We start from the raw sequence: 57,671 nt of genomic DNA, 5'->3' as shown, positions 1-57,671 counted from the left end.
CAGTTTTACCTGAAAGCTTGCTAGCAGAAATTCAAAAGTATGTTCAAGGTGAAACGATTTATATACCGAAGCCGGCTGCATCCTACCGAAAATGGGGAACGCAATCTGGTGGAAGAAAATTCATTGATGAAAGAAATAGTGAGATTAAAACCGCCTTTAAAAACGGCAGATCCATCCATCAATTAGCAGATGACTATTTTCTTTCCGTTGAAACGATCAAAAAAATTGTTTATTCAAGAAAAGCGGAAGCGCCTTGCTCATCGACGTAAAAACTGGAGGGACTTTGACTGAGATAAAGGAAACACGGTGAGCCTGCAAGGCGAATCGATGTTGACTTATCGTAGGGAAAAGTCCTGAAGTTTTCTAGTCGATAGGCGCTGAAGCTAGACAAATAGAAAAGCGCACTGATTTAAGTCAGTGCTTTTTTATGTAGAGTTTGTTTATTAAACATTTAATACCTATCAAAAGCAAGTTTTTTCCTTTAAAGTGAATTGTGTGGTTTTTAATTTCACCTATAGGAGGGAAAAAAAGTGGAACCCTTTATTCGAAATGATCAATTTAACTTTATTAAAGATCAAGCCCTAGTTCTAGCGAATAGTCACGCGTCTGTTAATGATAAAGCTGTCCTAAGTGCAATAAAATCTTTATCCGAGGAAAAAGTAATGAATTTGTTTACGAATATAAATGAAGAACAAAAACAGTTACTCGCTCCCATTTCTGCTATTAAGGACAAAACAAATGTAGAAGACTTTTTATCTCAATTAAAACCCTTCGTTATTCCCTTTAAAAAAGTTACAGAACAATCATTAAAAAAATTGTTTCCTAAAGTAAAAAAATTAAAGGCGCCTTTTTTAGAAAGCGTGGATTTTCGAGAAATTTCGTATTTGGGATGGATTGATAAAGGATCGAATAAAAAGTTTATCGTAGCCGAAAAAAATGATAAGTTAATTGGTTTACAAGGATCGTATACAATTTTAAACAAAAAAAATGTCTGCGCGCTATGCGGCCGGCACGAAGAAGTTGGGTTGTTCTTATCAGAAACAAAAGGAGCAGTGAGAGATACCTTTTTTAAACGAGGGAACTATATTTGTCAAGACAGCACAAAATGTAATCAAAACTTACTTTCGCTAGATAAATTGAATGAATTTATTGAGCGTATCGGAAAATAAACAAGACATCGTTCACAATCTCTTGAACGATGTCTTGTTTTTGTTTATGAATCCTTTTGATTCGGGAAGATCACATTGCATTTGCTTGGTTCAAGTGCTCGTATCCTCTGCTTGCGGGTAGTTCATTTCGTATTTGCTTTGCTCAAGTGCTCGCATCCTCCGTTCACATCACATTTGCTTGGCTCATTTGCTCGCTTTGGCGACCAAGTTGGGCTGGTTGCTTCGATCTTGGGCTTCATTCCGGCGCTTTGGCGACCAAGTTGGGCCGGTTGCTCCCGTCTTGGGCTTCATTCCGGCGCTTTGACGACCAAGTTAGACTTTTTGCTTCGGTCTTGGGCTTCATTCCGGCGCTTTGACGACCAAGTTGGACTTTTTGCTCCGGTCTTGGGCTTCATTCCCTTGATTTCGGGAAGCTTTGGCCGTATTCTCATTCCCCAAGTGCATGATTTCTACTCAGCTGATATACAGTTATTAAAGCTCATTATAAATCCACCTTATAATCGTTTCATAATATAAGTTTTCATGCGGGACAAAATCTTCTTTACAAGCCAATCGGTTAATCTCAACCTTTTTTCCATCTTTATCAATCAAAAATCCTTTTATACTGACATGCTCATTTCGCCCTAACCAAAATTCATAAAAGGCATCCATTTCAATTTTTACCATGCCAGTAACTTCTTCTTTCTGTAATACAAAATCATCCAGTGTATGGTTGCTTTTATACAAAAATACATGGGCAATTTCTTTATCAATCAGCTCTTCACGCGTTACACAATAATCAAATATTCCTAATGAAATAAGATCTTTAAATCTAACATCGATTCCGATTTCTTCTTTAATTTCCCTAATGCCATCCTGTACAGTTTCGGAGGCTAATAAATGGCCGGCTGAAGTAATATCAAGAAGATTTGGATAATCCTTTTTTTGCCCGCTTCTTATTTGAAGGAGAATATACTCCTTTTCCTCTTCTTTGCTAACAAACCAGCATTGAAAGGTTTCATGCCAGAATCCCTTTTTATGGACTTCTTCACGGGAAGCCACACCGATTGGATTTCTCTTATCATCAAATATTTTTAGCAATTCTGATTCCATTTTCCCCCGCCTCTTTCAATATAATAGGGATTTCCGATAGATCATTGATGATATAATCCGCCTCTACCTTTCCCCAATACTCATCCTTTTTCCAAATCCCTTTCATCCCAGCATTTTCTGCCGCTTTCACATCATTATCCGGGTGGTCACCAACAAATAGACTCTCACTTGCCGACACATTTAACTTTCTTAGTGCCTTTTCAAAAATTTGAGGTTCCGGCTTTTTACAGCCTTCCCATTCGGAGATTAAAATGGCATCAAAATAGTTTTCAATTCCCAAAGCGGCAACATTATCCATTTGGAATTGACCTTTCCCATTGGTGATCATACCTAACTTCATGTTATTATCTTTTAACATTTCAAGCATTACAATTAGATTAGGATATAGTACACAACTATTTTTAAATTGGGTTATATAATCTTCCAACAGTTGTTCCGGCGTTATTGTATGTATGTTATATTCATTTACAAGTTGTTCATATACTTTATCTTTCCATACATAACCTCTGCAATCTAATTCTATCTATGGGAAATGTTTTGACAGCCAGACCATTCATCAAAGATCAGGAGACCATTTCATTGGAACAATATCTACAAAAAAGCGAGCTGTATTTTGAAATTAAAGGTACACCCGAATCCTCAAAATAATCTTATTTTCGAGGAATACGAGCATTCTTATCCTTTATACTTAAACACGAAAACATAAAGCCATTTTGACATTGATTTACGGAAGTGGTTTACGCGTAGATGAGGTAGCCCGATTAAAAATTAGCGACATTTCCAACACAACTAAGGCACAACTAGCGAAAAACCACTAGTTGTGCCTCTTTATGTGCAAAACTTCCGATTGCCCCCTGAAAGAACCGTACCCGCGTATTCGTTTCACCCACATTTCACACCTTTATGTTAACTTTAAATATTTTCAGGTTGACATATATTATGTTTTTATTGCAAACTATTATTCAAGTAAGCCAGAGGTTATTTTTTAAAATTTAGTAGAAGGGGAATGGGATATGAATAAATGGAAGATTTTAGCAAAGAAAGCTCTACTCGGGGAAGAGATTTCCAATGATGAGGCGCTTTCGATTTTAGAGTGTAGGGATGATGAAATATTACAGTTGCTGGATGCGGCCTTTCAGATTAGGCAGCATTATTTTGGGAAGAAAGTAAAGCTTAATATGATTATGAATGCGAAGTCTGGATTATGTCCTGAAAACTGCGGTTACTGTTCTCAGTCTTCCATTTCAACTGCACCTATTGAATCGTATCGTATGGTAAATAAAGAAACGATTTTACAAGGAGCCAAGCGCGCTTCTGAACTGAATATCGGTACATATTGTATTGTCGCAAGCGGGCGGGGTCCTTCGAATAGAGATGTAAATGTGGTGGTTGAAGCTGTTGAAGAAATAAAGGAACAATACGGCCTAAAAGTTTGTGCGTGTTTGGGATTATTAAAGCCTGAGCAGGCGAAACGATTAAAAGCTGCAGGTGTGGACCGATATAATCACAATATTAATACATCACAAAATCATCATTCAGCTATTACAACATCTCACACATATGAGGACCGTGTTTCAACTGTGGAACTAGTAAAGGAAGCAGGCTTGTCCCCTTGTTCCGGTGTAATTGTTGGAATGAAGGAAACGAAGCAAGATGTTGTTAATATGGCGAATAGCCTCAAGGCATTAGATGCTGATTCAATACCCGTCAACTTTCTACACGCAATTGATGGAACCCCTTTAGAAGGGACAAATGAATTGACGCCAATGTATTGCTTAAAAGTTCTTGCCCTATTCCGTTTTATCAATCCTGCTAAGGAAATTCGCATTTCTGGAGGACGAGAAGTTAATCTTCGTTCCCTTCAGCCGTTGGGATTATATGCTGCAAATTCAATTTTTGTAGGAGATTATTTAACTACTGCAGGCCAGGAGAAGAATGAGGATATTAAAATGCTCGAAGATCTAGGCTTCGTAATCGAAACGGTGGAAGAGATGAAAGCAAGCTTGGCAATGGATAAAAATCAGTAAAATTTTCTATTCATTAATTAATTTGCTTTGTTAAAGGATATTATTAATTTTTTATGACTCGATTGATTGGAACGGAAGGCACGAAGACTCCCGCGGGAAGTAAAGGGCCGAGGAGATCAAAAAGTGGAGGCCGCCGCCTATCGACGTACAAAACTAGGGCAGCGGCATCGGACTCGCGGTACTATTTGAGAGGGGAAGTTAGGGATAAACTGGGAAGCTTAGGGACGGTCCTTTCCCCTTGTCCTATAAAAAGTTAGTCGACTATTTTCCTCGCAGGTGAATCTTTTTTTAATCTAAAATTATATTTGTTCGCATTTACATATTTCGGATCTAAGTAACTGGATTTCACATCACTTTTTGAGACCTTTTTGAATTTAGGAAACGACGTGTATTCTTCGTCTTTCCATACCCAAATACCGGACTTGCCCTTTTCTTTGTGAAATACATTTTTAATCAGTTTATTTTTTTGATTGGTTGTAAAATAGTTGGCGATAAATAAGCGAGATGGTCCGGCTGTCAAAATGTTTTTTTCTATCACATTGTTTTTTATATCATGCTGTAATAAAAGCTGACCTCCATCCAGCCCCTTCGTATCATTCCGATAAATGATATTTTGAGAGATCGTCGAATTTATCGTACCTCCCCTTTTTTCATCATATCCGCCAATCGAAATCCCGGTGTAAAAGTTGTTATAAATAATATTGTTTTTAATGTTTATATGTTCTGCATATTTTTTAGCGTGTTCGGAGGTTGCTTCGATACCGATATCGTTTTTATAAATAGTATTTCTTTCAATGTTTATATTTTTTCCACCATCGACGTAAATTCCGCCAGCAGAATAATCTTTTCCATAAGCGGGATTGCCGTAAGAGGATATTTCATATACTTTATTATTTTTTACTATCCCATTACGTACATAGTCAGCTTTTTTATTAGCAGAGGTTCCTTCATAGCCAATTAGATCTATTCCGATATTATCATTTCGGCGGATGAGGTTATTTTCTACTTTAAAGCCATTAATATTTCCATTAAGCACAAGAGATTCACTCGAACCGAGTTTTAATTCTTCCACAGTATTTTTCGAAATCGTTATGTCCTTCATTGGGCCGGTACCATATATTGCAATTCCATGAGCATTTCCATCTTTTGCACGTGTCTCAATCCGCCGTACATGATTATTTTCTAATTTAATATGGCTGCTTGATCCTGTTACATAAATCCCCATTACTGTTTCATCTGTTAATTTAGTTGTCAAATCCTGTATCGTGATTCCACTAATAGTTAGATAGTTTTTATTCTTAATATCGACAAGTGATGTATCGCCTTCAACATTCTTTATTTTTTTCCCACTAAGAACAACCTTTTCATTATTATAGGATTTAAAAATTATTGGTTTTGACTTTGTGCCGCTATGCTTAACAATAAGCTTTTCATAATAGGTTCCTTTACGGATATAAACGGTCGTTCCAGCCATCGCTTCAGAAGCTGCCTTTTTTAATGTACGAAACGGCTTTGATTTTGTACCATTATTTTGATCATTTCCATTTAAAGCCACATATATGTTCTTATCCTGTTTTGCATTCGTATTATTGAAAGCACAACCAATCAAGATAGCAACTGCAAACAGAAGGAGAAAAGCTAATTTTTTCATTTCATCGTTCCTTGTTAAAAATTTTGTGAATTTCATATTTAATAGTATCGGTATCTTGCTAGATTATAAAGAAATTTGCAATGAATAAGATAAGTAAATATTTGATTGCTTTCTTTAGAATTATTAGTTCTGCAAAAGATAGATTAAGAATCCAACATATTTAGGCTGTTATCGTTGAGGAATTTTCATAGGAAATATTCATTATTATCTTGTAGCTATATTGAATACGGAATTAAGGATCAGGTTGAGACCGCTGAAAAAACGCACCCCAAAAAATAGGTATCAATGTTAAAAGAAAAAAAAAATCACCTCAATTTGGGATAATAGAATTACTAAAACTATTTACCAAATGAGGTTCTTACTTAATTGCACTTTTTCGGTTTTTGAAGTGGTCAAACTAGGGATGGAATAATTCATAGCTAGATATAGTTTAACTTAAGCACAGATACTTTTTTAATTTACTTAACATTAATGTTAGTTAGAATATATCGGGTTCTCCATACTCTTTTTAGCATTAATTACTCGCTCTTCAATTTCTTTTAAAGCACCCTTATAATTTTCTTCCCCTGCTATTTTTTTTATTGTTTTTTTATTTTCCTTTGAAATTACGAAATTATCAACTACAATTATTTTTCCATCATTAAGAATATTGCCATTGTCATCTATCGAAATACTCACATTATAATCAGCATCTTCCTTAAAGCTAGGGTTGAGTTTCTTTGGAACAAAGGATGAAGCTTTACCATCATCTTGCTTAATGTAAACAATGTAGTACTTATTTTTATGGACAGTATCCGAATTTAAAATTGTGTTTTTTTCTCGTTGTGAACTCTCTTCTTTTAATGATGTATTTGTTATTTCATTTGTACCTTCTTTATTGCTTAAAAAGAAAGAAGAAATGTAAATTCCAAAAGAAAAAAAGAGTATTACAATTGTCAGGCTAATCATTACCTTTTTGGTTTGAGTCAATTTTTATTACCCCCTTTTTTAACATCACTTTTCAATTAGAATCTGTTTGGTAATATTATATTCTTTAATACTAATAAAACTGCTAATTAATAATACATCAAAACATGCAAGCCCTAGGGTTACTTTAGTAAGTAATAAAGTCCCACTAGTAATAAAAAAGCAAACCATAAAGGAGATATTCCAAAATACTAATATTACAAGGTAAACTAGGTTATGTTTTTCAAAAAAGTTATAACCAAAAATCCATTGTAAAGCCAGTGATTGTTTGTTTATTTCTAGATAATACACCGAAGAAAAGAATAGTAAAACAGTTGCTAAGATTAAGTATAGGATACAGTATATTGTTGTTAATTCGAGTACCTCTCTATCATTTGCTATCTTTAATTCTACCATTGAATAAGCAACTGAAATAGGTTGCCATATTTCATTTAAAGAGTATTTTTCCAAGGCATCCTGTGTTAACTTGAAAGGATTTTTATCCCCACTATTTTTAGTATAGTATCCATATCCCATAGAAAGGGTGTTTGCTAATATATTGGGATCAAACTCTTCATTAACAATAACAGCAATTGGATCATTGATCTCATAATTATTATTTTGTCCCATATTGGTAGAAAAAGTAAAGTAAGATTGTTTATTCATAACATACAAAATATTCGCTTTAGGCGGCTGAATATCTTTCCTATTATATATATCCATATAATCTTTTTCTATAGTGCTTTTGATATTATTTTCATGTTTTTTAAACTTTATTGGCACAATAACCGTTATTTCGTTTTTTCTAGTCTCCGGAACCTTTACTCTTTTGTTGTTAATATCAATAATTGGATTAACGGATAAATAATTTTTATTAATTTCTATTTTTCTCCCTTCCATACCCCAAGGGTTTGGGTCTAAGGGTAAGTCAATGGAACTATTCATATAGTAAGGGGATGGAGAAATAAAGATAGCTCCCTGAGACTCAAGATCCTTATATAATTGTTTAAATTGAGTTTGCTTTTTTTCATTATGTAGAAAGTTAAACAAACTTGGATTAGGAGTCGCTACTACTCCTAAATAGGAATAATCTTTCAATAATGACCATTTTTCTTGTTTAGTCATAGTACTCTTTAAACCAAGAAAAGCACTGATCCCCTCTTGTAAACCTAGAATAAGAAAAATAGCTATAATAAAGCGAACAACAATATTTAAATAAAACAACAATTTGATAGGCTTTCTATTTTTGATCATTTGAGAAATATTTATACTTTTAGTTGCCAACCATGTAACAATAAAAATAAATGTGACTATTAAAAGTACTGGAATAATATTTTTCATCCAAAAGTATAAAAAGGGAAAAAATTGTTGGAACTGATTATAAAAATATAAATATACTATTAATGCTATGAATCCAGTAGCAAAAGAATTAAGAAAAATATTAATATATTTTCTTAATAAATAACCTCCAATTTGCCAAAAGTTATACCCAAACAAATGTCTTACTGCTATTTCTTTATAGGCATTAATTACATCGTATAACAATGCAAGCATTATTAAAAAACATAATATTAACAATGCTTTATACATCATATCTTGGTAGGGGTATTTAGTAATCAAACTTTGAGACTGCTCTTTTGAAGTTTTAACAGTAAATCCATATTCTAATGCTATCTTTTTAAACCTTTCTGCATTTTCTATACCGTTCAAAGTATAAGTTCCTTTAATATCTCTTGTTTTTGAAGCAGAAATCATTGGACGAATTTCAATTGGGTCAAAACTATGAAAAATTTCAAGCTGGCCGACTTGGTTATTATCATAAGTTTCTATTGTTGAAAGAAAATCATTAGGATCACTATATCTATTCAAAAATTCCCCCGACTTTAGTTTAATATTTTTGAAGTAGTTGGTATTTTCACGAAAAGCTACATAATACACCCTTTTATCTTTATTGTTTTTATACGTTTCATAAGACGTTCGTTGTAAGTCCACATTTGCATTTACTGCCATATCTTCTAATAAACGAAAATTTTCAACCTTGCTTTTTTGAGGATTTCCTCCTTCAACAACGATGTTCAATTTATCACCTGAATTATCATTATTAAAAGATTGAAATTGTATATATTCAAATTGTTTTATTGATAAAAAACTTACAACTATAATAGTTGTTGTAAAGAGAAGGAAAATTAATTTTTTCATAACTATCCCCTTATAAATGTACTGTTCTTGAAAAGAATTTGGTTAAATCTTTATCGTGAGTGACCATAATAATAGTTTTTCCTTGTTTTTGTAATTTCTGAAACAATGCCACAATAATATCTCGATTTTCAATATCCAGTGATCCAGTAGGTTCGTCTGCTAAAATCAATGAGGGGTCTTTTAGTAGTAATCTAGCAATCGCAATACGTTGTTGTTCTCCACCACTCAAGGTATGTATTTTTTCCTTACCATAATCTTCTAGACCTACCTCTTTTAAAACTAAAGATATAGCTTCACTTTTTTGTGTTTTTTTCATCTTTTTATGTTTAAGTGCAATTTCTAAATTTTCATTTACTGATGCATTATCGATTAAAGCATAGTTTTGAAAAATAAAGCCTAATTGATCTCTTAATAAAAGTCTTTTATATTTTTTTTTATGAATATCTTTATCCATTATTTTTATAATACCTGAATCAGCTTCTTCTAAAGTACCAATTATATTTAAAAGGGTTGTTTTTCCTTGTCCGCTTTTCCCAACTACTCCAACGAATTCTCCTGATTTTACTTCTAGGTTAAAATTTTTAAAAATAGTTTTTCTATCAAATGTTTTATTCATATTAATTATTTCAATCATATATTATCTCCTTTGTTAAAGTAAAAAGGGATTTATATATTTCATAAATCCCCTTTTTTTACTTAGTTACAATATAATATACTTATTATAAGTGACAGCATACGGTCCGTTATAATCTAAATTCAATTGAGACCAATATCCTGGTTGTGCAATTGGACCAGTGTAAGTAACACCATTTTTTGTAATTGTACCATAATGTTTGAAACCGGAATGATAGTAATGGTTATACCACTGCTTGGTTGTTTTGCTATATCCATAATTCCATGTTTCCGCAGCCTTTGATGCTATTGGTACTATTGCTCCTAAAACTAACAATGCTAATAGTGAAAAAGTGATTACTTTTCTTTTCATATTCTCCCCTCCCCCTAAATTGAATTTTTATCGTAGAATATTTTTTATTTCTTCTACTTGTAATTCAGTATAACAATTGTTAAATCTAGTTTGTATTGGGAAATTAACATTAGTTTCCATCATTTTATTTAGCTTTTATTTTCCAATTTTCCTAAAGATGTTTTTTAAGACAACCCTTCGTCTCATTTAAACGCCTAACTCCTATTTTTAAAAAACCGATTTTTGGTTCATCATTCAAAATCCGATCAATATGCATCCTTTCATTGCCGATCATAAAGTTTTAATAAACAATTCATCATTTAAAAATCCGGTGTCAGTCTTTCGTCCTAGTACAATTACTGTTTCCTTCCTAAACAGATTGGATCGTCTGATCCGATCGCTAAATGATATAAGTATTTTCAAAAATAACGTATTGAAAATTAAAAGTTGACTTAAAATTGGAAAGACATAGGGTAAAGTTTCGACCCACCTAAAAAGCTTGCTCTTTTTTCTTCTGTTTCTTCTAATTTCAGAATCATATGATTCTATATTTAAGACCTTTTCTTTAACTCTTCCTAATCCCTATCTTCCAAACAATCAAATTAACAATAAACGTTATAACTATATTAAGATAGATTCCAATACTACTAGACAAACTGAAAAAATGAATCCCAGCGAAAACTGCTATCGGGATGAGAAGTAAGAAAGCTTTCCACCCTTCGCTCTGACCGACCGTTTCAAATGCTTCTGAAAATGGAATAGCTTTTTTCAAAACTAAGAAGCAAATCATTGTATATAAAAACGAATCGATTAACACAACTGCTAAATCAGGTACAATTCTCCCACCATAAATGACAACAAAGATGATACTTAATAATAAATAGACGGGAATGTAAAGTTTAACTAAAAAAGCTTTTAATGTCCCTTTAAATAATGTGGAGTAATCCTTGATTGGTAATGTTTTATATATCCATGAACCTTTGTATTTCCCTGAATAACGAAGCATCATGACAATGGTAGGGATGATAATCATGCTAAAATAAATCGTTAAATACGAATGACCCGATGCTACTTGTTCATAGCTTCCTTCCCTGATTACACTAAAGATAAAGATAAAGGGAATAACAAAGGAAAACCCCAGTGATGGATACACTTTTAATTTAAAATCGCGTTCTTGTTTCATCATTAAGCTAGCAAATCGAAAGAAAGCACGCTCTTCTTTACTTCTACAAATACAACTTAATAAAGCATCTTTCCATTTACTTTTCTTTTTCACCTTTATTTTGCTATGACTGGATAGCTTTTGCAGATTTTTTTCAAATGTTGGAACTAAACGAAGATAAATGTAAAACGCAACAATTGGAACAATTAATGCTAAGCTTGAAAAGATTAGATAAAAGGAAGCAGTCTGCCCATTAATTAGCCATTCAAATGGGGCTGCATACCACATTGGGACAATAAACACATGCCACCATTGTGGATGAAGAACAATATTGAAATCGAAAATTTCAAATGATCGAATGAGGACTTGATATCCGACCATTAACGCCAGTGATAAACCAATTTGAACATAATTAATCATATCCTTCAGTTTCTCGCCATCGAAAAACCGTAAAATAAGGATATATAGTAAAGCGGTGATAACAACAATTAATAAATTAATTAAGATTAATTCAATAATGCCAATTAGAAAAAATACAATCCCATGTTTAAATAAGCCAACGACCATCGGAATCGTTGCAATCGAAGACGTTAGAAAAAATAAATAAATACTTATGTGTACAAATTTAGCAACACTGATGGTTTTTCGGCTAATCGGTTTTGTTTGTAAAATATTTTTATCCCGAACATCGAGCAAAACGGAAGAAAAATCTGAGATCATTGAGGACATGACCATAAACATCGTAATCCCAAAGAAAATACTCATTTGAAACATATAATGATTTCCTAATGCAATAAATGGAATGGTAAAAAGGCCTACCAGCACATAAATCCAAAGTGATTTAATAAAGCCGTTTCCTTCCTTCGTATCTTTCGCTTTTTTTCTTTTCGTTGATTGACTGAAAATGGTAGGTACCCGTCTTTGATCCATCATGAGTTTTACTTGTAAAATCCGTCTCATGATCGAATAATCGACACCCATTTTCTCAAACATACCTTTAAAACGATCAAGAACTTTTAATGTACGAAAGTCTTCCATCTCTACACCTCTTGAACGATGGTTACGAATCTTTCACCAATTTCTTTATGTTCATTAAATCCTGTTAATTGATTGAAGATTTCCTCCAACGTTCCTTCTTTGTTTTGATTTTGTAGATCGGCAAATGTTCCATCTGCAACGATTTTCCCGCCATTTAATAAGATAATTCGACTACTGATTTTTTCAACGACATCCATGATATGTGAGGAATAGAAAATCGTTTTTCCTTGTTCCGCGAGATTAGCCAAGATTTCTTTAAAAATCATGACACTGTTTGCATCCAAGCCATTAATCGGCTCATCTAAAAACAAAATTTCCGGATTATGTAATAAGCTGGAGATAATTAATAATTTCTGTCGCATCCCTTTAGAGTAGGATGAAATTCTTGAATAATACACTTCCCCAACTCCAAACAATTCCATTAATCTTTTAGCCTTATAATCTACTAAATCAAAGTCCATGCCGTATAGTTCACCAATAAATGTTAAATATTCATGTGCAGTTAAATTATCATATACTTCAGCAATTTCAGGGACATAGCCGATTTTCCGCTTGTAGTCAATGTTTCCATCTGCAATATCTCTTCCGAATAGCTTTACTTCACCAGTGTAACCTTCTTCAATCCCAAGAATGATTTTCACAGTTGTGCTTTTCCCCGCACCATTGGGACCAATGTATCCGATAATTTCTCCTCGTGTAACATGAAGATCAATTCCCTGGAGAACATCATTTGTTCCATAGCTTTTTTGTAAGTTACTAATTGTTAAAATTTCTTCCCCAATCATCCCGTCACCTCCACAACATATATTTATAATATTAGCATAATTTTACATACAATTAAAACCCATCGTTTATGATGGGTTTTCTAAGATTCACTCTATTTTCTTAATTGTAACTTCGAAAATACTCCCGCATGGTCGGATGGCCAAAGCCCCGAATACGATCGACTATTAGGCGTATCTCCGACAGTCTCTGCCTGTATTGATTCCCAACCATTTTTAAATAAAATAAAATCAATGCGGCTCGTTAAATTCGAAACATTATTTAATAAGTCTGGATCTTGACAACACGTATTTCCCGCTCCATTACCACTTTCTTCCCATGCATCTTGAAATCCGACATCAATAAAGCGCTTATAAGTAGGTGTATCATAATTATGTGCATTCGAATTCAAATCTCCTGTTACGATTAAAGGAAGATTTGTATTAGCTGGACCCTCTAAAATTTCTTTTGCTTGGTACATTTGAATATCGGAATTCGTATCTAAATGCGTATTTATCATCCTGATGTTCTGTCCCTCCAGCTGTATGTCGATTGAGGACCATCCTCGTAAAATTTCAATTTGCTGACCTGCTATTTGAACGATAAGATTTGTTTTGAAATTTTTAGCCATTCTTTTATTTATCGTTAATCGATAGCCTTTACGAACTAAAATGACATCCCTATCTAATAAACGTACAAGATTTCCATTGTTATCTGGAAGCTCGACGGATGTATTTTTGTTTTGAATAGCTACTTCATAATCTAAACCTCTTTTTTTCAATTCAATCAATAATAATTGAACAAAATCATAAGTGACTTTTCGATAATTGGGGATAATTAATTGCCACCATACCGCTTCTTGCAGACCAATAAGATCTGGTTTCTTTCCGGCAATCTCACGGGCGATTGCTTTTACACGAATAGGGAGGTTCGTTGCAAGGAATTGCCGATACACCTTTGACACAAGATTGGGAATTTTCTCTCGTGTTGAAGTAAATAACGGTGGTAATTCTACACCCATATATAGATTCCATGTGAGAATCGAAAGATGAAAACCATCCCATATTTTCATCTTTTCACCTCCAATCATTAACACACTCCATATAGTAAATGAAAGGTGTCGTTGAATGGCTACGAATTTTTTCTAAAATGAACAATTCGAGAAGAAACTAAGTACAACTACAGCAAGTCGGATTGTAAAAGTGTAATATGGGGAACAGCCCTTTTGTTTATAATGATATGTTCTCTTCCTTATTTTCTATAATGTTTACCTTATCTGTTTTAACCGTCGATAAAATAATGATTGTACTAATAATACAAAATGAACCTAACCAATCGACAACACCAAAAGCAACATGCAGCCAAACAATTGATAGAACAGCTGCTGCCAATGGCTCAATACAAGCTAGAAGGCTCGTCTCGGATGCGCTGATATACTTTAAACTTTCTAAATAACTATAAAAAGCAATGAGTGTTCCAAACAAGACAATAAACGCTACTGCAAAAAATGCGTTAAATGACCAATGGCCTTCAAACTTCCAAGGTGGATGGATAAAACTAAAACTTACTCCTCCGATCAGCATTCCCCATCCCACAACGATTGTTGATCCCCAACTAGCAAGCAATTGATGAGGCTGTAATGTATAAAATGCCAAGGCAATAGCTGAAGCTAATCCCCAAAACAATGCCAATCCAGAAATTGATAAGCTTTGAATATTGCCATGTGTAACAAGAAGAATCGTACCTAACAAGGCTAAAATTACCGCTGCCATCTCCTTAAAAGTTGGCAGCCTTTTCGATTTCATTGCTAGGTAACAAGAAATTAAAACCGGTGCTAAATATTGCAAAACAGTAGCTGTTGCAGCATTCGATTCTTTAATCGCCGCAAAATATGTATACTGGACCGCTAGCATCCCAAGAATACTAAACAATAATATGCGAAAAATATCATACTTGTTCTTCCATATTCCACAAATACTTTTTGATTCCTTTTTTGCTGCTATTCCTAATAGAATTACACCGGATAATAATAAACGGATTACGACTAACCATTCCGGACTAAACCCTTGCTTTTGAAAAAGAAACTGTGCTACAGTCCCTGAAATCCCCCATAATGAAGCACCAGTTAGGACTAGTACGATTCCTTTCGTTCTAGTATAAGATTTACCTTCTATGTTCATGTTTTCTCCTCTAATCCCTTTTATTAGTGGTGATAAACGGTAAAACACTTTTTTACATTATCATAATTTTCTATCATTATATCAAAAATTCAAATATTTCTTAGTTATTTTTGTTCTTCACTATCTCCCCAGGAGAGAAGAATTAAACGCAATTACCCCCATTTATGTAAATGGAGTTATTCGCGTTTTTGTATTCGCAATTTTTTTGGAGCAATGGAAATATTCTTTTATCGATGCATTACATTAAAGTAACTACATTTCATTGACATTCTGTTAATTAACATTTGTATTATTAAATATTGCTCTGATCGAATCAACTTTATTAGTAAAACTTCCAGTCTGGTGGTTGAACAATGCAGATGTCCCTAAAACATATACATTAGCTCCTCTTTTTAGCAGATGTGGAATTGTTTCTTTGTTAATGTTTCCATCTACCTCAATTAGTGGCCGGTTCTTGATTTTGTTCAGAATTTTATTTAATTCATCCATCTTTTTTAACACATGATAATTAAACGGTTGTCCAGCGAATCCTGGGTTAACGGTCATCATCAAAATCATTGATACATCTTCTAAATAAGGTGTGATCATTTCAATCGGACTTTGTGGGCTTAGGGCTAATGATGGTTTAATTCCATACTCCTTCAGTTTAGCTAAATCCCTATGAATATCCTCACTTGCTTCGACATGAAAGGAGAGATATTCTGGTTGAATTGGAGCAAACATATCAATGTATTTACTAGGATTGATGGTCGCTAAATGAATATCAAGAGGGATTCTCGTTTTTTGTTTGATTTCTTCCAGAACATATGGACCCATGGCTAGATTATTCACAAACACTCCGTCCATCACATCACAATGTAACATATCGACATTTGCCTGTTCTAATTCTTCAAGTTGGCTTTTTAACTGTAGTTGATTGGCACACATAATAGAGGCTGCAACTAGTTTCATTTGATCACCCTCTTGTCCCTTCATTTAATAATTCCCCATCTTCATTAAACTTTTCCAGACTAGAAGCGGTTAAAGGTTTATTAAGCATATTTTTTAATTGCATGATTACTTTTAATCCTTCAAAGGTAGCGGGAATTTTTATTCCAATTTTTGTTTGATCATATGTACGAATTTCCTGGCAGTCATTATACATTTCCTCGTATGTTTCTCCGACCGTTTGAACAAACACAGTTCCATCAGTTTTATCAAGAATTTCTTTAATTATCCATTTCCTTGGCTTTCCTTCTGTTAAAAGAATCGAAGGGTTTGTTGTCACACCTTTCATTATTCCAAGAGAAAAAGCTTCCGTAATTTCATTAATATTTGCAGTATCAAGATACATATGGAGACCTCCTATATCAATGATGAATAAACCCGCAAGCCAAATATAACTTGCGGGTATACTACTTTTATATGAAACAATTAGTTTGTTACTTTATGACTGAATCATCACTTTAATTTCTTCTCCAGACATAGCTGCTTCAAAGCCTTGTCGCCACTCATCTAGTGAAACGGTTTTGGTAACCATTTTATCAGTTGCAATTTTATTTTCTTCTAAAAGCTTTAATGCAATTTTCCAAGAGCTTGGTTTTTGGGAACGGGAACCGATATACGTAATCTCTCGTTGAATAATAGATTCTTGATCTATCGGATTCGTTTTATTTGCAAATAGACCGATTTGGACAAACGTTCCTTTTTTCTTCACTAATGGAAGTCCTTGATTTAAAGCAGGTACTGCACCGGAGCATTCAAACACTTTATCTACACCATACCCGTTTGTATGCTGTAACACAACTTCCTCTAAATTTTCTTGAAGGGAATCAACAATAACATCAGCACCTAAGGATTTTGCTAATTCTAAGCGCTGTGCATCTTTTGTAATCCCAGACATAATCGCAAATGCCCCTTGGGCTTTAACCACTTGAAGAAGTAACAAACCGATTGGTCCAGGTCCAAAAATTAGTACTTTGTCGTCTTTCGTAACAGTGGTTTTTTCTAATGCAGCATGGACACAGCATGCTAATGGCTCCGTTAAAGCCGCAGATAACAAGCTGATTTTATCAGATAAAACATGTACACTTTCTTCACGAGAAACGACGTATTCAGACATACTTCCATTAACCTGTGTACCAATCCCTTTTCGGTTTGAGCAAAGATTATAATCTTTTGATAAACAATATTCGCATTCCCCACAAGTTGTAAAGGTTGTTTCACTTGTTACCCTGTCACCAACTTTTATATGTTTGACATCTTTACCAATTTCAACAACTACGCCGGAAAATTCGTGTCCGAGTGTAACCGGTGTTGTTGGATTTTTATATTCCCCTTTAAATGTATGAATATCTGAGCCACAAATCCCTGTATATGCTACTTTTATTTTCACTTTATCATCATATGCTTGTGGTTCATCTATATGTTCTAAGGACATTTGGTCATATCCTTGATCCAGTTTCATTACTGATTTCATTTTATTCTAACTCCTCATTAGGGATAATCATTACTTTGTTGTATTCTTCTTCACGATTAATCATCATGTTAAATGCTTTTTGGGTATCTTCTAATTTATAGCGATGAGAAACTAATTCTTTTAATTTGATTTTTCCTTGTTGAACAAACTCGATCGTATTCATCCATTCTTTTCCTGGGAATGGTGCAGAATAGGAATTCCAAAATCCTTTTAACGTTAATTCTCTTCTAAAAATATTTTCGAAAGCTTTTTCAGAAAGGGTGACATCAGAATAAGCAATTCCCAGGTAACCTACTTTCCCTTGTTTGCGAGTAATTAGTAAGCATTGTTCTTGGGTTATTTTTGACCCCGCACATTCAAAAGCGATATCTACTCCTAATCCATTTGTATATTCATAAATTTTTTTGATCAAATCTTCTTTTAATGGATTGATAGACTTTTCACAGCCCAAATCCATTGCATCCTGCAGTTTTTTATCGGATATATCGATTGCAATGATTTCTTTCACTCCTGCTACACGAAGCCATTGAATGGCAAGAATCCCGATTGTTCCCACACCAAATACGGCGACTACATCTCCAAGCTGAGGATGAATATTTAAAACCCCATGTAAAGAAACTGCTGAAGGTTCAATCATCGCTGCATCTTCAAAGCTCATTTCACCAATTGGTAATACATTTTTTGCTGGAATGTTCACAAATTCAGCAAAAGCACCAAATGACTTTGATCCAATCATCCCATGATTTTCACATAAAGAAAATTGACCTCGCAGACAATATTCACATTCATTACAAGGAATAAAAGGAATCGCTGCAACACGATCTCCAATCTCCACATTCGTGACATCTTTTCCTTTTTCAACAACATAACCTGCGAATTCATGACCCATAATGGCAGGAAGCGGATATTTCCATTTGCTGACCATTTTATGTGTATCTGATCCGCATATTCCGGCAGCCATGACTTTCACCTTCACCTCATTTGGCTGACATTCACTAATTTCAATATCTTGATAAATAATTTCATTTTCTGAGTGCAAAACTGCAGCTTTCATGATGTGCCTCCTTTTTAGAGATTACTAGTTTAATAGATCACTGATCTATCTTGTAAAAGAGAAGATATCGGCGTGAAGGTCGATTTCCTTATAGTCTTAAACTCATTAGAATATTGCGTGCCAAGCTTGTGAAAATTTCAAAATTAACCAGTTAAACAAGTTACCACCTAAATCTAAGCTTGTAATCTTCGTTGCACCTTCTGGCATTTTAAATTGAGCACCTTCCATCATTGCTGTGTGTACTCCGGCGAAATTAGTAGCCATGTAAAGTGCTAATGCTACCATGACGGTACCTGCAATCAGTGAATGAATGATATTTCCTCTGCGTGATCCAACAACGAAAGCGATATAGAAAGGAATTGTTGCTAGATCACCAAATGGCAAGGTTTTATTACCTGGTAAAATTACGGCTAAGAATAATGTAATAGGAACGAGAATTAATGCTGTTGACATAACTGCCGGATGTCCTACTGAAAGTGCTGCATCCAGACCGATATATAATTTACGATCACCGTAACGTTTTTGTAAAAATGTACGTGCTGCTTCTGAAATTGGAATTAGACCCTCCATTAGGATTTTTACCATGCGTGGCATTAGTAGCATAACTGCCGCCATCGAAATTCCAATTTTTAATATACCGCCAATGTCATAACCTGCTAGAAGACCAATAATAATCCCCAAAATCAATCCCATCATCATTGGTTCTCCAAAAATACCAAAACGTTTTTGAATACTTTCTGGATTTGCATTTAATTTTTTGATACCAGGGATTTTCGATACTAACCAACCAATTAAAATTCCGATTGGAGCAAAAGCTGCAGTAGAACCTGTTGGCATGGAAATACCTTCAAGCCCATAGAACTTTTGGACCATTGGAGCTGTTTTGTCAGCAACAAATAAGACAGCGATTTCATAAATAACTGCGCAAAGGATAGCAAACCACCAGCTTCCTGTGATGATATAGCCTGTTGCACCAGCTGCAATAAAGTGCCAATAGTTCCAAATATCAATATCAAGTGTTTTTGTCACTTTCAATAGAATTAAAATAATATTTACAATTAAACAAACTGGGATAAGGATCGCCGCAACTGGTGAAGCCCAAGAAAGTGCAGCCGCAGATGGCCAACCTGTATCGATAATCGTTAAATTCAAGCCGAATCTTTCAACCATTTTTTGTGCTGCTGGACCTAAGTTATCGGTTAATACACCAATAACTAAATTAATCCCAACAAACCCGATACCAATGGTAATTCCTGATTTAAACGCTTTACTAAACCCTACTCTAAAAATTAATCCTAAAATTAAAATGGCAATTGGTAAGATGACAGTAGGTCCTAAATTTAAAACGTACTGTACACCGGATAATAGTTTGTCCATGCTTAACCCCCATCTCGTAAACTACAAAATTCATTTTTGCTAACAGTGTTTCACTTTAAATGGTCGAGAATTTTTTGATCTAACGCTTCCATTCCGATTCCCGTGATATAGGCTGTTGCTGTAAGTGCTGGAATATTGTAAGTTGTTGGTAGAATCGTAGTAGATACGATTAAATCCGCGCTTTCTTGACGAGAAGCAACTTCTGCGATTTTACATTGTACAACCTCAGCATTCACCCCGTTATTTTTTAATAAGTTTTCTACTCTTTCACAGACCACTGTTGATGTTGCGATTCCTGCCCCACAAGCGACTAATACTGTATATTTTTTCATGACATTCACTCCAATTGTTATTATTTAATTTGTTCTTAAATGAAAGTAAATCAATTAAATTACTTGGTTTTTAAAGTAAATCATTTCGCTGAAGAATATTGATTATTATTTTAAATGATCAATAATTTTTTGATCTAATGCTTCCATACCTATTCCTGTTATATAAGCTTTTGCCGTTAATGCAGGAATATTATACGTAGTTGGTAAGATTGTTGTTGATACGATTAAATCAGCCCCATCTTGGCGTGAAGCTACCTCTGCAATTTTACATTGTACAACCTCGGCATTAATACCATTATCCTTTAATAAATTTTCTACTCTTTCACAAACCACTGTTGATGTTGCGATTCCTGCTCCACAAGCGACAAGTACTGTTTTTTTCATTATTATTTCCTCCTAATTGTTTTCTTCCATTTGGTTAAATACCGTATAAATATCTTCAATATTGTTTGCTAATAACATTTGCTCGATTTTGCTACCGTCTTGAATGATCTGCATGATTTGTTGTAAAACTGTTAATTGACTATGCGGTTCATTCAAGCCTAGCATTAATACTACGTTAACGTCTGATTCTTTGGTTTTGTCATCCATAAGCTGAAACGACACAGGTTTTTTTAATGTTGCCACAGCAATAAATTGTTCCTTAACGAATTCAGGATCTGTATGGGGAATGGCCACATTATAATTATTCATACATAATCCCGTCGGGAAGACGGATTCTCTTTCAATTACTTTTGTTAGAAATTGATCTGTAACATACCCCTGTTTCAATGCTTCTTTTGCCAGTATTTCAAATAATTGTTCCCTGTTCTCACACTCTAAATTGACTTTTATTAAATCATCTTTTAAGAATTGCCCTAAAGTCATCTTCGTTTCCCCTCCTTGATGTTGCATGCTTATTTTGAATAGGTTTGAATGAGTTCATATAGTTGATCTAGGGCATCCATTTGTATCATTTTTTTGATATCTGCAGATGTACTAGCTAGCTTCATCAATTGCATTAATGCTTGAAAATGCTGATTTTTATCAACTGCTGCAATAACAACTACAAGATGAATTTTTTGATTGCCTCCTACATCTAATCCATTATTTATTTTTAATAAACTCATCCCTATTGAACGAACACCATCTTCCGGACTTGCATGTGGGATCGCTATATTCATTCTAAGCAAAATATATGGAGACATCGTCGGATATTGCTCAAGCATGGTATCCACATATTGCTTTGTAATAACCCCTTTATTCAAAAGTGGCTCCGAAGCGATTTTTATCGCGTCATGCCAACTATCCACATGGTCTCGTATAACCATCGTTTCTGGTGTAATTAAATCAGACAAATAACATCCTGCCTTTTGTTTAGTTGGATCAGATTCTTGAATCGAAAAATAATCCTGTAATGCATTAATTAATCCCTGTTTTTCTTCAATTTTTGCATACTTTCCAATAATATCCACAATTTGATTCACATTAATAACGGATGAATTTAATCCAAAAATCGTTTTCATTACACGTTGGCGAAGCTGAACTTTTTCAAAATCAGTAATAAATCGTTCAACAATAAAAAGCTGTTTGTCTGTTTGCAAAGGTACTGGAGAAAAGACAATATCAATTTCTCTATTGAAATTTTCAAATTCACGAACAGATAGTGCATTATAGAAATAAATTTCAGGAAACAATCCTCTTAATGTATTTTCCATCAACTTTGATATAGATACTCCATTTGGACAAACAACGACAGCCTTTTTCTTTATTTGAATTGTTTCACCACTATTGATTAAATGTCCACCGAGGAAGATTGTAATAAACATAACTTCACTTTCAGGAATACTACATCCTATATATTCTTCCAGCGGTTTAATTGAATCTTTGACAATATAATGGATTGCATCAAATTCTTCACTAAATTTCTCAATCATCGAATAATTGGTCGTTAAATGATATTTAATTCGATAATATGCCGGTTTCATGTGCAAAACTAATCTTTCCAGTAATGCATCTTTATCTTTTAAAACGATAACTGCTTTTTTCTCAAAAAGATCTAAACTATCTCTCAATGCTTGGATGAATTGTGGCAATTCATTTTTTGTTAAAAATTGTGACGATAATACATTTGATGTTAGCAACTGCAACGTTAGAAATAAACGTTCAGCCTTTGGAATATCTTTCCCATCCTGAATGAGGATTTCAGCCGCTTCAAATTCCTTTGTATCAGATAACTCTTCATAATCAATATGGTAAGGATTAGATACGAGCTTACCTCTATTTATTCTTTTTGAAATAATAGCAATAACATAAGGGAGAAGTTTCATTCTTTCATCACTAAATTTCAAATGAAGTCTCGTTTCAACCTCTTCCATTTGTGCTTTCAGCCTTTGAATCTCTTTCCCTTGTATTTCAATTATTTGTTCAATATAGGATTCACCATTATAAATACTAAATACGGATTGTAAAACATCTACTAAAAGTTTTCTTTTGTTCCATTCAGTTCCCGAAAGATCATAGCCTTTTACTCTCGAATAAACAATTGTTAAATCATATTTAGCGACTATATTTTGAGCCGATTTCAGATCCCGCAGTATGGTGTTTTTGCTCACTTCCATTACGGAGGTAAAATGTATTAATGATAATTCCTCATTACTGCTTAAAATCATTAATAGAATTAGAACTGCTCTTTCTTTTTCCGAAGGAATATATTTTTGTTTAGATGGTTCAATCGTTTCAGTAAACAATTCGATTAATACCGGATTCACAATAAACTTCCCACTATTTGTTCGTTTAATGGCCGGAAAATTTTTTTCCAGTAACCAGTCATTGATTTTCTTAAAGCTATAACTAATTTGCCTTCGAGATAATTGATACTTTTCCTCAAGTCTTGCATTTGATATTTCGGGGTTACCAATAACCTCTTTTAATAAAGAATTACTCCTTTCATCTAAATACATAATTGATTCCCCCTAACATATTTTTAGTTTATCAGAAATTATCAAACTATTGGTTGCGCTTTCATAACCATTTGTTGCAGGGAAAATGTGCAACGTGATGATGTATTATTATTTTTTCATAAATTTAAATAACTTAAGAGGAGGCAATTGAGCATGCAATAACCTGTGCAGTACATATCGTTGCACAGGCCCTGTCGAAACATTTCATATTGTTTTATCTTGATAATTATTTCGGATGAAACCGATACTTTCCAAGATCAATCCGATCATTCAAGCCGAATTCAATTCCTTCATTTTCAAGAGAAAATTTTTGTATTTGAAAATATTCATCATCCGTAAAGCCAATTTGGCCTTTCGCATTTACCACACGATGCCATGGTAGTCGGTGCTTTTTACTCATTGAGTGAAGGATGCGGACGACTTGTCTCGCTGCCCTCGGACTTCCCGCTAATGTCGCAATTTGTCCGTAAGTCATGACTTTACCTTCGGGGATATGTTGAATAATTGAAATGACTTGTGAAGTAAATGGAGTCATATGCATCTTTTCCTTTTTCTACTAGTTTTGTAGGAATGATTGACGTTATTTTAATATATATTATACTATAATAGCTTGATTATTTTCGAAAGACGTGGTTCGAAACCATCCCACGATAAAAAACTAAGGAGAGAATTGAATATGAAAGTAAAAACACTTGTTGTAAATGCGATTATTGCCGCATTGTATTTAGCAATATCCTTTGTTATCCAACCGATTGGATTTAAAGCGATTCAATTCCGTATTCCGGAAATGTTTAACCATTTAATCGTTTTTAATAAAAAGTACTTTTTCGGTATTGTATTAGGGGTCATTCTTGCAAACTTCTTTTTGTCACCGATGCCGAATTATGATCTAATATTTGGCGTTGGGCAATCAATTATTTCTTTATTGATTACAATAGGAGTATCTTATTTTATTAAAAATATATGGGGACGTATGATTGTAAATACAATTGTGTTCACCTTTACAATGTTTATCATTGCATATGAGCTGCAACTTGCATTCGGAGTTCCTTTTCTTTACGGATGGCTTACGACAGCAATCGGTGAGTTTGTCATCATGGCTATCGGTGCACCCATCTTTTATATCTTAAATAAACGCGTCCATTTTGAAAATCAAGTATAAATAAGAGCGATCGCTGTAGTGGCGAATCGCTCTTTTTAATATGGTGTTACATACTTTGAGATGTGGATGTAGCTGTTACTGTTTCGGTTTCCGATTCTTTCTTTTTCATAAAAAGAAATGTGTAAATAATTAATAACAGAACTAAACACACAATTGAAAATCCATAAATGAAATGGAATCCCTTATTCGCAGCAAGGATACCAAGTCCTGTTGAACCAATGGCCATCCCGAGATCCATAGAGGAAAAATACATTGCATTCGCCGTTCCTTGTTTTTCTTTAGTAACAAGACTAACCGCTATCGCTTGTAAGGTTGGTGTCACCATTCCATAAGCCACTCCATAGAAAAATCCTGCAAATAGTAAAGTACTTGCACTATGGGTGATAGATAATAGAAACAATCCAATGATTCCACAAATTGCTGCCGGATAGATAATTACTTTATGTCCGAGCCTATCATACAATCTTCCAGAAACCGGTCTTGCCGCTAACATGACAATTGCTACGACTAAAAAGAAGAGAGAAACGGACCCACCGAGATGCTCCTCCTTACCTAGTTCTCTTAGAAAGCTAATGACACCTCCAAGCGTGATTGAGAAAAGTGCACATAAAATACTTGGAACAAACGCCTTTTTATCAAAAATTGATTCCCTTAAAGAAAGCTTATGCTTCGGTTCTACCTTCGTTAAAGCTAGTTCTTCTTTTGAAGGTTTAATAAAAAAGCTGAAGATAAAAGTAAGGACTGCCAATACGACTGAAATAATTAATAAAAAATTAAATGATAGCGTAGCTAACAAGGCAAGTGCTACCATAGGAGCCATACTCGTTCCAATACTTGTCGCTAATCCGTAATAACCGATTCCTTCACCTAATCTCTTTTTTGGAATGATATTTGTAGCTAAAGTCGCTAAAATCGTTGTCATTATTCCAAACCCAATTCCATGAAACACCCGTAATAAAAGTAATAATGGTACGGACTGTTGATTGTAAGCAATCGCGAGTGTAATGGCTACGAAAGCGAGTGAATAAATACTCATTTTTTTCACATTGACACGATGAATAAGAAATCCGATAAACGGACGAGTAATAATTGCCGCTATCATAAACACAGTCGTCATCAACCCACCTTGAGCGGGGTTATTTTTTATATCAGTAATAAAAGCTGGAAACCCGGCTGTAAGCAATTGCAAACATAAAAAAAATAAAAAAGCCATTAAGACAATGGCTACATACTGACCTGTCCACAATTTATTCGATTCCTTCATACATTAATTCCTTCTTTCTAGTTGTTTACGTCCTCTAATAGTGAATCTGCATTGTCTTCAATCTGTTGCAATACTTTCAAATAAATATGGAGCGACTCTTCATCAATTCCATTGATAATTTTTGTAAAAATCTCTTCTAAATACGGAGCAACTTCTTCAACTAACTTCTTTCCTTTTTCCGTGATTGCGATTAAAAAGGAACGTCGATCAGATGGATTCACTTTTCGTTTAATAACCTCACTTTTTTCAAGTAAATCGAGAATTTTCGTCAATGTTGCCTGATCTTTATCCGCTCTTATTGATAGTTCCTTTTGTGAAATATGATCATGTTCACTTAGCGTTCTAAGTACACTCCATTGTTCAGAAGTAATATTATAAGATTTTAAGTAAAAATTAATCGTACGACTCATTTTTTTACTAGTCCGCACAGAAGCAAACCCGATTGATCTATCTTTTGAAATGGCCACCTTAGACGTTCTCCTTTCAAATATATTTTTAATTATATACTAAAATATAATGTGTGTAAATATAATTTGTATACGAACTATGTTACGAAAAAAGATGACATTGTCATCCTTTCATAACCATTTTTACAATCACGAATTTCCGTTTTTGAATATAAATAAGTCTTGCTGCTAATCCAATCCCAGCTGCCAGTAATCCGGATGTTAAGCCAATCCAATATCCTGGTGCACCAAGGGAGGTGAAATGTGCTAATAAATAGCCAACCGGTAAGCAAATGAGCCAGTAAGCAATAAGGGTCGTAATAAATGCGACGTTAACATCTTTGTATCCCCGAAGTGCCGCTTGTGCAGTCGCTTGAATCGCATCGGAAATTTGGAAAAATAATGCGTAAATTAAAAAATGCGCAGTTAAGTTAATGACCGCTAGTTCATTTGAATAGAAGCCTGCTACTTTGTATCTAAATAAAACTACGAGTAAACCTGTAAAAAGAGCAATGATGACAGATAAACTAATTCCTAACCAACTATATGCCTTCGCGTCTTTATAACGTTTTGCCCCCACTTCAAAGCCGACCAAAACAGTTAAAGCTAAAGAAATACTTACAGGAACCATATAGAGAAACGAAACGATATTAAGAGCTGATTGGTAGGCAGCAATCGTTGTCACACTGAACTTACTAATTAATATCGTCACAACGGCAAACATACTCGTTTCAAAAAAGGTTGATAATCCCATCGGGACACCAATTTTTAAGATTTCCTTGCATTTTTCAACTGAAAACTTTTTAAAATTGGAAAATACTCGATATGCCGAAAATGGTTCTTGTCGTTTAATGATGTACGCTGTTATCCCTGCTATAATCCAATACGTAATGGAGGTTGCATAACCTGCACCTGCTCCCCCAAGTTCTGGGAGACCCCAATGTCCATAAATAAACAAATAATTTAATAAGAAATTAAACGGTAACGATGAAATCATAATCACCATAACGACACGTGTTTTTCCGAGTCCGTAGATAAATGATCTTAAAACATTAAAAATAAATAGTGGAAGAATGCCATAACTTAATCCAACTAAATAGTCATGTGCTGTATTTTGCACACGAACCGGCAGATTCATTCGATTTAATAATGGATCTAATAGAAAAAAGCCAAGTACAATTACTAATAATGCGATCATTAACGATAGATAGACGCCATTGACTACAATAGATGATACTTCTTTATTTTTCTTTTCTCCAAAGCGCTGGGCGACAATTGGCGATACGGCTAGTAGAATTCCGCTTAATCCTGTAAATACCGGATTCCATATAGAAGATCCAATTGCCACTCCCGCCAAATCGGAAGAATGATACTTACCCGACAAAATCGTGTTAAAAAACACCATCGAAAACATTCCTAATTGAGTGATTAAAATAGGAATGAGTAAAATAAATATTTGTTTTATTTTTTCCTTCATTGTATACGTTTGATTCATTTTTCCGGTACTCCTACACGTAAATAATATTAATCGACTGGTTCCAGAAGTCCCATTTCTATACATGTTGAAAGGGATAATTTCTTGTTGCTAGATGGAAATTGAATGTCGATGCTCTCCTGTCCGATATGCGTAATTTCACCATGACCAAACACACGATGTTTGATCATTTTTCCTTCCACCAGTTGTGAACGATCCTTTATTCCATTTGGATTAGAAGGAACTTTTGACTTATTAGCGACAGCATTTAATTGTGCCTTTTCCTTGACGGGAGCAATAATTTGGCGGATATTGCTTAAAAATGGGGATTCCTTTACAGGGCTGCCATTTTTCTTTTCGTATGAAAGGAGTTCTAGATGCTGCTTTGCCCGAGTCATTCCAACATAGAAAAGACGAACAGCTTCTTCCATTAGCTCATGATTCCCTTCATCATAGCTTTTTGTTTCTGCCTTTGAAGGGATCATTCCATCCACTAAGTCAATCATGTACACGCGTTTAAACTCCAGCCCCTTCGAACTGTGGAAAGTAGAAAGTGTCACGACGTTTTCATTTTTTTGTCGCTTTGAATTTTTCATCAATGTTTCTAAATATTTTAAACGATGTGCAAACTCTTCCATCGTCTCTAATGTATCCGCAATTTCTTCTAATGTATTGAGAATTCCCACGAGATATTCCAGATTAAAGCCAAGTCGTTCGCTCATTTTCTCGAGAGCCTTCTCGTATCCTAGCTCATAGCGAATATATCGGATAGCAGAAAGAGGAGCAATTCCCTTCATATCACGGAAAATTTCCTTGCATTTTTTCAGTTGTTTTACTTGATATTCCTTTAACTGGACGAACTGAAGAAGATTGTCAAAAACTGAATCGTTATTACGTACAGCTTTTAATTCGGCCATTTGCTGTTTCGTAATATACCCATTAAATTTCATATGGATTTTATCTAAAATATCTACACGTTTATCATTAAAAGTCATTCTCATGAAATTCAATATGTCTTCAACAACCCAATGGGAAAAAAATCGATTGTCCGAGTCTTTTATATAAAAAGGGATGCCAGCTCGATCAAATAGATTAATAAGCGGAATTGATGACGAGTTGTTTCGGTATAACACAGCAACATCTCGATAGTTTGCAACTGTAGAAATTTCTTTCACTAAATACGACGTTTGATTTTTATCATTAAAATGACGTTTCACGATAATCGGTTTAGCAGCCGGGTTTTCCGTAAACATATTTTTATCATAGCGATGCTTATTTCGCTTGATGAATTGGTTGGCAGCATTAACGATATCCTTTGATGAACGATAATTTTGCTCCATCTTAAGAATCGTTGCTTCCGGATATACTTTTTTGAAATCCATTAAATATTGTGGTTCCGCCGCACGCCATGTGTAGATCGATTGGTCATCATCGGCTACAACACATAGATTTTTATGCTTCTGTACGAGTTTTTCAATGATTGCATGTTGAACCATCGATGTATCTTGACTTTCGTCGGTAAGAAAATAGTCATATCTTTGTTGATACTTTAGAAGAAGTTCTCCCTCTTCTTCTAATACTCTGTTAGCTATCGTTAACATGTCATCATAATCTACTAATAATTGATTCGAACTTGTTCGTTTAACTTTTTCATATTCTCGTAAAATTTGTTCTGCCTGGGGAACAGTACATTCAACGGTTGACCATTTTTTCTGTGGAAGAAGTTTATTTTTTATATAGCTAATATAGGTTGTTAACTCCTCTAGTTGATCCTCTGTTATCACTTCGCCCACCATTTGTTTAAATAGTTCTCGAAGGATCATTTTTTTATTTAAAGGGCGATTGTTTTGATTTACTGTTGTTCCGCCCTCGATTAATTGATAAGCAATCTTTTGATGAGTGAAATGTTCGCGTACTATTTCAAAGGCTAAACTATGAATCGTTGAAAAATTAACTGGAGGAAGAGATGGAAAGAAACGTTTGAATCTCTCTTCCATATCGATGGCGGATGCTTTACTAAACGTTACCGCTTTAATCCTTGCCGGATTCACACCTTTTTCTTCTATTATATAGCCAATTCTCATGATGATGGTTGTCGTTTTTCCTGAGCCGGGGGTTGCTAAAAGTAGGAGTGGACCCTCAGTCTGAAGAACAGCTTTCTTTTGAACATCGTTCAGTGAAACACCTAATTGCTGCTGTTTAGACTCAAAAAATTTTTCTCCTAAAGACATTTGCTAAAACCTCACTAAAACTATCAAAATATATATTGTTCTAATATTACCATACAAGCTGAAGCACAAAAAGCTGCTAGCAATGCTAGCAGCCGATTTTTTAATAGAGCAAATATTTCTTTCTCGTTTTCTCAAACTTCTTTAAATCGTTTTTCCAGTTACTTTCAATCTCCTTGAGGGAAGTTCCGTCGTTTATCGCTTTTCGCACCCATCCATTGCCGATTAATTGGTCGAATGCAGAAATTCCGCTGCTATTTTCCGGACGGAAGGCAAAATCGTTTGGATAAAGATCATGAATGGTTTTGACGATCGCTACTCCCGTTTTTACAGATTGATAGCTTTTTCGGTCAGTTACATGAATTTGAATGCCACCGGAGAGTTGGCCATTAAATTTCGAGCTCGTTGGGGTGAAGTAAGCACTTCTAAACATGACACCCGGAAGCTTGAGATTATTTAATGTTTGGGCAAGTTCTTCTCCGTCTATAAATGGTGCACCGATCAGCTCAAATGGCTTTGTTGTTCCTCTTCCTTCCGAGACATTTGTTCCTTCAATAAGCGCTGCACCCGGATATACAAGTGCAGTATCTAAAGTCGGCATATTTGGTGATGGAAGCACCCACTGAAGCGGTGTTTCATCGTAGTACATATTCCGTTTCCAGCCTTTCATCTTAACAACTATTAGATCGGCACCTATCTTAAACTCCTTGTTGAAGTATTTTGCCAGTTCTCCTACCGTCATCCCGTGCTGCAAGGCAATTGGGTATAGACCGACAAATGAGGAGTATTTCGGATCTAGCACTGTCCCTTCTACTTTTGTACCGCCAAGCGGATTCGGGCGATCTAGAACGATAAATGGGATATTATTTTCTTTGGCAGCTTCCATTGCATAGGCCATTGTGTAAATATACGTATAAAATCTAGCACCTACATCTTGGATATCGAATACAAGAACATCTACACCTTTTAGCATTTCGGGAGTTGGTTTTTTCGTTTCTCCATAAAGACTATAAACAGGAAGACCTGTTTTTTCATCGATATAAAATGGAACGTAGGATCCTGCTTGTTCACTTCCTCTTACACCGTGTTCCGGTCCAAATAAGGCAACCAAATTAATTTGTTTATTATTGTAAAATTTATCGACGATACTCGTTAAGGACTGATCAACACCAGTCGGATTGGTTATGAGTCCGACTTTTTTCCCTTTTAATAAGTTAAGTTGATCTTTTAACAATACTTCTACTCCTAGTTGAAACGACTTGTCTTTATGCTTTTTCGCAGGCTCGATTGGTTTCGCTAAAGCTGCAGATAAACATGAAACAGATAGAATCACTGCTATAATCGCGACTAACCACTTTTTCATCTCGATTCTCCTCTCTTAAGTGAGAAGGAGCTGGTTTCCCCAACTCCATTTCCTACATACTCCTTAATCTAGCGATTTCGTAATTCCCAATCATTACTATTAAAATGAAGCTTTACCTTTTTACCTTTTGACTTAATTTGCGGGTCTGCGATATACCATCCTCTTCCATTTACTGAAGCATCTGTCTCATATTGAAAGCGAATAAATTTTGTACCCACAGGAATCGCATAGGTTGCTTTTTGCCATTTCATACTTGATCCTGTATATTCCGTTCCAAGGGAAGTCCAACTCTTACCGTCGTTAGAAATTTCCACCTTCCCATAATCGGCATCCTTCTCAATTCTATACCATGTTTCGAACGTAAGTGTTGCAGGTTTTTTAATGTCTACTTCTGCTTGTAATATTGATTTTTTGTTATCTCCATAACCGGCAAACCATGCTTGTTTTTTTCCTTTCATTTCAACAGGAATCGCATCCCCCGCTTGTCTTGCAACGAGTCTTCTCGTTTGGTTCGTTGAAACGGTATTGCGGGATGGATGAACTCGATTTGTTAAAAGAATAACAACTGTTTGGTTCTTTGGACTAATCACTAATGAAGTTCCTGTATATCCTGTATGGCCCATCGTATTTTCCTCTGCAAACCCATCCATATACCAACCTTGATTCAATTCATAGCCAAGACCATGATCATCCCCTGGAAATGCTTGATTCATATTTTTCTCCATTAACTTCACCGTTGAAGCTTTTAAAATTCGTGAATGACCGTATTTCCCTTCATTTAAAAATGTCTGTCCTAGGATAGCTAGATCATTGGCGGTTGAAAAGACGCCCGCATGTCCTGCTACACCATCGAGGGACCAGGAATTTTCATCATGAACTTGCCCCCATACGAGACCTCTATTCGTCCAAGGTTGATATTCCGTTGCAGCAATTCTTGATTTCAAAGATGCAGGTGGATTGTACATCGTATCCTTCATGCCAAGCGGTTTCGTAATATGTTCTTTTACATACTCATCTTGCCTTTGCCCTGACAGCCTTTCCACAAGAACACCTAAAGTAATCATATTCAAATCACTATACGTGTAAGTTGTTCCCGGAGCATTCGTGAGCTTATGCTTTAACACAATCTCTAACCTATCCGCTCTTGATGTGCCCATTTTATAAACGAGAATTCCTGGTTCAAATCCAGAAGTATGGGTCATTAGTTGACGTATCGTGACTGTTTCCTTGCCGTTTTCCGCAAATTCCGAAATGTACTTAGCTACAGGATCATCTAGTTTGAATTTTCCTTTTTCATATAACTGCATCGCTGCAATCGAAGTGAAAATTTTACTAATGGAAGCTATATCAAAAATCGTATCTTTTTTCATTTGGATGGGTTGATTGGTTTCAGTAAACTGATCATCCGTATAACGATAGGCATATCCATATGCTTGATGTTTTACCGTCACTCCTTTTCTTGCAACATAGGTGACAGCACCGGGCATGACTTTTTGATTGATTGCATCATTAATAATTGAATCCATTTCTTTTAATGGGGCTTCAGACATTCCGGCTTGCTTAGGCTTTCCCGATAGTAAGACGGGTAAAGATGGTCCAGGATGATCCCATGTATATTTTGTTTGCATCACATCATCTCGCTTGCTAGCTTCTATTGTTGATATCCCCTGCATTGAAAACAATAAAGTTGTACTCAACAAGGCCACTGAACATGTTTTAATGATTTTCTTGTTCAATTGGATCTCCCCCTATTAATAATGTAGTCCCGTACCAAATGAATATAGACCGGGAATTGTAACCGGAAGCTTTCCACTTGGTGAAATTTCTCCTACTAACGCCTTTGCCAGTGCTCTTGTTGAGATATCACGATTTCCATAGGTTAAAATATTCGCATCTACCTCGGGAAATGACATAATATCGTATGGATTTCTCATCGATGCAATTACAACAGGTTTACCTGTTTGCTTTAGTGCTTTAACCATTGTTTGCTGGGCAGTATTTGTATTCGCATTATACGTGGCAACGACGATGACATCGGTGTTTTTTGCTTTATCCACTGCCGTTTGAATTTCCGCTGCAGTTGGTGAAGTATTTGTGCCATAGGCGATAGCGTCCAAACCTTTATCGGTTAGTAGTGTGCCTAGTCTTTCAGAATTTGCCGTCGTTGGGCCGGTAATTAACACTTTTTGATTGCGCTTAAGAGGTAGAGTGTGATGATCATTTTTAATTAATGTAATGCTTTTTTCAGTGATTTCATCTGCCATCTTTAGATTTTCTGGTGTTCCTATTTTTTTAAGCATTTTTTCCTTTGTGAGTGGCTGTTTGATAATCCCACGCTTATATTTCGCTAGCAGAATTCGAGTTACTGATTGATCAAGGCGCTTTTTACTAATTTTCTTTGTTTTTACTGCTTTTAATATAGATTTATAGGCAAGTTCAACATCTGGTGGATTAAGTAAAATATCTGCCCCTGCTTCGAACGCTGCTACTGGCACTTGATCAGCAGGCAAGACATTTGCTCCTGACATATCTAAACTGTCGGTAATTATTAATCCATCATACTTAAGCTGATTTCGAAGAACCCCGGTCATAATCGGTTTGGACAATGTCGCCGGTAAGCCGGAAGAATCTAAAGCTGGAACGACGATATGCGCCGTCATGATCGCATCAACACCGGATTTAATCGCTGTCCTAAATGGGTTTAAATCAACTTCGTAAAGCGTCTTTAAATCATGATTCACAATTGGTAGCCCATAATGGGAATCGACATTGGTATCTCCATGACCTGGAAAATGCTTTCCTGTTGCAATGACATTTTGCTTTTGTAATCCTTCAATCTGTGCAGTTCCTAAGGTTCCTACTAAATTGGGGTTTTCAGAGTAAGAACGTACGCCAATGACTGGATTTTCCGGATTCACATTAACATCTAAGTCAGGAGCGAAATCCATATTTATTCCTAAACTTTTTAACTCTGTTCCGATAATTTCCGCCGATTTTTTTGCATAAGTCACAGATTTAGTTGCACCTAGCGCCATGTTTCCAGGCAATACAGTTGCTGGTTCGGTGACACGTGCGACGATTCCACCTTCTTGGTCGGTTGATATGAATAAAGGAATCTTTGATTTTTGTTTCAAAGCAATCTTTTGTAGTCCATTAGATAATGCTTGGACTTGTTTCGGATTAATAGGGGTGCCAATATTGTCGTTCCAATTAAAATAGATGACTCCACCGATATGGAATTTCTCGATAATTTCTTTATAATTTGCCCCTCCGCGTTTGGAGTTTAAATTCGTTTCCGTATAATCTGGGTCGGTAGGTGTTTTTCCATATGCATGAATGATAAAAAGCTGTCCGACTTTTTCTTCGACAGACATGCTTTTCAGCTTTTTCTTCACCCACTTTTTAGCTATCTTCTCCTGGTTCCCCTTCGGTTTTCCCTTTGCCTGAGCAGTTGGTGCATTTGGCAACATTAATGAAAGCAGAAACACGAATGTCAGCATGAACACCCAAATTTTTTTAGGCATTTGTTTTCCTCCCCTAAGTTCAAATTTTTGTAAGGGCTTACTTGTATTAAAGTCTATCAATACTGATGAATTTGTCTATATAACTTTTGCCCTTTTTTATTTAGAAGATTCCCTATATTCATATCTGGATGCCTAAGTCTTTTTACATATTTTCGAAAGCGGCATTCAATACACAATCATGCCCAAAATGCTTGCGAAAAAGACAATGTAAATAGACATAGACCAGTTTTATAATCGATTTCTTTAAAACTAATTAATATGTGTTTTACTTACTTTCACATGATTTTTTGCCTAAGGTTAAAATAGTCTGAAAGTTACTATTATTATATCTATTTTTTTCTATAAACTTGACATAATCTAGTAGAGGAGGAGATTGAATGAATAAGAAAAAATTCGTTATTCCTATGATTTTGTCTGCGGCAATTATAGGAGGATCGTTTTCCGGAGGTGCTGCTTATGCAATTCAGCCCGATGATTCAGGATATCCAAAGATTCAAAAGATGGATGCCAAGAAAAGTTTAAAAAGGGATACCAACCATTCTATCTTTGCTAAGAAGCTAGGAGTAAAGAAGAAAAAAGATGTTGCAGCAATTAATTATGTTGAAAAAAACAAGAATCTCTTAAAAATGAAGGAACCTGCGAAACACTTAAAGGTCAAAAAAATGGAGATTGATAAATTTGGTATGACCCATGTACGTTTGCAACAAACAAAAAATGGAATCCCGGTAGAGGGTGCTGAAGTCATTGTCCATTATGACAAAGAAGGGACCGTACAAACTGTCAACGGCCAATATAGTAATGATATCGCAGAGACAGATTTAAATACAAAAGCAAAAATTACTGCAGATCAGGCCATTGAAAAAGCGAAGGAGATCGTCTCTGCACCAAAAGACTTAGACTATGAACCTACTCAAGAGTTGGTCGTTTATCCTTTTAATGGCGAAAACTATGTCACTTATAAAGTAAATGTGAATTTTCTTGGGGAACATCCTGGAAATTGGGATGTATTTATCGATGCAAAAACAGGCGACGTTGTAGATATGTATAACGAATTAATGCACGTCGATGGCGACGATTATAAACCGATGAAGGGTGTAGGCACAGGGGTATTAGGAGAAAAACGCGAACTTCATATTTCCAAAAAGAAAGATCCGAAATTAGGAAATGGAATGATGTTTTTTCTAAATGATATTAATCATGACCATTTAGGAGGAATTACTACCTACGATTTTGAAAAGGAGTTCGATTCAAGAACTAATCCGCTGCCTGGTAAACTATTTGCAAAGAAAAACAATTCTTGGAATGATGATTATGATCGTGCAGCAGTCGATGCCCATTATAATTCCGAAAAAGTTTACCACTATTATTTAGACAAACATGGCCGTAATTCTTTGGATGATAAGGGCATGGAAATAAAGTCAACCGTTCACTACGGAGATGGCTATAATAATGCCTTCTGGAATGGACGACAAATGACTTATGGTGACGGGGACGGACAGTTCATGATTTCCCTTTCAGCCGGTCTTGATGTAGCAGCACATGAAATGACGCATGGAGTAACTACCCACACAGCTGGATTAAAATACCGAAATGAATCTGGTGCACTCAATGAAGCATTCTCTGATATTTTTGGTGCATTAGTGAATGAAGACAGCTGGGAAATTGGCGAAGATATTATGGCCCCTGAAGCAAAAGCCTCCGGAAGAACAGCCCTAAGAAGTATGAGCAATCCAAACAAGTTTCCGGTGAACGCAGCCTACACTCCTTACGGAAATGGAAGTGGTGTATATCCAAAACATATGGATGAATTCTACCATCTTCCAATTAATCTAGATAACGGCGGGGTCCATGTCAATTCCTCCATCATTAATCATGCTGCCTACTTAACAGGAGAACAAATTGGAAAAGACAAACTTGGACAAATCTATTACCGAGCACTTACCGTTTATCTAACTCCCGATTCAAACTTCAGCGATGCCAGGCAAGCACTTATCCAATCTGCCATTGACATATACGGCGAAAACAGCACCGAAGCCCAAGCAACCGAGTACGGCCTAAACCAAGTCGGCATCCTCCAATAAATACCATATCGGTGTCAGGCACCATTTATACATTTTTTTGAATATTTATTTCATTTTTTGTATAAATGGTGTCAGGCACTTTATTTTTTGGCACTTTATTTTTTTTGACGTTTTGTGTTTAGTGATTGGATGAGGAGGAGGAGGATGAAGAAGCTTAGTGTGATGATTTCGATGGGATCCATGACGCTGAAAGGGATGATGACGTTGTTTATTGCCTTTTGAAGTTTGTATCCCATGAGCATATCTATTCCTACGGCAAAAGATAGTAATACTACTAGTAGACCAAAACTGATGCTTAGTAATTTCATTTGTTCTTATCCTTTCATAACAATAACTTCTATTATCTTTTCCGATTTTTAGAAAATAATTGATACTTGCATAATTTACCTTTAGATTGGGGAAATTTTGAAGTATACATAACCTTACGAAAATGAGGAGACATCATGCCCAATTGGTTGAAAATTTTCAAAAAGAACAAAAAACAAAATGTAAAAAAAGGGAAGGATATTAGCGGGCAAGCTACCGTCTCCATATCTGAAGATGAGATTGGAACCGATTTAGATGAAAATATAAAAAAGATTATTAAAGCGACAGGTAATAGTTCCGATATTGTGATTCGCAAAATGCATTTAAGTGAATCAATCCGTTTTGCGGTTCTTTATACTGACGGACTTGTTGACGATAAAACGATTAATGATTTTATCCTAGAAGGTCTAATTCATGAAAAGGAAATTCCCTATCCTGTTTCCGCTGAACATGCCCTTCACTTTATAAAGAATGAAATAATTGCCATTGGAGGAATTACCTCCATTTATAGATGGGATGATTTATTCCAATCGTTATTCTCGGGTGCAACAATCATCCTGATGGATAAAGCGAATGAGGCATTAAGTGTGAGTACTATAGGTGGGGAAAAGAGACAAATTTCTGAGCCAAGTACGGAAACGACAATACGAGGTCCACGAGAAGGATTCACCGAAACCCTTCGAACTAATACCGCCTTAATTCGCAAAAGAATCAAAAATCCAAATCTATGGCTTGAAACGATAAAAATTGGAAAAGAAACACAAACAGATGTTGCGATTATGTATATTAACGGCATTGCTAATGATGACATCATTAAGGAAGTTAGAAAAAGATTAAAGCGGATTGATATCGATAGCATATTGGAATCAGGGTACATTGAACAGCTTATAGAAGACCAAACATTTACATCTTTTCCGACACTCTATCATACAGAAAGACCTGATGTTGTTGCTGCAAATATTTTAGAAGGCAGAATTGCCATTTTAGTTGATGGAACGCCATTTATCCTTACCGCCCCAGCTTTATTTGCAGAGTTTTTTCAAGCAGCCGATGATTATTATACTCGATTTGATATATCAACAGGTATCCGTTTATTAAGGGTGTTAGCTTTTTTCATCTCTCTTACCGCACCATCGATTTATATCGCGGCTACCACCTTTCATCAAGAAATGATCCCTACTCTCCTTCTCATTACAATCGCTGCCCAAAGGGAAACGGTCCCATTTCCCGCCTTTGTAGAGGCAGTCATTATGGAAGTGATCTTTGAAATCTTACGTGAAGCAGGGGTAAGACTTCCAAAGGCAGTTGGACAAACGGTTTCGATTGTAGGTGCCCTAGTCATCGGTGAAGCTGCGGTGCAAGCTGGAATTGTTTCACCCGCAATGGTGATTATCGTCTCCATTACCGCTATTGCTAGCTTTTCAACGCCATCCTTTTCTATGGCGATTGCCGCTCGCTTAATTCGATTTTTATTCATGATACTTGCTGCAACATTTGGCTTCTATGGATTAATTATAGGAGGGTTAGTCATGCTTATTCATTTATGCAGTTTACGTTCCTTTGGCGTTCCGTACATGTCTCCATTAGCACCGTTTATAAAAAACAATGTGGATGATACAATCACCCGAATGCCAATATGGGCGTTTAAAGAAAGACCTAGATTGATTAGCCAAAAGAATATTATTCGTTCCGGTAAAAATCAAAAACCACAGCCACCAAAGCAACATTCTGATAAAAACGGTGAAGGAAAATGAAAAGAAATTGTCTACTCCTCACCATACTTATTACTTCCATTACATTTCTTACTGGTTGTTGGGATAAAAGTGAGCTTACAGATTTAGCAATAGTGAACGCAGTTGGTGTAGACAAAACAGATAATGGAGAATATCTGCTTACCTTTCAAATTATTAATCCTGGTAACGTTGCCAGTGAACAAGGAGGTGGAAGCAGCGGTATACCTGTTACAGTATACAGTACCACCGGAAATAATTTAGAAGAGGCGGCAAGGATTGCATCAAAAGAAATATCACGTAAGGTCTATTATGCGCATGCTAATTTAGTCATCATCGGGGAAGAATTGGCTCGAGGAGACATTACAAAAATATTCGACATTGTCGAGAGAAATCCTCAATTTCGAACAACTGCTTCAATCGTAGTTGCCGAAAATAGTAGAGCAATCGATATGCTGAAAATTCTAACTCCAATCGACAAACTTCCGGCAAATAAAATTACTAAAGCATTGAAATTTACTGAAAAGGCGCTAGGTGAAAGTATCGATGTAAGTGTAGGTGATGTCATCAAACGGTTAACTAACCCCGGAAAGGAACCGATCATGAGCACATTTATCATAAAAGGGGATCTCGAACAAGGGAAAGGCCAATCCAATACGGAAACAACCGAAGCAGCAGCACGGCTATCAGCTGGAGGGTTGGCAATTTTCAAAGAAGGAAAATTAGAAAAAGTCATCTATGGTCAGACAGCTCGTAGCATTGTTTGGATATTAAACAAGTTAGACCAAACAGTAATTGGGATAAATTGGGATGAGCAAAAACTTCCCATATCCTTTGCTGTCAATTCAAGAAAGTCGGAAATTCATCTAAAAATAAAAAACAATAAACCGATTTATACAATTCATATTAAAGCAGAAGGCGATATTAGAGAAGCTACAGTGCCTATAGACTTAACAGATCCAAAAATACTGCAGCAATTGGAAAAAAATATAGCAAAAAAAATAAAAAAAGAAATGTTACATGCCGTAAAAATTATTCAAAAAGAGAAAACTGATATTTTTGGATTTGGGGAGATATTTTATCGTAAATCACCGGATTTGTGGAAAAAGGTCGATCAAGATTGGAATGAAATCGTCTTTCCAGAGCTTACTGTTAATGTAAAAGTCGACGTATTTATTAGAAGAACCGGATTAAGGAATAATCCATATTTTTCGGATTTAAAGTAGCATAATGGGAATGGGTGATTTTCATGGAAAAAGTAAAAATAACACCGATACAATTATTTGTTTTATACGTTTTATTTGAACATGGAAGTACACTTGTTATTTCCTTAGGAACAGATGCGAAGCAGGATGCATGGCTTTCAATTCTAATCGGTATGCTTGGGGGATTATTTTTGTATTACATCTACTATCGACTATATCAATTTTACCCAGGCAAACCACTTACATCCTATGCCCAAGAAATCATTGGTTCCTTTTTTGGTAAGCTCGTTGCTTTTCTTTATATATTATATTTCCTCTATCTTTCGTCAAGGGTACTTCGAGATTTTGGTGAATTATTATTAACCTTTGCCTATCCGAATTCACCACTTTTTATAATAAATACGATCATGATTTTAGCGATTATGTACGCTGTCCATAAAGGGATTGAAGTGCTAGCGAGAACAGGGGAATTACTTTTTGCTTTTCTCTATTTTTTAGCCATTACCGGTTTTTTACTTGTCATCATTTCCGGCTTAATCGATCTTAACCAGTTGAAACCCATCCTTGAAGAGGGGATAGTAAGAATACTTGACGTTGCATTTAAACAAACCGTTTACGTCCCATTTGGTGAAATGATTGCCTTTACTATGATTCTTCCCTATTTAAATACACCATCTAAAGCAAAGATTGTTGGTTTTTCAGCAATCATTTTAAGTGGGATAAATCTAGCCCTAACAATGGCGGTTAATATAGCAGTTAATGGGATAAATCTCGTTTCTCGTTCCCCTTTCCCACTTTTAACAACCATTCAACGAATTGAAGTAGCAAGCTTCTTAGAGCGTCTTGATGTTTTTTTCATGCTTGCTGTCATTATCTGGGGATTTTTCAAAATAAGTGTCTTCTTCTATGTCGGTCTGATTGGAACGGCAGACTTATTTAAGTTGAAAAATCATAAAAAGCTCGTCTTTCCAATCGGGCTCATCATCCTAATTTTGTCAATGTCGATCGCTAGCAGTTTTGCTGAACATATGAAAGAAGGATTAGTTATTGTACCTATCTATTTACATATACCATTCCAGGTCATCATTCCGATAATGCTACTCATGGTAGCCTTTCTTAAACATTTCATTCAAAATAAAAAGAAACATAATATATCCGGGTAACAGAAAAAAGAGCTCGATATGAATGAGCTCTTTTTCCTATTCTATTATTTTTTTGTATCATAACTGGCAATTGCTTTTGCAATTTTATCTTGAATTTCTGTAATGCCGGAAGATACATAATTATTATTTAAAATAGAAAAGATGATTCGTTCGCCACTTTTCATTGTTACATATCCGGATAATGTGCTCACAGTGGTCAAGGAACCGGTTTTTGCAATGACATTTCCTTTTGTCGGAGGTTCTTTCATCCGATTTCTTAACGTGCCACCGACAAATCGGTCATCATCTCCAGCAACAGGCAAGGAAGCTAGGTAAGATGGATACCAGCTTTTTGATTGTATCGCAAATAAAAGTTGGGATATTTCATTTGCTGGAATCATCGCAACATGTGACATCCCTGATGCATCCCTAAGCATCAATGTTTGTGTATTCACACCCAGTGAGGCAGCGGTATCTCTAATCACTTTCAATCCTTTATCCCAGCTTCCTTCCCCATAAATAACCTGACCCATTTCCTTTGCTAACATTTCTGCATGTCCATTATTGCTTAGTTTCATGAAAGGAATGAGTACATCCTTTAATGGCATTGATTTTTTTTCGGCTAGTAGTTGACCATTTTTAGGTGTTTTGCCAAGCTTCATATCATTTTTCCCGATGAATTGAATTCCCTTTTCTTTTAAAGAGTGTTTAAACAGTGACAATGCATATTCTGAAGGTTCCCAAACAGCCATCCATTCCTTAGCTGCACTTGCACCAACAGGAATTGTTCCATCAATTACAATTGTATTTTTTCCATGTTCCCGTTGAATCGTAATATTTTTCTTGCCATCCTTTTCAACAGTTACCGCTTTGTTAATAATTTTTACATAGTCGGTTTCCGGTGTCGCAGTCCATTTAGCAGGTTTTCCAACTTTTGAAGAAGGGGTGACTTCTACTATAACAGTACCAGTATCATAGTCTGTATTTGGTGATACAGTAAGTGCGGAAACCTGCGATCCATAATATTCCGTTTCGTCTGTCCATGTCAAATCTTGTGATAAGCGGACATTATCATACCATGTGTCGTCACCGATTAAATCTCCATGAATTTTTCCAATTCCTTGCTTTTTCAACTGATCGGCTAATCGGTCTAAATCTTCTTTCAGAAGTGTCGGATCTCCTTTTCCTTTTAAGTAGAGATTCCCTTGAAGGACCTTGCCTTTAACATTCCCATCCGTCAATACCTCTGTTGTAAATCGATAATTTCCCCCAAGTGTTTCTAAAGCTGCAGCGGCTGTTAATAACTTCATGTTGGAAGCGGGTCGCAATCGTACATCTCCGAAATGCTCATATAAAATTTCCCCGCTATCTGCTGAGCGAAGACTTACACCGGTTACTGAACCATCTAATTTCTTATCATTTAAAATTACGTTTATTTGGTGACCTAATTCAGCATACTCGTCCGATGCATTTACATAGGTTGTTGTTTCCTTATTTACATAAGGAATAATTGCTACCATAAATACTGCTAAGACAAGTAACCATTGTTTTATAAATCTTTTCCCCATCCAGTTTCCCCCTTTATTATCTCTTTTTCTAGCTATTAAAATAGTATGAAAGCGATAAAATTTTTACCTCTATTTTTAGATTTATCCTCTAAAATGGTTCTTTTGGATTGCCTATATACAGGCCTATTTACATAGTAGAATTTAATAGGAACATCTAGTATTGACCTGTATGCTGAAATATAATCACATTGTCCATGGACGATTATTTTTTAACCAAGTACACTCTTTCTGGTCTCCCTACCGTCCCATATGCTAAATCAGCTTCAATTTTTTCCCCCGACACAAGATGTTCCAGATAGCGCCTAGCTGTTGTTCTGCTCACACCCATTTCTTGGGCAACAAACTCTGCCGTTACTCCAACCGAAGCTGTTTTGAGAACTTCTAACACCTTTATTAAGGTTAGTGGATCAATTCCTTTCGGCAGCTGAGATTTATCCTTCGGAAGACGATTTTTTTCCTTTTGCAAAAGCTGATCGATCTGTTCCTGTGTAATATGTGGATAATCCATACCTAATGTCTCTAGCTTGCATTGAAAATCTCGATATTGAATTAATGCCTGTTTAAATCTTTCAAATACAACAGGCTTAATAATATAATCAAAGACACCTATGCTAATAGCTTCTTGCACTTTATCAATTTCCTTCGCTGCCGTAATCATAATCACGCCCATCTGTTTACGCTGTTGTTTGGCTTCTTTCAATAATGCGAGACCATCCATATCCGGGAAGTGAACATCTAATAACAGAAGGTCAGGTTGCAAAATATCAATATAGCTTTTCGCTTCTAAATAACTCGCGGCAATCCCCACTGTTTGGAATCCCTCTATTTGTTCAATGAATCGCTTTTGTATTTCAGCGACCCTTAAGTCATCCTCAATAATAAGTACCTCGATCGTTCTATTGCCAATCAAACTAAATCCCCCCATTTTTTGGTATAGCTACCGTGAATACCGTGCCCTCTCCTTCATTCGTTGAAAAGGTTATCGTTCCCCCAAGAGCATGGATCTCTTTTTGAACGAGACACAAGCCAATCCCCGCATTCGTATTCTTATTCTTTGTCGTATATCCTTCCTGGAAAATTCTTTTCGCTTCGTCCTTCGCGATTCCATTTCCATTATCTTCAACCTCTATAATTAGCTCTTTTCCGAGATCGGTTAAAAAGAGCGCTACTTTTTTCTCTTCTTTTCCATTTTCCCTAACCGCATCAAATGCATTATTGATCAGGTTGCCAATAATCGTTACCAATGAATCCCGACTTATTTCCGCGGGGACATCGATGAAGCTACTATCGCGATCAATTGAGAAATCTATTTTCAGCTCACTCGCCAAACTGACTTTGCCAAGAATGAAACCAGCTAATATTGGGTCAGGAATCTCTTTCATGAGAAAGTGAATAATTCCTTGTGCGACATCCACCTCTTTGGAAATAAAATCAATTGCTTCCTTGTATGATCCTAGTTGAATGAGACCAAGTAACGTATAAAGTCTGTTCGAATATTCATGCGTCTGGGCCCGTAACCCTTCCGCATAAGCTTTTACATGTGAAAGTTCCTGAAGCAGGTAAGACAGATCATTTTTGTTCCTAAGGCTGGCCACTGCCCCAATCACTACTCCTCGTTTATCAAAAATTGGAATTCGATTAGCTAAATAGACTTCTCCTAGAATCATAAATTCTCGATCATATTCAGCTTGTCCGGTCTTTACGACATCTAGTAGCCGTGTATTTTCGAGAACGTCATCAATCCGTTTCCCTCTAAGAAGAATATCATTCGGTACGTGAAGAATTTTGTGAGCCGTTTCATTTACAACCGTTATTAGACCTTTCGTATCTACGGCAATAATCCCTTCATGAATGGATTCCAAAATAGCATGCTTCTCCTGATACATCCAAGCAATTTCCTCCGGCTCAAGTCCAAAGATCGCCTTTTTGATATGTAAAGATATTAGGAGAGAAATCAGTAAACCGCCTAGCAAAATCCCTATTGTCGTCATGAAAATCCTTTTTTGAACTTTAGAAACTTCCTCAGCAATATCGGTTTGAAGATAACCGACAGAAACGACGCCAATCACTTTTCCTCGATAGAAGATAGGCGCCTTCCCCCTCAAGGACGGACCTAGTGTTCCGGTTGATTCTGATATGGCTGATTTTCCTTTAAAAGCCGCTTCATTGTCACCGCCCACCATCTTTTGTCCAATTCGGCTGGGATTAGGGTGGGAATAACGAATTTCATTTCGATTGCCAATTACGATGAATTCTGCGCCCACCTGTTTTCGAATCCTCTCCGCAATAGGTTGGATAATACTAGCCGGATCTTTCGTATAAAAGGCTTCTTGAATATTTGGCATATTAGAAATGGATTGTGCTACAGCTAAAGCATTTTTTCCCTTTTCATGCTTTAAATTGGACTCCATTATATTTTTATAAGTAAATTCAAAAATTCCCCCCATTAACATAATGAGAAAACTTAATCCAAGCATTAATTTCGTATGTAATCGCATCCAATCACCTCTGCTGTAAAAGCAATGTAACTTAACAAATCGAAATGAACTTTGTTTGAATTGTTACATTTTATAAAATTCTTAATAATTATACTATTTTTACAAAAAAAACTCCTCAAAAAAGGAGTTTTTCATCTATTACACTTATTGATTCTTACCCTTCTACATTAATAACCACTTTCTTGCCTCTTGCTTTTAACAATACTGGGATGGTTAACCAAAGGACTGTCACAATTAAAAACGCAAGGGAGATTGGGCGAGTGAAGAATACCCCATAATCACCATTTGAAATAGTTAAGGCTCTTCGCAAATTGTTCTCAATCATCGGTCCTAATATAAGCCCTAATACTAGGGGAGCGATAGGATAATCATTCTTGTTAAGGAAATAGCCAAAAACCCCACACCCTAGTAATAATAGTAAATCATTGGTTGAAACCTGTACGGCATAAACCCCAAAAATGGAAATAGCAATAATCATCGGGATTAAAAACTGTTTAGGTGTTTGAATAATTTTAGCAAATACTTTAACAAGTGGTAGATTTAGAATGAGCAGCATAAAGTTTCCTATAAACATACTTGCAATCAATCCCCACGCTACTTGTGGATGATCATCAAACAATAATGGGCCCGGTTGGACATTATACATCATTAATGCTCCCATTAATATGGCCGTAGTGCCCGATCCTGGTATTCCTAATGTTAATAAAGGAATCATCGCACCACCGGAAGCTGCATTATTGGCGGTTTCAGGAGCCGCTACACCAGCAATCGTTCCGGTCCCGAATTTCTCAGGATTTTTTGAAATTCTTTTTTCCAATAGATAAGAAAAAAAGGAAGCTAATGTCGCACCTGCACCTGGCAAGATCCCAACGAAGAAGCCTAATATTGAGCCACGAGCGATTGGCCCCGCCGATTCCTTCATTTCTTCTTTTGTTGGAAGCATATTATTAATTTTCGCAATGCTTTCGTCCTCTTCTTCTTTTTCCAAGATGGTCTTGAAAACTTCACCGAGGGCAAACAAACCAACTGCAATTGTCAAGAATTCAATTCCTTGGTAAAGCCAAGGTATATCAAATGTAAAACGGGCAATCCCGGATACGTTATCTATCCCAATGGTTCCAAGTAGTAATCCGCAAACCGTCATGATTAACGCTTTAGTTACTGATTTTCCCGCTAGTCCACTTACAGCAGCAAGTCCTAACAGCATAAGCGAAAAATATTCAGCAGGTCCAAATTTAAGCGCTATATTGGATAATGGTTGGGCTAAGGCAATCAAGGCAATGATTGTGACAACGCCACCTACAAATGAACCAATCGCAGCTATAGATAGAGCGCTTCCCGCCCTTCCCTTCTTTGCCATTTGATAGCCATCCAATGTTGTCACTACCGAAGAAGATTCACCAGGGGTATTTATTAGGATCGATGTCGTTGAACCTCCATACATCGCACCATAATACACACCCGCAAGGAGGATGATCGCACTTGTTGCGGCAGTCTCTGGAGGAAGCCCGCCAGTGATCGATGCTGTTACCGGGATCAAAAGGGCCACACCGCTCATAGGACCAATTCCCGGCAGCACTCCTACGGCCGTGCCAATTAATACACCTACAAACGCAAATAAAATATTATACCAAGTCAATGCCGTTTCAAAACCATGTAATAAATAATCAAATGTACTCATTATGCAACTCCTCCTTTCCTATGAAAACCAAATCGGCCAACCGGGAAGTGTTCCTTTTAATAGACCTACGAAAAGATAATAGATTAAACCGGAAAATCCAGCCGATATGATCAAAGAGGTGATCCATTTCTTTCGTTCCATCGTTTGAAAGCAAATAAAAAGAAATAAGAATGTTGTAATAACATATCCAATCGTTTCTAACGTTAATATGTAAATAAGGGTTGCCGCGAAAATAATCAAAAATGGCTTGTATTGCAACTCTTGTTTTTTCCCTTGACTTTGTGTACGGAGTGTTTCATAAAATAAACGGATACTTAATAAGGACAGTAGAATACCAAGAATAAAAGGAAAAATATCGGGTCCCACTTTACTGCCATACGAAGAACTAGCAAGTTGCTTACTTCCAATCATAAATAAGACACCTACAGCTAGAAAGACAACAGCGGCAATACGATCAAATTTAATGCTCATTTACAATCCCCCTCCTATAAGAATTAAACTAAAGCTATTCAAACGTGACCAATTCCAATTGTTCCGAATCCTGTTTGGAACTGATCACGATGAAAAGTCAACCTCACTTATTACTTTTGCATACCTAATGCTTCTAATAGTTGTTGAACTTGTGTTTCTTGTTCGCCTAAAAATTTCTTGAATTCTTCGCTATTTTTATATTCCATTTCCCAGCCTTGCGTTTCGACTTCTTTTTTCCATTCAGGCGTTTCAACTAGCTTGCCGATTGTTTTCTCCCAGTATGATTTCGCTTCGTCGGACATTTTCTCTGGACCAAACACACCGCGCCAAATCGTAAATTCTGCGTCAACACCTTGTTCTTTTGCTGTTGGAATATCTTTGAATTCTCCTTCTAATCGTTCAGAAGCAGTAATAGCTAATACTCGAACTTTACCCGCCTTTAAAAATTCCTGCACACTTGAGGCATCTGTCCCGATAACATCAGCATTTCCACCGAGCAGAGCAGTGATTGCTTCCCCGCCCCCATCATAAGAAACATATTTGACCTTCGTCGGATCGACACCGTATTTGAAAGCTGGAAGAATGGAAACTAAGTGATCCATTGATCCTGGTGCTGAGCCACCGGCGAATGTAAGTTTGCTAGGATTTTTCTTCACTTCTTCTAGAACGGATTTCAAATCTTTAAATTTTGAATCCGCTTTTACAACAATCGCTCCATAATCTTTCGTCAATTGTGCTAATGGCGTTGTATTTTTATAACCATAAGGACTATTTCCTTCTTTTTTCAAATTATTAATAATGATTGGAGGAGAATTCACAAATAACATATCATTATTACTTTTCTGTTGGGTTGCGTATTCTGCCATGAAGACAGCTCCCCCGCCACCAGGCTTATTCTCGACTGTCATCGGAACTTCGACGAGCTTCGACGAGCTTAATACTTTTGTGAATGAACGTGCAGTTAAGTCCCATCCACCACCTGCACCGGAAGGAGCCACAACCGAAATCGCTTTCTTCGGATAGCCTGTACTTTCCTTCTTCTTATCAGCGCCTGAAGCACCATCGCTACTGCAGGCACCTAAACTTAAGGCTAAAGCTCCTGCACAAAGAAGTGTTGAAATTTTTTTCATTTTTAACATATAAATCCCCCTTGTAAACGTTTTCTAAATTTTATAATAACTTGGGCATTTTGTTTGATTAATCATTTAAAAAGCATTAAAAACATAAGTCATATTTTGTTCATAAAATACACGAAAAGTTGCCACCAAATCTGTATTCAAAAAACTTTCTCTTTTATAGTTTGGACTAAGTAAGTTGAACTCGTCAGCGAAACGAACCTAGTAAACAATTTTATTGTTAATATGTTTCTCCCAACAGCTCTATGAAGCACTTCCTTTACAATAAAAAAAAGAAGAGTTTAGAAGCTCTTCTTTTTGAACGAGTGTATTTAAAGTGTCTATTTAAGCAGATATACGCGACTGTGTCCGCGCTACTTTTCGAAGTTCCCATTGCTTTAACCCTCTAAACATTGTAGGAAGAACAATACAAACAACGAGTACACGTAGCACTTGGACGACGACGACAAAAGTGGAATCTGCATCAAGAACGGCAGATGTCGTAGCCATTTCTGCAATCCCACCAGGGGCAAATGCGAGCATCGAAGTAATGAAAGAAATACCTGTGATGATGGATACAAAATAGGCACAAACGAGCATCGAAACGATCAATCCAATGGTCGTTAAAAGTGAAACCCACATTGTTTTTCCAATACCCGTGAGCATCTCTTTATAGAAACGTGATCCAATGCTTGAAGCGATAAAAATTTGCGATAAAATAATGGCACTATGAGGCCACCAGGCGATCATATCGTGACCGGCAAAGGTGGAACCTAAAGTTTGCAAACAACCAACCCCCAGCATTCCGCCGACTAACCATGGGGCCGGAAACTTCAAGTGTTTACCAATATAATAGCCACCCCATACCCCAAATGCTAGGATCAAAGTCCATAAGAGATAACTCCATTCAAATCCAGAGACACCCCCGGAAGAAACAACATCACTATTGGCTATAACATGGTTGGCAGGATGATGCGACCATGTCGAAGCGAAGAGCGGTATTGTCAGCACGACAAGAAAAACACGCATCGTTTGAATGATCGTTACCACGATGGTATTGGCCCCTACCTCTTCTGCAATACTAGGCATAGCACTTAACCCTCCGGGGGAAGTGCCAAAAAAGCTTGTGATCATATCGGTATTACTGAATTTCCATAGTAACAATCCAGATATAAGAGCAAAAACAATAGATAAAAAAAGCATCACCAAAATAACCAACCAATGATCCTTGAAGGTGTGAACGACAGATAAATTAATTTTTTGTCCCAATTCAATTGCTAATATACATTGACCGATTCTTAGCCAGTATGGCGGGAGTCCTTTTTGTTCACGGGGAATCTTTAAAAATGCTGGTCTTTTAAATGAAAGAAAGGCTGCAATCAGTAAAGTTCCTATCATCCACCCAATCGAAAGTCCTGCCAATGAAAGGACAAGTCCACCGATACTGCTGATGATCATAAAATAAATGCTTTGAAATAATGATTTCCTTTTCAACCGATGTCCTTCTTTCTTTTGATAACTGTACTCTTGATGTGAAATAATAATTGATTCGCTATGTAAATAACTATATTATAGTTTTAGAAATAAATAAAATATTGATTTCTAATGATGAACCATCAAAAAAGTTGATGACTGGATAAGGAGATTTCTATGGATGATCGAGATTGGCTCATTTTACAAACCCTTTACCATGAGAAGAATATTACGAAAGCAGCAAAAGAGTTATATATTTCCCAACCTGCATTAACGAATCGGCTGCAGCAAATTGAGAAAGAATTCGGGGTTCAAATTGTCAATAGAGGCAGACGTGGTGTGCAATTTACACCACAGGGAGAATATTTAGCAAAAAGTGCATATGAAATTCTCATAAGCATTCGAAAAATTAAAGAGAATGTTCGTAATATGGAAAACTATGTAACGGGAACTTTAAGGATTGGTGTCACAAACTTTTTTGCCTATCATAAACTTCCCGAACTATTAAAGCTTTTTAAAGATCAGTATCCAAACATCGAATTCAAAATATCTACAGGTTTCAGCGGAGATATCGCTAATTTAGTGAGTAATGAAGATATCCACATAGGCTTTGTAAGAGGCGATTATGGGTGGAAGGAGAAAAAACATTTATTATTTGAAGAAAAAATTTGTATTGTCTCGAAAGAAAAAATCGACATTGAACGTCTTCCACAATTACCAAGAATCGATTATCGGACAGATCATTTATTAAAAACATTAGTGGATCATTGGTGGGGAGAAAATTATTCTAAGCCGCCATTGATAAGCATTGAGGTTGATAAAGCGGAAACATGCAAAGAAATGGTGATCAATGGGTTGGGCTATGCCATTTTACCAAGTATGATTTTAGACGATATTGACGGCCTTTATAAATCGGAAATCCGAACTAAAAATAATGAAGCCATTTTACGAAAAACATGGATGTTTTACCATGAAGAATCATTAAAGTTAAGTATGGTGAAGGCTTTTGTTACCTTCATAGAGAATATCGATTTTTACAGCATAAATAAACGTAAGTAGGGATTTCTTAATTGATATGAACATTTGAAACTTTTATACTTATTGACGAAGTGGAAACAATAGTTTCATTCAACTTCATACTAGGAGGGATGCTGCCTGAAGTCCATAAAAGTATCTTTGCAGATGAAAATACTTGGGCTTGTATTGTTGCTGGGATTCCTTCTAATTTTCCTCCTTACAGGAATTTTCAGTTATATGGAGAGCAAGCAAATTCAAGAGAATAAAGGCAGGATGGCACTTGAAATATCGAAAACGGTCTCATTTATGCCTACGATAATAAATGCTTTTCAAACGGCCGATCCTTCTAAAACGATCCAGCCGTTAGCAGAAAAGATTCGAAAAGAAACCGGGGCTGAGTTCATTGTCATAGGAAATAAAGATGGTACACGGTATTCACATCCTAATAAAGCTGAGGTTGGGAAAAAAATGAAGGGCGGAGACAATGAAAGGGCCCTCATCAATGGGGAGTATTATATTTCCAAGGCGAAAGGTTCTCTCGGGCCGTCACTTAGAGGGAAATCCCCTATATTCAACAAACGAGGTGAGATTATTGGTCTCGTTTCTGTAGGATTTCTAATCGAGGATATTCAACAGCAAATAATGAATCATCTCATTAAATTACTTATTGCTTCTTTTTTCGCGCTTATCCTCTCGATTATCGGAAGCATTCTCCTGGCTCGTAATATTCGTAAGGACACAATGGGTTTAGAGCCATATGAAATTGCTGGACTGTATAAAGAAAAGAATGCTGTTTTGCATGCGGTGAAAGAAGGTATTTTAGCCATTGATCAAGACGGCTTTATTACGATGATGAACCAGCCCGCGAAGAAACTTCTTCATATTCAAGGGTCTGTCAGGCATAGGAAAGTGGATGGACTCTTTCCATCTAATTATCTTTATGAGGTATTGAAAACGGGAATTCCCCAAATTGATAAGGAAATGATTTGGAAAGATCAAACCGTCATCGTGAACTGCACGCCACTCTTCGATCAAGATAAGATTACAGGAGTAGTTGCTTCTTTTCGTGACAAAACAGAAATTGAACAGATGGTCAACACGATATCGGAAGTAAAAAGATACTCAGAAGATCTCCGAGCTCAAACACATGAATTCACGAATAAATTATATGTGTTATCCGGATTGCTCCAATTAGGTGAATATGATCAGGCCGTTAACATGATCCAAAGTGAAACAACGGATTTACAACTGCAAAATTCTGTTGTCTTTAACCAAATAAGAGATACAAAAGTACAAGCTATCCTAATAGGGAAATTAGGAAAAGCGTCTGAAAAGAAGCTTAAGTTTACAATCGTTCCGGAAAGTTATTTAGAAATGCTACCACCTCATATGACACTTTCCAATTTAATTATCATACTTGGAAACCTTATTGATAACGCGTTTGAGGCCGTGTATGGGGTAGAGGACCCGATCGTTAAATTTTTTACAACAGATATTGGAAGCGATGTCATTTTTGAAATAACGGATAACGGAAAAGGCATAAGTGAAGAAGAAAAAGCACTTCTTTTTAACAGAGGATATACCTCAAAGCAAGGAACAGAACCTAGGGGATTTGGTTTGTCAAATGTCGAAGAAGCTGTAAATGAAATGGGCGGGATCATCGAAGTGCAGAGTAATTCTGAGAACGGTACTGTATTTACGGTGTATCTCCCTAAGAAATAAGCGAGGTGTTCGTAAGCTTGTCTAAAATAAATGTAGTCATTGCGGAAGATGATTTTCGGATAGCAAATATTCATGAAAAGTTTTTAGAAAAATTTGAGGAAATTGAAGTAGTTGGCAAATCTCTGAACGGAGAACAAACTTTGCAGTTACTCAAAACAAAAAAAACTGATCTATTGCTTTTAGACGTATATATGCCTGACATGCTAGGGTCTGATTTACTTCCTATCATTCGTTCGGAATTTCCAAAGGTGAGCATTATCATGATCACTGCGGCAACGGATAAAGAGTTTCTAGAAAAATCCCTAAGCTACGGGGTGGAAAATTATTTAATCAAACCTGTGAGCATGGAGAAATTCGACGACGTTATTCAAGATTTTATTAAAAGGCACTCCCTTCTTACATCCAATCATGTCGTCAACCAGCAATATGTAGATCAACTTTTCAGACATAAAAAAAAAGAAAGTAGCGGAAATGGGGGAAAGTTACCAAAAGGGATTGATGAAATCACTTTAGAAAAAATAAAGGCTGTTCTTCAAGAAAAAAGAGATGGTCTTTCAGCTGAAGAAGTTGGAAATGAAATCGGTGCCTCCCGGTCGACAGCTCGCAGATATTTAGAATATCTTTCATCTGTACATGAAGCAAAGGCGGGAGTTGTTTACGGTATTGTGGGAAGACCCGAACGAAAATACTATCCAATTTAATACGAGGAAGATCCATAAGTTGCTTTCGCACAATTGGATCTTCCTCTTTTTATTTAACACGCAATCCAAATTTCAAATTACCTGGATGGGACTTTCGTGAGCAAAATGAGCAAAATGCATTTAAATCTTTTTAATAACATTATTATGCAAACGGTTACAATACTGAAAATTTCACCTATACTCAATATACAAATAAGAGAGGTGAAAATCATGTTAGCAATATTAGGATTTTTAATGATTATTATATTTATGGTTTTAATTATGACCAAACGACTTTCTGCCATGATTGCCCTTATGGTCGTTCCCGTTATTTTCGCTCTTATTGGCGGATTTGGAAGCAAAATGGGTCCCATGGCTCTAGAAGGTATAAAAAGTGTAGCTCCGACAGGAATTATGATTTTGTTTGCGATTCTCTTTTTCGGCATCATGATCGATGCAGGAGTATTCGATCCGATCATTTCAACCATCTTGAAAGTGGTCAAAGGGGATCCGGTAAAAATAGCAGTAGGTACAGCTATACTTGCGCTAATAATTTCCCTTGATGGTGATGGAACAACAACATACATGATTACGATTTCAGCGATGCTCCCATTATATAAACGCATCGGTATGAGACCACTCGTACTAGCCGGTATTGCGGTATCCGCTTCCGGGGTCATGAATCTCCTTCCATGGGGTGGACCGACTGCACGAGCAATGACTGCCTTACATCTTGAAATGTCAGATATCTTTACACCTGTTATCCCTTCTATGATTGGCGGCATATTATTTGTATTATTCATGTCTTACTGCCTTGGAAGAAAAGAACGTAAACGAATAGGCGTTTTAACTATTGATTACAGCACAATGGCTCAAATGGCCGTTACTGCAGAAGATGCTGGCTTAAAACGTCCTAAGCTTATCATTGTGAATTACTTACTAACGATCTTACTTTTAGTAGCTCTCATCATAGAATTATTACCGACGACCGTATTATTTATGATTGGATTTGCGATTGCGATTACGATCAACTATCCGAAATTAAGTGATCAAAAAGAACGAATTGCACACTATGCTGATAATGCGTTATCCGTTGTATCAATGGTATTTGCAGCTGGAATCTTCACAGGTATTCTATCTGGTACGAAAATGGTGGATGCGATGGCAAACACGATGATTACTCATATTCCTGATGCCTTCGGCTCACACTTTGCATTGATTACAGCAATTATTAGTGCACCATTTACATTTTTCATGTCAAACGATGCATTTTATTACGGAGTACTACCTCTACTAGCGAAAGCGGCTGGCGGTTACGGAATTGATCCTGCAATGATTGGACGGGCATCACTTTTAGGATTACCAGTTCATTTATTAAGCCCATTAGTTCCTTCAACCTACCTATTAGTTGGAATGGTCGGAGCAGATTTTGGAGACTTACAGCGTTCATTCCTAAAATGGGCTTGTGGGTCAACAGTCGTCATGATTTTAGTAGCTTTATTATTATCAATCATACCATTATAAGAAAAGCTCGGAGGTTATCCTTCGAGCTTTTTGCTGTCCAGCGCACCCTTCCACTACAATCAGCTTTCTTAACGGAACTCAAGTTGAAAAAAATGAGAAAAGAAATTCAATAATCGTTGTATTTAACTAATTTGAAAACGCAAACAAAATATAATAAAACTTCCAGAAGGCATAAAAAAATATTCGAAAAAACTATTCGAAAACAGCGTTCAGATAAAACCCATAATATAAAGTTCCCTGTGTCAGATATTGAAAAAATGATATTACAATCTTTATGTAAACAAACAAAAAGGATATTACTCATGCAGCAGGGGAAGGATCCTATACAACAAACCAAATTGAATACTTTACTGCTTGTCTACGGGCATAGAAACCAGCACATTTTAAGCTGGGATTGGTCATATAGGGATACCAAACAATATATGCATACAAATATACTATAAAGCATCTATAAGCTTGAAATAGGTAGTCCTTATGCTTTAAGCGTACAAAAAAGGTATTCTGTGATAGGAAACTTGTTAATTTGATCATAATGTCAGTAATCAAGTGGTTGGAAGGGGAGGGTACTATTGAAAAAATCCTATAGTGCTTTAGATGTTTTACATAATAAAATAAATGGTAATAATCAAAAAAGCATTTTTCATAGTTTTTTTCATCCAAAAGGTATTTAACTCTGAAGCTGCCTTATTACCACTATCTTCGAGGTCAGATATTTATTGAAGATATAAAGGATAATTACACAAGTGAAATTCCTTTCACATTTGATATAGCTCATTTTGTTTTAATGCTTTATATGGACTTTCTTCAGCAAATTAAAAAAGGTGTAGGAAATGAAGAAGTGGCAGCTTTTTTAGTACATGGAATGAAATCATTTTTTCCAGAAAAGGATTTTAAGAAAATAGTGTTTAAGCAGGTAAATAACACTCTATTCCAATTTCAAGAAGTCGAGGTAGAAGGGGAGGAAGATGATAATGAAAAATATGCTTATATCTATATGCGAGTAAAAGAAAAGCTTATTTTACGAGGGGAGGTTCTTTTATATGATTTATCTCCATATTTAGGAGAATTAAGTATTACTGTAGAACATTTAATCTATATTATTTTTTTGGATTTTATAAAGAACATTCAAGCCAATGGTAATACTGTAACAATGCAAGAGAATGTTGTAAGTAAACTAAAACATTAATAGTAAATTAAGACGAAGTTTAGAAATCGAAGAGAAAGATCCCGTAGAAATTTTTATAGATGGAGACATGATGATATTAAACAAATATTTGCCTTTTAATGAATGGTAATTACTAGAGAAGTAAAAAAATGAAAATAAAATATTTGCAGGAAAAATTATTTTATGTCCGGAAGGGGCAAAAGAACTTTTAGAGGAGTTGAAAAAGACAATTTATATCCAACTAAAAGAACCCTTTCACTTTGTAGAAAGGGGTCTTTTAGTTATCCACTAAGTTATTTTTATTTTTTTTGTCAGTATCCAAGCCAAAAAAAGGTAAATAGGATAAATTAAAATAGCAAAACCCATATTAAAAATCCAAGGTATAGTTCCAATGAAGACTTCAGATGAAGCACCAGCAAACCATTTTATTAAAAAATATAAACTTAATATACTAGAAATTAAAATAAGACAAAACCCTAATTTATGACTCTTAAATATTTTTATAACTAAGTATCCAATAATAAGAGAACCTACAGCAATCACACCTAATAAAATGTAATATAAATCTACAATTTTTTGAATATCCAAGTTATCCCTCCGTTATATAAAAGAGTTTATTATTTCTTTTTTATTGCTGGATATCTTTTATTAACACAATGTCCTGAATGCTACCAGAAACTTTTACAGAATTTTTTTCTTTATTCTGATTTATATTGTAAGAAGCTAAATAGGTTTGTTTGTCATTTTTAACATATGTATAAAATAAAATATTTTTCTCTGTATCTAAAATGGGATTCGATATTCCTTTTTTGATTTTAACAATTTTGATGTCTCTATCTAAATTTTTTGAGTGTTTAACTAATAATGTATTATTTTCTTTGTAATGTAAAGTGTAAAAATACTCATTATCCATAAACATTTTTACTATCCCAGTTTCTTTTATTTTTATTCTTTTTTCTTTCCATGTACCATTTGTATATCTAATAACAAAACTATTACTATTATTTGTATCAACTAAAGATATATATATATAATTTTTCTTTTTAAGTATTTCGGTTGCTATATAAGCCCCATGAATATTAATTTTTTTATCAACAGTTCCTCTTTTTAAGTCAATGATCATTAAAGAATAACTTGAAGATTCATCATTCGTTTTCATATCTTTTATATATACAAATAAATTATCATCATATTTACGTATTAAAAAAGGCACACCTTCAAATCTTTTTGTCCAGATTTTTTTGTTTTCTCTAACAAATTGATAAGTATAAAAATTAATATCTCCTTTTTCGTCATAATTGTAAAGTGTTATCTCCCCATCATTATATGGAATAATTGATAATGGAGAGGGATACCTAGATTCTTCAATATCAACTTTATTAGATGATATATGAATCAGTTCTGAATTATAACTCCCTGGAATTAAAATTTTCTTTTCTTTTAACGGTATTATCTGCTCATGTGTATGGCAAAATAAAAG

Annotated in this window: 51 protein-coding genes, 1 pseudogene and 1 riboswitch (1 of these 53 running past the window's edge); of the genes and pseudogenes, 14 read left to right on the top strand and 38 right to left on the bottom strand. The window is 35.7% G+C overall.

Annotated elements, in window-relative coordinates:
* Together B5V89_RS13795 and B5V89_RS13790 are read left to right on the top strand one after the other, a co-directional pair.
* Positions 1–269: the 3' portion of a CD3324 family protein gene (locus B5V89_RS13795; RefSeq protein ID WP_066236065.1), read on the top strand. The gene continues 22 nt to the left of window position 1, outside the view; only the last 269 of its 291 coding nucleotides appear in the window; its start codon lies beyond the left edge, outside the window; the stop codon is at positions 267–269.
* A gap of 261 nt (positions 270–530) precedes the next feature.
* Positions 531–1,169 (top strand): FusB/FusC family EF-G-binding protein, encoded by a 639-nt coding sequence (locus B5V89_RS13790; RefSeq protein WP_108072495.1) that lies wholly within the window; start codon positions 531–533, stop codon positions 1,167–1,169.
* A 471-nt stretch (positions 1,170–1,640) separates the two neighbouring features.
* Here B5V89_RS13790 and B5V89_RS13785 read toward each other — a convergent pair whose 3' ends face one another.
* Together B5V89_RS13785 and B5V89_RS13780 are read right to left on the bottom strand one after the other, a co-directional pair.
* Complete coding sequence (locus tag B5V89_RS13785) at positions 1,641–2,261, bottom strand: NUDIX hydrolase (RefSeq protein ID WP_108072493.1); 621 nt, start codon at positions 2,259–2,261, stop codon at positions 1,641–1,643.
* A pseudogene (locus B5V89_RS13780) lies at positions 2,233–2,784 on the bottom strand (HAD family hydrolase); the annotation flags it as partial. The pseudogene B5V89_RS13780 and the gene B5V89_RS13785, both read right to left, overlap by 29 nt.
* Before the next feature lie 490 nt (positions 2,785–3,274).
* On the opposite strand from B5V89_RS13780, the gene bioB reads away from it, so the two are divergent.
* Positions 3,275–4,288 (top strand): biotin synthase BioB, encoded by a 1,014-nt coding sequence (gene bioB, locus B5V89_RS13770; RefSeq protein ID WP_108072489.1) that lies wholly within the window; start codon positions 3,275–3,277, stop codon positions 4,286–4,288.
* Positions 4,289–4,541: 253 nt separating this feature from the next.
* Here the strand turns inward: bioB and B5V89_RS13765 are convergent, their stop codons facing one another.
* From B5V89_RS13765 to B5V89_RS13675, 19 genes are all read right to left on the bottom strand, one after another.
* Positions 4,542–5,939 carry a right-handed parallel beta-helix repeat-containing protein gene (locus tag B5V89_RS13765; protein ID WP_108072487.1) on the bottom strand — a complete coding sequence of 466 codons (1,398 nt, stop codon included), beginning with the start codon at positions 5,937–5,939 and terminating at the stop codon, positions 4,542–4,544.
* Positions 5,940–6,413: 474 nt separating this feature from the next.
* Positions 6,414–6,908, bottom strand: a complete 495-nt coding sequence (locus B5V89_RS13760; protein ID WP_066233632.1) for a hypothetical protein — start codon at positions 6,906–6,908, stop codon at positions 6,414–6,416.
* Between the two features lie 24 nt (positions 6,909–6,932).
* Complete coding sequence (locus B5V89_RS13755) at positions 6,933–9,083, bottom strand: FtsX-like permease family protein (protein WP_066233629.1); 2,151 nt, start codon at positions 9,081–9,083, stop codon at positions 6,933–6,935.
* Between the two features lie 10 nt (positions 9,084–9,093).
* Positions 9,094–9,717 carry an ABC transporter ATP-binding protein gene (locus B5V89_RS13750; RefSeq protein ID WP_066233626.1) on the bottom strand — a complete coding sequence of 208 codons (624 nt, stop codon included), beginning with the start codon at positions 9,715–9,717 and terminating at the stop codon, positions 9,094–9,096.
* A 66-nt stretch (positions 9,718–9,783) separates the two neighbouring features.
* Positions 9,784–10,068, bottom strand: a complete 285-nt coding sequence (locus tag B5V89_RS13745) for a lactococcin 972 family bacteriocin (RefSeq protein ID WP_066233623.1) — start codon at positions 10,066–10,068, stop codon at positions 9,784–9,786.
* Positions 10,069–10,612: 544 nt separating this feature from the next.
* Positions 10,613–12,247: a hypothetical protein gene (locus B5V89_RS13740; RefSeq protein ID WP_108072485.1), complete on the bottom strand. Its 1,635-nt coding sequence runs from the start codon at positions 12,245–12,247 to the stop codon at positions 10,613–10,615.
* Positions 12,248–12,249: 2 nt separating this feature from the next.
* On the bottom strand, positions 12,250–13,032 hold the full coding sequence (locus B5V89_RS13735) for an ABC transporter ATP-binding protein (protein ID WP_181294674.1): 783 nt from the start codon (positions 13,030–13,032) through the stop codon (positions 12,250–12,252).
* A 92-nt stretch (positions 13,033–13,124) separates the two neighbouring features.
* On the bottom strand, positions 13,125–14,081 hold the full coding sequence (locus tag B5V89_RS13730) for an endonuclease/exonuclease/phosphatase family protein (RefSeq protein WP_108072510.1): 957 nt from the start codon (positions 14,079–14,081) through the stop codon (positions 13,125–13,127).
* A gap of 157 nt (positions 14,082–14,238) precedes the next feature.
* Complete coding sequence (locus tag B5V89_RS13725; RefSeq protein ID WP_108072483.1) at positions 14,239–15,189, bottom strand: DMT family transporter; 951 nt, start codon at positions 15,187–15,189, stop codon at positions 14,239–14,241.
* A gap of 273 nt (positions 15,190–15,462) precedes the next feature.
* Positions 15,463–16,140: a ribulose-phosphate 3-epimerase gene (locus B5V89_RS13720; protein WP_066236051.1), complete on the bottom strand. Its 678-nt coding sequence runs from the start codon at positions 16,138–16,140 to the stop codon at positions 15,463–15,465.
* 4 nt (positions 16,141–16,144) lie between these two features.
* The gene (locus B5V89_RS13715) at positions 16,145–16,522 is read right to left on the bottom strand and encodes a transaldolase family protein (RefSeq protein WP_066235905.1); all 378 of its coding nucleotides are present in this window, start codon (positions 16,520–16,522) and stop codon (positions 16,145–16,147) included.
* A 93-nt stretch (positions 16,523–16,615) separates the two neighbouring features.
* On the bottom strand, positions 16,616–17,647 hold the full coding sequence (locus B5V89_RS13710; RefSeq protein ID WP_108072481.1) for a zinc-binding dehydrogenase: 1,032 nt from the start codon (positions 17,645–17,647) through the stop codon (positions 16,616–16,618).
* A gap of 1 nt (position 17,648) precedes the next feature.
* A complete protein-coding gene (locus B5V89_RS13705) occupies positions 17,649–18,701 on the bottom strand; it encodes a galactitol-1-phosphate 5-dehydrogenase (protein ID WP_066235909.1) in 1,053 nt (350 codons plus the stop codon).
* Between the two features lie 105 nt (positions 18,702–18,806).
* Complete coding sequence (locus B5V89_RS13700) at positions 18,807–20,078, bottom strand: PTS galactitol transporter subunit IIC (RefSeq protein ID WP_066235911.1); 1,272 nt, start codon at positions 20,076–20,078, stop codon at positions 18,807–18,809.
* 50 nt (positions 20,079–20,128) lie between these two features.
* Complete coding sequence (locus B5V89_RS13695) at positions 20,129–20,410, bottom strand: PTS sugar transporter subunit IIB (protein WP_066235913.1); 282 nt, start codon at positions 20,408–20,410, stop codon at positions 20,129–20,131.
* Between the two features lie 105 nt (positions 20,411–20,515).
* Positions 20,516–20,794 (bottom strand): PTS sugar transporter subunit IIB, encoded by a 279-nt coding sequence (locus tag B5V89_RS13690; protein WP_108072479.1) that lies wholly within the window; start codon positions 20,792–20,794, stop codon positions 20,516–20,518.
* A 12-nt stretch (positions 20,795–20,806) separates the two neighbouring features.
* Positions 20,807–21,277 carry a PTS sugar transporter subunit IIA gene (locus B5V89_RS13685; RefSeq protein ID WP_066235917.1) on the bottom strand — a complete coding sequence of 157 codons (471 nt, stop codon included), beginning with the start codon at positions 21,275–21,277 and terminating at the stop codon, positions 20,807–20,809.
* A gap of 29 nt (positions 21,278–21,306) precedes the next feature.
* The gene (locus tag B5V89_RS13680; protein WP_108072477.1) at positions 21,307–23,352 is read right to left on the bottom strand and encodes a BglG family transcription antiterminator; all 2,046 of its coding nucleotides are present in this window, start codon (positions 23,350–23,352) and stop codon (positions 21,307–21,309) included.
* Between the two features lie 226 nt (positions 23,353–23,578).
* Positions 23,579–23,887 carry an MGMT family protein gene (locus B5V89_RS13675; RefSeq protein WP_066235921.1) on the bottom strand — a complete coding sequence of 103 codons (309 nt, stop codon included), beginning with the start codon at positions 23,885–23,887 and terminating at the stop codon, positions 23,579–23,581.
* 88 nt (positions 23,888–23,975) lie between these two features.
* Positions 23,976–24,020, top strand: a riboswitch (PreQ1 riboswitch).
* 8 nt (positions 24,021–24,028) lie between these two features.
* On the opposite strand from B5V89_RS13675, the gene B5V89_RS13670 reads away from it, so the two are divergent.
* The gene (locus tag B5V89_RS13670) at positions 24,029–24,514 is read left to right on the top strand and encodes a QueT transporter family protein (protein WP_108072475.1); all 486 of its coding nucleotides are present in this window, start codon (positions 24,029–24,031) and stop codon (positions 24,512–24,514) included.
* 46 nt (positions 24,515–24,560) lie between these two features.
* Here B5V89_RS13670 and B5V89_RS13665 read toward each other — a convergent pair whose 3' ends face one another.
* The 7 genes from B5V89_RS13665 to B5V89_RS13635 form a co-directional block, all read right to left on the bottom strand.
* Positions 24,561–25,778 carry an MFS transporter gene (locus tag B5V89_RS13665; RefSeq protein ID WP_108072472.1) on the bottom strand — a complete coding sequence of 406 codons (1,218 nt, stop codon included), beginning with the start codon at positions 25,776–25,778 and terminating at the stop codon, positions 24,561–24,563.
* 17 nt (positions 25,779–25,795) lie between these two features.
* Entirely contained in the window at positions 25,796–26,245 is a 450-nt protein-coding gene (locus B5V89_RS13660) for a MarR family winged helix-turn-helix transcriptional regulator (protein WP_244913500.1), read from the bottom strand.
* Between the two features lie 103 nt (positions 26,246–26,348).
* Positions 26,349–27,719: an MATE family efflux transporter gene (locus tag B5V89_RS13655; RefSeq protein ID WP_108072470.1), complete on the bottom strand. Its 1,371-nt coding sequence runs from the start codon at positions 27,717–27,719 to the stop codon at positions 26,349–26,351.
* Positions 27,720–27,748: 29 nt separating this feature from the next.
* Positions 27,749–29,929, bottom strand: a complete 2,181-nt coding sequence (locus tag B5V89_RS13650) for an ATP-dependent helicase (RefSeq protein ID WP_108072468.1) — start codon at positions 29,927–29,929, stop codon at positions 27,749–27,751.
* Between the two features lie 100 nt (positions 29,930–30,029).
* A complete protein-coding gene (locus B5V89_RS13645) occupies positions 30,030–31,289 on the bottom strand; it encodes an exo-beta-N-acetylmuramidase NamZ family protein (protein WP_108072466.1) in 1,260 nt (419 codons plus the stop codon).
* A 68-nt stretch (positions 31,290–31,357) separates the two neighbouring features.
* Positions 31,358–32,962 (bottom strand): serine hydrolase domain-containing protein, encoded by a 1,605-nt coding sequence (locus B5V89_RS13640; protein ID WP_108072508.1) that lies wholly within the window; start codon positions 32,960–32,962, stop codon positions 31,358–31,360.
* 78 nt (positions 32,963–33,040) lie between these two features.
* Positions 33,041–34,813 (bottom strand): glycoside hydrolase family 3 protein, encoded by a 1,773-nt coding sequence (locus B5V89_RS13635; protein WP_108072464.1) that lies wholly within the window; start codon positions 34,811–34,813, stop codon positions 33,041–33,043.
* Positions 34,814–35,190: 377 nt separating this feature from the next.
* Between B5V89_RS13635 and B5V89_RS13630 the strand changes: the two genes are divergently transcribed.
* The gene (locus B5V89_RS13630; protein ID WP_108072462.1) at positions 35,191–36,894 is read left to right on the top strand and encodes a M4 family metallopeptidase; all 1,704 of its coding nucleotides are present in this window, start codon (positions 35,191–35,193) and stop codon (positions 36,892–36,894) included.
* A 95-nt stretch (positions 36,895–36,989) separates the two neighbouring features.
* Here B5V89_RS13630 and B5V89_RS13625 read toward each other — a convergent pair whose 3' ends face one another.
* The gene (locus B5V89_RS13625; protein WP_066235936.1) at positions 36,990–37,202 is read right to left on the bottom strand and encodes a YczF family membrane protein; all 213 of its coding nucleotides are present in this window, start codon (positions 37,200–37,202) and stop codon (positions 36,990–36,992) included.
* A 135-nt stretch (positions 37,203–37,337) separates the two neighbouring features.
* On the opposite strand from B5V89_RS13625, the gene B5V89_RS13620 reads away from it, so the two are divergent.
* The 3 genes from B5V89_RS13620 to B5V89_RS13610 are packed head-to-tail and all read left to right on the top strand — an operon-like array spanning position 37,338 to position 41,298.
* Positions 37,338–38,954, top strand: a complete 1,617-nt coding sequence (locus B5V89_RS13620) for a spore germination protein (protein ID WP_181294673.1) — start codon at positions 37,338–37,340, stop codon at positions 38,952–38,954.
* Positions 38,951–40,156 (top strand): Ger(x)C family spore germination protein, encoded by a 1,206-nt coding sequence (locus tag B5V89_RS13615; protein WP_108072458.1) that lies wholly within the window; start codon positions 38,951–38,953, stop codon positions 40,154–40,156. Before B5V89_RS13620 ends, B5V89_RS13615 begins: the two co-directional genes overlap by 4 nt.
* A gap of 23 nt (positions 40,157–40,179) precedes the next feature.
* Positions 40,180–41,298: a GerAB/ArcD/ProY family transporter gene (locus B5V89_RS13610; protein ID WP_108072456.1), complete on the top strand. Its 1,119-nt coding sequence runs from the start codon at positions 40,180–40,182 to the stop codon at positions 41,296–41,298.
* A 44-nt stretch (positions 41,299–41,342) separates the two neighbouring features.
* On the opposite strand, the gene dacB is transcribed toward B5V89_RS13610, so the two are convergent.
* The 7 genes from dacB to B5V89_RS13575 all read right to left on the bottom strand — a co-directional run bounded on the left by dacB (position 41,343) and on the right by B5V89_RS13575 (position 50,068).
* On the bottom strand, positions 41,343–42,845 hold the full coding sequence (gene dacB, locus B5V89_RS13605) for a D-alanyl-D-alanine carboxypeptidase/D-alanyl-D-alanine endopeptidase (RefSeq protein WP_066235948.1): 1,503 nt from the start codon (positions 42,843–42,845) through the stop codon (positions 41,343–41,345).
* Positions 42,846–43,047: 202 nt separating this feature from the next.
* Positions 43,048–43,755, bottom strand: a complete 708-nt coding sequence (locus tag B5V89_RS13600; protein WP_235598417.1) for a response regulator — start codon at positions 43,753–43,755, stop codon at positions 43,048–43,050.
* Position 43,756: 1 nt separating this feature from the next.
* Positions 43,757–45,343 (bottom strand): ATP-binding protein, encoded by a 1,587-nt coding sequence (locus tag B5V89_RS13595; RefSeq protein WP_108072454.1) that lies wholly within the window; start codon positions 45,341–45,343, stop codon positions 43,757–43,759.
* Positions 45,344–45,497: 154 nt separating this feature from the next.
* Positions 45,498–47,024 (bottom strand): tripartite tricarboxylate transporter permease, encoded by a 1,527-nt coding sequence (locus B5V89_RS13590; protein WP_108072452.1) that lies wholly within the window; start codon positions 47,022–47,024, stop codon positions 45,498–45,500.
* Positions 47,025–47,042: 18 nt separating this feature from the next.
* Complete coding sequence (locus tag B5V89_RS13585; RefSeq protein ID WP_108072450.1) at positions 47,043–47,495, bottom strand: tripartite tricarboxylate transporter TctB family protein; 453 nt, start codon at positions 47,493–47,495, stop codon at positions 47,043–47,045.
* A 110-nt stretch (positions 47,496–47,605) separates the two neighbouring features.
* Entirely contained in the window at positions 47,606–48,634 is a 1,029-nt protein-coding gene (locus B5V89_RS13580; RefSeq protein WP_108072448.1) for a Bug family tripartite tricarboxylate transporter substrate binding protein, read from the bottom strand.
* A gap of 321 nt (positions 48,635–48,955) precedes the next feature.
* A complete protein-coding gene (locus B5V89_RS13575) occupies positions 48,956–50,068 on the bottom strand; it encodes an AbrB family transcriptional regulator (RefSeq protein WP_108072506.1) in 1,113 nt (370 codons plus the stop codon).
* Between the two features lie 192 nt (positions 50,069–50,260).
* Between B5V89_RS13575 and B5V89_RS13570 the strand changes: the two genes are divergently transcribed.
* The 6 genes from B5V89_RS13570 to B5V89_RS20735 all read left to right on the top strand — a co-directional run bounded on the left by B5V89_RS13570 (position 50,261) and on the right by B5V89_RS20735 (position 56,483).
* The gene (locus B5V89_RS13570) at positions 50,261–51,142 is read left to right on the top strand and encodes a LysR family transcriptional regulator (RefSeq protein WP_108072446.1); all 882 of its coding nucleotides are present in this window, start codon (positions 50,261–50,263) and stop codon (positions 51,140–51,142) included.
* 123 nt (positions 51,143–51,265) lie between these two features.
* Positions 51,266–52,822 (top strand): ATP-binding protein, encoded by a 1,557-nt coding sequence (locus tag B5V89_RS13565; protein ID WP_244913499.1) that lies wholly within the window; start codon positions 51,266–51,268, stop codon positions 52,820–52,822.
* Between the two features lie 17 nt (positions 52,823–52,839).
* Positions 52,840–53,523 carry a response regulator gene (locus B5V89_RS13560; RefSeq protein WP_108072443.1) on the top strand — a complete coding sequence of 228 codons (684 nt, stop codon included), beginning with the start codon at positions 52,840–52,842 and terminating at the stop codon, positions 53,521–53,523.
* Positions 53,524–53,628: 105 nt separating this feature from the next.
* Entirely contained in the window at positions 53,629–55,026 is a 1,398-nt protein-coding gene (locus B5V89_RS13555) for a CitMHS family transporter (protein ID WP_107957931.1), read from the top strand.
* An 838-nt stretch (positions 55,027–55,864) separates the two neighbouring features.
* Complete coding sequence (locus B5V89_RS13550) at positions 55,865–56,212, top strand: hypothetical protein (RefSeq protein ID WP_108072441.1); 348 nt, start codon at positions 55,865–55,867, stop codon at positions 56,210–56,212.
* Positions 56,213–56,351: 139 nt separating this feature from the next.
* Positions 56,352–56,483: a hypothetical protein gene (locus B5V89_RS20735; RefSeq protein WP_181294675.1), complete on the top strand. Its 132-nt coding sequence runs from the start codon at positions 56,352–56,354 to the stop codon at positions 56,481–56,483.
* Here B5V89_RS20735 and B5V89_RS13545 read toward each other — a convergent pair.
* Together B5V89_RS13545 and B5V89_RS20115 are read right to left on the bottom strand one after the other, a co-directional pair.
* Positions 56,480–56,779, bottom strand: coding sequence for a hypothetical protein (locus B5V89_RS13545; protein WP_066235969.1), 300 nt, complete (start codon positions 56,777–56,779; stop codon positions 56,480–56,482). The two genes, B5V89_RS20735 and B5V89_RS13545, sit on opposite strands and share 4 nt — an antisense overlap.
* 40 nt (positions 56,780–56,819) lie before the next feature.
* The coding region (locus B5V89_RS20115; protein ID WP_181294672.1) for a hypothetical protein at positions 56,820–57,671 on the bottom strand (852 nt) is incomplete at its 5' end.

Source organism: Heyndrickxia sporothermodurans (genome assembly GCF_003055045.1).
In the GTDB taxonomy this organism is placed as follows: domain Bacteria; phylum Bacillota; class Bacilli; order Bacillales; family Bacillaceae_C; genus Heyndrickxia; species Heyndrickxia sporothermodurans.
Note: the sequence above shows the minus strand (reverse complement) of the source record. Positions and strands in the feature narration are given on the sequence as shown.

Coding starts and splice junctions, on each gene's coding strand:
- B5V89_RS13785 (WP_108072493.1), bottom strand. CDS start 2,261: ATGGAATCAGAATTGCTAAAAATATTTGATGATAAGAGAAATCCAATC.
- bioB (WP_108072489.1), top strand. CDS start 3,275: ATGAATAAATGGAAGATTTTAGCAAAGAAAGCTCTACTCGGGGAAGAG.
- B5V89_RS13765 (WP_108072487.1), bottom strand. CDS start 5,939: ATGAAAAAATTAGCTTTTCTCCTTCTGTTTGCAGTTGCTATCTTGATT.
- B5V89_RS13755 (WP_066233629.1), bottom strand. CDS start 9,083: ATGAAAAAATTAATTTTCCTTCTCTTTACAACAACTATTATAGTTGTA.
- B5V89_RS13750 (WP_066233626.1), bottom strand. CDS start 9,717: ATGATTGAAATAATTAATATGAATAAAACATTTGATAGAAAAACTATT.
- B5V89_RS13745 (WP_066233623.1), bottom strand. CDS start 10,068: ATGAAAAGAAAAGTAATCACTTTTTCACTATTAGCATTGTTAGTTTTA.
- B5V89_RS13740 (WP_108072485.1), bottom strand. CDS start 12,247: ATGGAAGACTTTCGTACATTAAAAGTTCTTGATCGTTTTAAAGGTATG.
- B5V89_RS13735 (WP_181294674.1), bottom strand. CDS start 13,032: ATGATTGGGGAAGAAATTTTAACAATTAGTAACTTACAAAAAAGCTAT.
- B5V89_RS13730 (WP_108072510.1), bottom strand. CDS start 14,081: ATGAAAATATGGGATGGTTTTCATCTTTCGATTCTCACATGGAATCTA.
- B5V89_RS13725 (WP_108072483.1), bottom strand. CDS start 15,189: ATGAACATAGAAGGTAAATCTTATACTAGAACGAAAGGAATCGTACTA.
- B5V89_RS13720 (WP_066236051.1), bottom strand. CDS start 16,140: ATGAAACTAGTTGCAGCCTCTATTATGTGTGCCAATCAACTACAGTTA.
- B5V89_RS13715 (WP_066235905.1), bottom strand. CDS start 16,522: ATGTATCTTGATACTGCAAATATTAATGAAATTACGGAAGCTTTTTCT.
- B5V89_RS13710 (WP_108072481.1), bottom strand. CDS start 17,647: ATGAAATCAGTAATGAAACTGGATCAAGGATATGACCAAATGTCCTTA.
- B5V89_RS13705 (WP_066235909.1), bottom strand. CDS start 18,701: ATGAAAGCTGCAGTTTTGCACTCAGAAAATGAAATTATTTATCAAGAT.
- B5V89_RS13700 (WP_066235911.1), bottom strand. CDS start 20,078: ATGGACAAACTATTATCCGGTGTACAGTACGTTTTAAATTTAGGACCT.
- B5V89_RS13695 (WP_066235913.1), bottom strand. CDS start 20,410: ATGAAAAAATATACAGTATTAGTCGCTTGTGGGGCAGGAATCGCAACA.
- B5V89_RS13690 (WP_108072479.1), bottom strand. CDS start 20,794: ATGAAAAAAACAGTACTTGTCGCTTGTGGAGCAGGAATCGCAACATCA.
- B5V89_RS13685 (WP_066235917.1), bottom strand. CDS start 21,277: ATGACTTTAGGGCAATTCTTAAAAGATGATTTAATAAAAGTCAATTTA.
- B5V89_RS13680 (WP_108072477.1), bottom strand. CDS start 23,352: ATGTATTTAGATGAAAGGAGTAATTCTTTATTAAAAGAGGTTATTGGT.
- B5V89_RS13675 (WP_066235921.1), bottom strand. CDS start 23,887: ATGACTCCATTTACTTCACAAGTCATTTCAATTATTCAACATATCCCC.
- B5V89_RS13670 (WP_108072475.1), top strand. CDS start 24,029: ATGAAAGTAAAAACACTTGTTGTAAATGCGATTATTGCCGCATTGTAT.
- B5V89_RS13665 (WP_108072472.1), bottom strand. CDS start 25,778: ATGAAGGAATCGAATAAATTGTGGACAGGTCAGTATGTAGCCATTGTC.
- B5V89_RS13655 (WP_108072470.1), bottom strand. CDS start 27,719: ATGAATCAAACGTATACAATGAAGGAAAAAATAAAACAAATATTTATT.
- B5V89_RS13650 (WP_108072468.1), bottom strand. CDS start 29,929: ATGTCTTTAGGAGAAAAATTTTTTGAGTCTAAACAGCAGCAATTAGGT.
- B5V89_RS13645 (WP_108072466.1), bottom strand. CDS start 31,289: ATGAAAAAGTGGTTAGTCGCGATTATAGCAGTGATTCTATCTGTTTCA.
- B5V89_RS13640 (WP_108072508.1), bottom strand. CDS start 32,962: ATGCAGGGGATATCAACAATAGAAGCTAGCAAGCGAGATGATGTGATG.
- B5V89_RS13635 (WP_108072464.1), bottom strand. CDS start 34,813: ATGCCTAAAAAAATTTGGGTGTTCATGCTGACATTCGTGTTTCTGCTT.
- B5V89_RS13630 (WP_108072462.1), top strand. CDS start 35,191: ATGAATAAGAAAAAATTCGTTATTCCTATGATTTTGTCTGCGGCAATT.
- B5V89_RS13625 (WP_066235936.1), bottom strand. CDS start 37,202: ATGAAATTACTAAGCATCAGTTTTGGTCTACTAGTAGTATTACTATCT.
- B5V89_RS13620 (WP_181294673.1), top strand. CDS start 37,338: ATGCCCAATTGGTTGAAAATTTTCAAAAAGAACAAAAAACAAAATGTA.
- B5V89_RS13615 (WP_108072458.1), top strand. CDS start 38,951: ATGAAAAGAAATTGTCTACTCCTCACCATACTTATTACTTCCATTACA.
- B5V89_RS13610 (WP_108072456.1), top strand. CDS start 40,180: ATGGAAAAAGTAAAAATAACACCGATACAATTATTTGTTTTATACGTT.
- dacB (WP_066235948.1), bottom strand. CDS start 42,845: ATGGGGAAAAGATTTATAAAACAATGGTTACTTGTCTTAGCAGTATTT.
- B5V89_RS13595 (WP_108072454.1), bottom strand. CDS start 45,343: ATGCGATTACATACGAAATTAATGCTTGGATTAAGTTTTCTCATTATG.
- B5V89_RS13590 (WP_108072452.1), bottom strand. CDS start 47,024: ATGAGTACATTTGATTATTTATTACATGGTTTTGAAACGGCATTGACT.
- B5V89_RS13585 (WP_108072450.1), bottom strand. CDS start 47,495: ATGAGCATTAAATTTGATCGTATTGCCGCTGTTGTCTTTCTAGCTGTA.
- B5V89_RS13580 (WP_108072448.1), bottom strand. CDS start 48,634: ATGTTAAAAATGAAAAAAATTTCAACACTTCTTTGTGCAGGAGCTTTA.
- B5V89_RS13575 (WP_108072506.1), bottom strand. CDS start 50,068: ATGATCATCAGCAGTATCGGTGGACTTGTCCTTTCATTGGCAGGACTT.
- B5V89_RS13570 (WP_108072446.1), top strand. CDS start 50,261: ATGGATGATCGAGATTGGCTCATTTTACAAACCCTTTACCATGAGAAG.
- B5V89_RS13565 (WP_244913499.1), top strand. CDS start 51,266: ATGAAAATACTTGGGCTTGTATTGTTGCTGGGATTCCTTCTAATTTTC.
- B5V89_RS13555 (WP_107957931.1), top strand. CDS start 53,629: ATGAGCAAAATGCATTTAAATCTTTTTAATAACATTATTATGCAAACG.